At 47.1% G+C, this 57,671-nt stretch carries 48 protein-coding genes and 1 pseudogene (2 of these 49 only partly in view); 35 read left to right on the top strand and 14 right to left on the bottom strand.

What is annotated here, in order from left to right; genetic code table 11:
• A protein-coding gene (locus tag ACT53C_RS10410; RefSeq protein WP_194746957.1) for a helix-turn-helix domain-containing protein crosses the window boundary here: on the bottom strand, positions 1–544 show its 5' portion. The gene continues 110 nt to the left of window position 1, outside the view; 544 of the gene's 654 nt are visible here — the first part of the coding sequence; the start codon lies at positions 542–544; the stop codon falls past the left edge of the window.
• A 350-nt stretch (positions 545–894) separates the two neighbouring features.
• Here ACT53C_RS10410 and ACT53C_RS10405 point away from each other — a divergent pair, with 350 nt between their 5' ends.
• The 9 genes from ACT53C_RS10405 to ACT53C_RS10365 all read left to right on the top strand — a co-directional run bounded on the left by ACT53C_RS10405 (position 895) and on the right by ACT53C_RS10365 (position 11,477).
• Positions 895–2,136, top strand: a complete 1,242-nt coding sequence (locus ACT53C_RS10405; RefSeq protein ID WP_194746956.1) for an FAD-dependent oxidoreductase — start codon at positions 895–897, stop codon at positions 2,134–2,136.
• A gap of 18 nt (positions 2,137–2,154) precedes the next feature.
• On the top strand, positions 2,155–2,415 hold the full coding sequence (locus tag ACT53C_RS10400) for a sarcosine oxidase subunit delta (RefSeq protein ID WP_018987286.1): 261 nt from the start codon (positions 2,155–2,157) through the stop codon (positions 2,413–2,415).
• The gene (locus ACT53C_RS10395) at positions 2,412–5,306 is read left to right on the top strand and encodes a 2Fe-2S iron-sulfur cluster-binding protein (RefSeq protein ID WP_476145949.1); all 2,895 of its coding nucleotides are present in this window, start codon (positions 2,412–2,414) and stop codon (positions 5,304–5,306) included. The genes ACT53C_RS10400 and ACT53C_RS10395 overlap by 4 nt, the downstream gene beginning before the upstream one ends.
• A 2-nt stretch (positions 5,307–5,308) precedes the next feature.
• The gene (locus tag ACT53C_RS10390) at positions 5,309–5,983 is read left to right on the top strand and encodes a sarcosine oxidase subunit gamma (protein WP_338657439.1); all 675 of its coding nucleotides are present in this window, start codon (positions 5,309–5,311) and stop codon (positions 5,981–5,983) included.
• A gap of 42 nt (positions 5,984–6,025) precedes the next feature.
• Positions 6,026–7,360: a type III glutamate--ammonia ligase gene (glnT, locus tag ACT53C_RS10385; protein WP_275354894.1), complete on the top strand. Its 1,335-nt coding sequence runs from the start codon at positions 6,026–6,028 to the stop codon at positions 7,358–7,360.
• Between the two features lie 58 nt (positions 7,361–7,418).
• Positions 7,419–8,315, top strand: a complete 897-nt coding sequence (locus ACT53C_RS10380) for a class II glutamine amidotransferase (protein WP_338657440.1) — start codon at positions 7,419–7,421, stop codon at positions 8,313–8,315.
• Positions 8,303–8,995 carry a GltB/FmdC/FwdC-like GXGXG domain-containing protein gene (locus tag ACT53C_RS10375; RefSeq protein ID WP_018987291.1) on the top strand — a complete coding sequence of 231 codons (693 nt, stop codon included), beginning with the start codon at positions 8,303–8,305 and terminating at the stop codon, positions 8,993–8,995. The genes ACT53C_RS10380 and ACT53C_RS10375 overlap by 13 nt, the downstream gene beginning before the upstream one ends.
• 2 nt (positions 8,996–8,997) lie before the next feature.
• Complete coding sequence (locus ACT53C_RS10370) at positions 8,998–10,335, top strand: FMN-binding glutamate synthase family protein (RefSeq protein WP_018987292.1); 1,338 nt, start codon at positions 8,998–9,000, stop codon at positions 10,333–10,335.
• Positions 10,336–10,592: 257 nt separating this feature from the next.
• On the top strand, positions 10,593–11,477 hold the full coding sequence (locus tag ACT53C_RS10365; RefSeq protein ID WP_476145946.1) for a 2OG-Fe(II) oxygenase: 885 nt from the start codon (positions 10,593–10,595) through the stop codon (positions 11,475–11,477).
• A gap of 53 nt (positions 11,478–11,530) precedes the next feature.
• On the opposite strand, the gene ACT53C_RS10360 is transcribed toward ACT53C_RS10365, so the two are convergent.
• From ACT53C_RS10360 to ACT53C_RS10345, 4 genes are all read right to left on the bottom strand, one after another.
• Positions 11,531–12,148, bottom strand: a complete 618-nt coding sequence (locus ACT53C_RS10360; RefSeq protein WP_476145944.1) for a hypothetical protein — start codon at positions 12,146–12,148, stop codon at positions 11,531–11,533.
• 55 nt (positions 12,149–12,203) lie between these two features.
• Positions 12,204–13,424 (bottom strand): cytochrome-c peroxidase, encoded by a 1,221-nt coding sequence (locus tag ACT53C_RS10355; RefSeq protein WP_476145942.1) that lies wholly within the window; start codon positions 13,422–13,424, stop codon positions 12,204–12,206.
• Between the two features lie 91 nt (positions 13,425–13,515).
• Positions 13,516–15,765, bottom strand: coding sequence for an alkaline phosphatase family protein (locus ACT53C_RS10350; protein WP_476145940.1), 2,250 nt, complete (start codon positions 15,763–15,765; stop codon positions 13,516–13,518).
• Between the two features lie 33 nt (positions 15,766–15,798).
• Complete coding sequence (locus ACT53C_RS10345; RefSeq protein ID WP_476145938.1) at positions 15,799–16,428, bottom strand: PEP-CTERM sorting domain-containing protein; 630 nt, start codon at positions 16,426–16,428, stop codon at positions 15,799–15,801.
• A 379-nt stretch (positions 16,429–16,807) separates the two neighbouring features.
• Here ACT53C_RS10345 and ACT53C_RS10340 point away from each other — a divergent pair, with 379 nt between their 5' ends.
• The 10 genes from ACT53C_RS10340 (at position 16,808) to ACT53C_RS10295 (ending at position 32,693) form a co-directional block, all read left to right on the top strand.
• Positions 16,808–16,996 carry a hypothetical protein gene (locus ACT53C_RS10340; RefSeq protein WP_194746949.1) on the top strand — a complete coding sequence of 63 codons (189 nt, stop codon included), beginning with the start codon at positions 16,808–16,810 and terminating at the stop codon, positions 16,994–16,996.
• Between the two features lie 2 nt (positions 16,997–16,998).
• Complete coding sequence (locus ACT53C_RS10335; RefSeq protein WP_476145936.1) at positions 16,999–17,778, top strand: hypothetical protein; 780 nt, start codon at positions 16,999–17,001, stop codon at positions 17,776–17,778.
• 260 nt (positions 17,779–18,038) lie between these two features.
• Positions 18,039–18,893, top strand: coding sequence for a YihY/virulence factor BrkB family protein (locus ACT53C_RS10330; RefSeq protein ID WP_476145934.1), 855 nt, complete (start codon positions 18,039–18,041; stop codon positions 18,891–18,893).
• A 201-nt stretch (positions 18,894–19,094) separates the two neighbouring features.
• Positions 19,095–19,343 (top strand): helix-turn-helix domain-containing protein, encoded by a 249-nt coding sequence (locus tag ACT53C_RS10325; protein WP_476145932.1) that lies wholly within the window; start codon positions 19,095–19,097, stop codon positions 19,341–19,343.
• A 349-nt stretch (positions 19,344–19,692) separates the two neighbouring features.
• Positions 19,693–27,411, top strand: a complete 7,719-nt coding sequence (locus ACT53C_RS10320; protein ID WP_476145930.1) for a tetratricopeptide repeat protein — start codon at positions 19,693–19,695, stop codon at positions 27,409–27,411.
• 1 nt (position 27,412) lies between these two features.
• A complete protein-coding gene (locus ACT53C_RS10315; protein WP_476145928.1) occupies positions 27,413–28,534 on the top strand; it encodes a radical SAM/SPASM domain-containing protein in 1,122 nt (373 codons plus the stop codon).
• 1 nt (position 28,535) lies between these two features.
• A complete protein-coding gene (locus ACT53C_RS10310; RefSeq protein ID WP_476145926.1) occupies positions 28,536–29,339 on the top strand; it encodes a hypothetical protein in 804 nt (267 codons plus the stop codon).
• Positions 29,340–29,450: 111 nt separating this feature from the next.
• Positions 29,451–30,572, top strand: a complete 1,122-nt coding sequence (locus ACT53C_RS10305; protein WP_476145924.1) for a glycosyltransferase family 2 protein — start codon at positions 29,451–29,453, stop codon at positions 30,570–30,572.
• Entirely contained in the window at positions 30,569–31,882 is a 1,314-nt protein-coding gene (locus ACT53C_RS10300) for a radical SAM protein (protein WP_476145922.1), read from the top strand. The genes ACT53C_RS10305 and ACT53C_RS10300 overlap by 4 nt, the downstream gene beginning before the upstream one ends.
• A gap of 25 nt (positions 31,883–31,907) precedes the next feature.
• Entirely contained in the window at positions 31,908–32,693 is a 786-nt protein-coding gene (locus tag ACT53C_RS10295) for a phytanoyl-CoA dioxygenase family protein (protein ID WP_476145921.1), read from the top strand.
• A 209-nt stretch (positions 32,694–32,902) separates the two neighbouring features.
• Here ACT53C_RS10295 and ACT53C_RS10290 read toward each other — a convergent pair whose 3' ends face one another.
• Complete coding sequence (locus ACT53C_RS10290; RefSeq protein ID WP_476145919.1) at positions 32,903–33,466, bottom strand: hypothetical protein; 564 nt, start codon at positions 33,464–33,466, stop codon at positions 32,903–32,905.
• Positions 33,467–33,776: 310 nt separating this feature from the next.
• On the opposite strand from ACT53C_RS10290, the gene ACT53C_RS10285 reads away from it, so the two are divergent.
• The 4 genes from ACT53C_RS10285 to ACT53C_RS10270 are packed head-to-tail and all read left to right on the top strand — an operon-like array spanning position 33,777 to position 38,302.
• Entirely contained in the window at positions 33,777–34,862 is a 1,086-nt protein-coding gene (locus tag ACT53C_RS10285) for a methyltransferase domain-containing protein (protein WP_476145917.1), read from the top strand.
• Between the two features lie 36 nt (positions 34,863–34,898).
• Entirely contained in the window at positions 34,899–35,405 is a 507-nt protein-coding gene (locus ACT53C_RS10280) for an NUDIX domain-containing protein (protein ID WP_476145915.1), read from the top strand.
• Positions 35,405–36,436: an NAD-dependent epimerase/dehydratase family protein gene (locus ACT53C_RS10275; protein ID WP_476145913.1), complete on the top strand. Its 1,032-nt coding sequence runs from the start codon at positions 35,405–35,407 to the stop codon at positions 36,434–36,436. The genes ACT53C_RS10280 and ACT53C_RS10275 overlap by 1 nt, the downstream gene beginning before the upstream one ends.
• A gap of 18 nt (positions 36,437–36,454) precedes the next feature.
• Entirely contained in the window at positions 36,455–38,302 is a 1,848-nt protein-coding gene (locus tag ACT53C_RS10270; RefSeq protein WP_476145911.1) for a radical SAM protein, read from the top strand.
• On the opposite strand, the gene ACT53C_RS10265 is transcribed toward ACT53C_RS10270, so the two are convergent.
• The 7 genes from ACT53C_RS10265 to ACT53C_RS10235 form a co-directional block, all read right to left on the bottom strand.
• Positions 38,292–39,368, bottom strand: coding sequence for a glycosyltransferase family 2 protein (locus tag ACT53C_RS10265; protein ID WP_476145910.1), 1,077 nt, complete (start codon positions 39,366–39,368; stop codon positions 38,292–38,294). The two genes, ACT53C_RS10270 and ACT53C_RS10265, sit on opposite strands and share 11 nt — an antisense overlap.
• A gap of 233 nt (positions 39,369–39,601) precedes the next feature.
• A complete protein-coding gene (locus tag ACT53C_RS10260) occupies positions 39,602–41,422 on the bottom strand; it encodes a thiamine pyrophosphate-binding protein (protein WP_476145908.1) in 1,821 nt (606 codons plus the stop codon).
• 26 nt (positions 41,423–41,448) lie between these two features.
• Positions 41,449–42,969, bottom strand: a complete 1,521-nt coding sequence (locus ACT53C_RS10255; RefSeq protein WP_476145906.1) for an N-acetylneuraminate synthase family protein — start codon at positions 42,967–42,969, stop codon at positions 41,449–41,451.
• Between the two features lie 129 nt (positions 42,970–43,098).
• On the bottom strand, positions 43,099–44,418 hold the full coding sequence (rfbH, locus tag ACT53C_RS10250) for a lipopolysaccharide biosynthesis protein RfbH (RefSeq protein WP_476145904.1): 1,320 nt from the start codon (positions 44,416–44,418) through the stop codon (positions 43,099–43,101).
• Between the two features lie 9 nt (positions 44,419–44,427).
• Positions 44,428–45,519 (bottom strand): CDP-glucose 4,6-dehydratase, encoded by a 1,092-nt coding sequence (rfbG, locus tag ACT53C_RS10245; protein ID WP_476145902.1) that lies wholly within the window; start codon positions 45,517–45,519, stop codon positions 44,428–44,430.
• On the bottom strand, positions 45,516–46,298 hold the full coding sequence (rfbF, locus tag ACT53C_RS10240; RefSeq protein WP_476145900.1) for a glucose-1-phosphate cytidylyltransferase: 783 nt from the start codon (positions 46,296–46,298) through the stop codon (positions 45,516–45,518). The genes rfbG and rfbF overlap by 4 nt, the downstream gene beginning before the upstream one ends.
• Before the next feature lie 152 nt (positions 46,299–46,450).
• Positions 46,451–47,284 carry a 2OG-Fe(II) oxygenase gene (locus ACT53C_RS10235; RefSeq protein WP_476145898.1) on the bottom strand — a complete coding sequence of 278 codons (834 nt, stop codon included), beginning with the start codon at positions 47,282–47,284 and terminating at the stop codon, positions 46,451–46,453.
• Positions 47,285–47,698: 414 nt separating this feature from the next.
• On the opposite strand from ACT53C_RS10235, the gene ACT53C_RS10230 reads away from it, so the two are divergent.
• The 12 genes and pseudogenes from ACT53C_RS10230 (at position 47,699) to ACT53C_RS10175 (ending at position 56,651) form a co-directional block, all read left to right on the top strand.
• Complete coding sequence (locus ACT53C_RS10230; protein ID WP_476145896.1) at positions 47,699–48,499, top strand: flagellin N-terminal helical domain-containing protein; 801 nt, start codon at positions 47,699–47,701, stop codon at positions 48,497–48,499.
• A gap of 216 nt (positions 48,500–48,715) precedes the next feature.
• Positions 48,716–48,943 carry a DegT/DnrJ/EryC1/StrS family aminotransferase gene (locus ACT53C_RS10225; RefSeq protein WP_476145894.1) on the top strand — a complete coding sequence of 76 codons (228 nt, stop codon included), beginning with the start codon at positions 48,716–48,718 and terminating at the stop codon, positions 48,941–48,943.
• Positions 48,936–49,373, top strand: a pseudogene (locus tag ACT53C_RS10220) (DegT/DnrJ/EryC1/StrS family aminotransferase). Before ACT53C_RS10225 ends, ACT53C_RS10220 begins: the two are co-directional and overlap by 8 nt.
• Positions 49,374–49,440: 67 nt before the next feature.
• A complete protein-coding gene (locus ACT53C_RS10215) occupies positions 49,441–49,626 on the top strand; it encodes a DegT/DnrJ/EryC1/StrS family aminotransferase (RefSeq protein ID WP_476146057.1) in 186 nt (61 codons plus the stop codon).
• 238 nt (positions 49,627–49,864) lie between these two features.
• The gene (locus ACT53C_RS10210) at positions 49,865–50,665 is read left to right on the top strand and encodes a flagellin N-terminal helical domain-containing protein (RefSeq protein ID WP_476145892.1); all 801 of its coding nucleotides are present in this window, start codon (positions 49,865–49,867) and stop codon (positions 50,663–50,665) included.
• Positions 50,666–51,479: 814 nt separating this feature from the next.
• Complete coding sequence (locus ACT53C_RS10205; protein ID WP_476145892.1) at positions 51,480–52,280, top strand: flagellin N-terminal helical domain-containing protein; 801 nt, start codon at positions 51,480–51,482, stop codon at positions 52,278–52,280.
• Between the two features lie 73 nt (positions 52,281–52,353).
• Complete coding sequence (locus ACT53C_RS10200) at positions 52,354–52,701, top strand: flagellar protein FlaG (protein WP_476145890.1); 348 nt, start codon at positions 52,354–52,356, stop codon at positions 52,699–52,701.
• Positions 52,702–52,731: 30 nt separating this feature from the next.
• Entirely contained in the window at positions 52,732–54,420 is a 1,689-nt protein-coding gene (gene fliD / locus ACT53C_RS10195) for a flagellar filament capping protein FliD (RefSeq protein WP_476145888.1), read from the top strand.
• A gap of 24 nt (positions 54,421–54,444) precedes the next feature.
• Entirely contained in the window at positions 54,445–54,915 is a 471-nt protein-coding gene (gene fliS, locus ACT53C_RS10190; RefSeq protein WP_476145886.1) for a flagellar export chaperone FliS, read from the top strand.
• 1 nt (position 54,916) lies between these two features.
• Complete coding sequence (locus ACT53C_RS10185; protein ID WP_476145884.1) at positions 54,917–55,249, top strand: flagellar protein FliT; 333 nt, start codon at positions 54,917–54,919, stop codon at positions 55,247–55,249.
• Entirely contained in the window at positions 55,250–56,386 is a 1,137-nt protein-coding gene (gene fliK, locus ACT53C_RS10180; protein ID WP_476145883.1) for a flagellar hook-length control protein FliK, read from the top strand.
• Positions 56,373–56,651, top strand: coding sequence for an EscU/YscU/HrcU family type III secretion system export apparatus switch protein (locus ACT53C_RS10175; protein ID WP_194746933.1), 279 nt, complete (start codon positions 56,373–56,375; stop codon positions 56,649–56,651). The genes fliK and ACT53C_RS10175 overlap by 14 nt, the downstream gene beginning before the upstream one ends.
• A gap of 73 nt (positions 56,652–56,724) precedes the next feature.
• On the opposite strand, the gene ACT53C_RS10170 is transcribed toward ACT53C_RS10175, so the two are convergent.
• Positions 56,725–57,671 carry the 3' portion of a tetratricopeptide repeat protein gene (locus tag ACT53C_RS10170; RefSeq protein ID WP_476145881.1) on the bottom strand. It continues 649 nt past the right edge of the window, so only the last 947 of its 1,596 coding nucleotides appear in the window; its start codon lies off the right edge, out of view; it ends in the stop codon at positions 56,725–56,727.

The raw sequence follows: 57,671 nt of genomic DNA, 5'->3' as shown, positions 1-57,671 counted from the left end.
CTCCTCTAAAGGTCAGTGAGTCGCCTGGCTCAAGTAAGAAAGTCTCCAAGCCTACCTTGTACTCTAATACCCCCTCCAGCATATGAATGAATTCAGTCCCTCCATGTTCAAAAGGGGGGAATTCTTCCGCCTGATCTTCCAGCGTGATCAAGAATGGCTCAAAAGTCTTTTGAGGCCCTTGGTCATAGGCTAATAAATGATATGTGTGGCCGAGCTTTGTGCCGCGGCGTACCACTTCCATACCATGCCCTTTTTTAACGAATTGTGCATTTCCTGAGGGAGCGTTGTAGTCGCGGAACAGCCTTGAAAGCGTTACGCCAAGCGCGTTAGCTACTTGTTCCAATGTTTCAAGACTGGTCGATACATGGCCATTCTCAATTTTACTGAACATTCCAACACTAATATTCGCTCTCTCAGCGACATCGGCAATGGTCAGGCCATGTTGTTTTCTGACCTCTTTGATGACATTCCCCAAGTGTTTACCCAAAGGTTTGGATTCTGTTTCCGTAATAGGGACAACATTTTTTTTCAAATCAGAGGTCATTGGCGGCTAAAACTCCCATATCCATACTTCTCGTTTAATTATCACAGGCCCAATCAATCAAGTGACGGCAAATCAAGTTTCTGCTGGAGAATTAATTGACTAACTCTTTCTTAGTCATTAATCCACCCTCAGCCACTTTTTTAAGAATATTCACATGCTCTAAATGTGTTCATCAGACCAAATTATGCACCAAATCATTGCAAAATAGGTAAATTTATTCCTGACAGGAAAAAAATATTCATAAATCCGTTGACAGCGGTTTTTGCAATGCGTATAAATGGAATTGTTGTTTCCTGCTGGGAATAAAATTTTCATGTCGAGATTGATATTGGATCGTTGCGGAGCGTTGAATGCCTCTAAGATTGCTTAAATATGCGTTGAGTAAAGAGTACAAAGAGACTCGGTTTTTTAGGGAGAATGTGACCCCTAAGAAAAGTTACGACGCAGTCATTATTGGCGGAGGCGGACACGGTTTGGCTGCTGCCTACTATCTGGCTAAAGACCATGGCATGACTAATATTGCCGTGCTTGAAAAGGGTTACTTGGGTGGAGGCAACACCGGCCGCAATACCACCATTGTCAGGTCTAATTACCTGACCCCAGAGGGCGTGAACTTCTATGATGCCAGCGTCAAAATATATGAAGGTTTGTCCGAAGAGTTAGATATCAATCTATTCTATTCAACGCGCGGCCATTTCACATTGGCACATACAGAATCAGCGATGCGGACAATGCGTTGGCGCGCTGAGGTCAATAAACATGTGGGCGTGGATAGTTATGTCGTTGGTCCGGATGAGATCTCAAAAGCCTGTCCTCAGCTAGACATCAGCTGCAGTGGCCATGCGCCCATTTTAGGCGCTTTGTATCATGGGCCAGGTTCTGTGGCTCGGCATGACGCTGTTGCTTGGGGTTATGCCCGCGGCGCCGATAGGTTAGGTGTCGATATATTTCAGAGTACGGAGGTGACTGGCATTGATATCAAGGGCGGCAAGGTTCAAGGGGTACAAACGAGCCGAGGTTATATCTCTACCCCCAGAGTGCTTTCAGCGGTGGCAGGGTTCACTCCCCGCATCTGCAAAATGGCTGGCATTGATACGCCTATTGTCATTCATCCGTTGCAAGCTTGTGTGACTGAGCCAATGAAGCCCTGGCTGGATTCAATCCTGGTTTCCGGTAGCTTGCATGTCTACGTCAGTCAATCTTCCCGTGGCGAATTGGTCATGGGGTCTTCGTTGGATCCCTATGAGGTGCATTCGACCAGGTCTTCTTTAGACTTTGTGGAGGGACTGACGTCTCACATGTTAGACATGTTCCCCTTCCTCTCGAATGTGAAGATCGTCAGGCAGTGGGGCGGCATGGCAGACATGACCCCTGACTTCTCTCCCATTATGGGCAAGACACCGGTGGAAGGTTTTTATCTCGATGCCGGGTGGGGAACGTGGGGATTCAAGGCCACACCGATCAGCGGGAAAACGATGGCTGCCACGATTGCTAACGATATGGCGCCAGATCTCATCAAGCCTTTCAGGCTTTCAAGATTTGAAGAGTACGAATTGACTGGCGAAAAAGGTGCGGCTTCGGTCGGTCACTAAGCATCAGGAATATTAGAAATGAAATTACTTACTTGCCCGATTAATGGCGTGAGACCACTAAGCGAATTTGTCTTTGGTGGTGAGCTACGTGATATGCCCGAAGCTGAATGCAGCGACAAAGAGTGGGCTGACTATGTTTATAACCGCAATGGCGCGCCAGGGCTAAAAAAAGAATGGTGGTATCACTCTCCTAGCGGAACCTGGTTTGTTGCAGAAAGAGACACCTTAACAGACAACGTAGCACGTACCTACTTATACGAACAGGAAGCTGCTAAATGAGCATGAGGTTGCAAAATACTTCCGGTGAGTGGATCAATCGGAACAACAAAATTAAATTCTCATTTGAAGGTAAAGAATATGAGGGTTTTGAAGGGGATACGATTAGCAGCGCCTTGTGGGCGGCAGGCGAGAAAGTGCTAGGCCGTAGTTTTAAATACCACCGGCCAAGAGGCATTTTTACCCTGGCAAATCATGACGTCAACATCATGGTTACAGATGGTGTCGATACCAATATCCGAGCCGATGTTGTTCAGCTTAAAGCGGGGATGAAACTCCAAGTAGTGAATGTTGACGGCGGGGTGATGGCGGATAACAAGCGCTTTCTTGATTCGATATCGGCGCTCTTACCAGTCGGCTTTTATTACAAAGCATTTCATACCCCACGTGGTTTGTTTCCATTTTGGGAGCGCATCATTCGCAACGCAGCTGGTTTGGGCGTAGTGAACTTTAACTATCCGCGGCTCTTAAAAAAGAAACAGCATTCGCATTACGATCTCCTGGTGGTTGGCGCAGGCCCTTCAGGGTTGTCTGCAGCTTTGACTGCGGCCCGTGAAGGCTTAGAGGTTCTTTTGGTGGATGAAAATGCCAACCCCGGCGGAAGTTTTGCTTACGACAATGCAGGCAATTCAGAGCATCACGAACAGTTAGCAAACATGTTGAGTGACGCACAAAGCCTGCCTAATTTAACAGTGAAAACTAACGCTTATGCAGCCGGATATTATGCTGATCATCTGATCCCGATCGTAGACGAATCTGGAATCACAAAAGTACGTGCTAAAGCTGTGATTGTTGCCAGTGGCGCCTTTGAGCAACCTCCTGTGTTCAGAAACAACGATCTACCGGGTGTCATGCTTGGTTCCGCCGCGCAACGTCTCATCGCACGATACGCCGTTAAGCCATTCTTGAAGGGGGTAGTCGTCACCGCTAATAGCCATGGCTACCGGGTGGCGCTTGATCTGATTGCATCTGGCGTAGAGGTCGCGGCGATTGTTGATATGCGGGCGGGTGGAGAGACGGATGCCATTGCCAGTGTGGTCGCAAATAAAGGCATACCAATCCATAACGGTGCTTGCATCTATGAAGCTGTGCCGGTATCCGGCAAGTTAGGTGTCAAAGGCGCGATTGTCACGGATTACGATGAAGCCTCTGCGCAGGCCGATATTCGGAAATCCATACAGATTGACTGTGACGGTATCGTCATGTGTGCAGGCTGGGCGCCTGCTGCTGCATTGCTCTATCAGGCCGGCACCGGCATGCGTTATGACGATCAAATACACCAATTCGTACCGTCAAGACTGCCCAATGGCATTTTCGCTGCAGGTAAGGTGAACGGTGTTTTTGGCTTGAATCAACGCATCCAGGATGGCGCCCGTGCTGCCTCTGATGCCCTCAAGTATTTGGGCTATGTTGGAAACGACACCACCGTAGAAAGTTTTTCCGGGTCATCGCCTAGCCATCCTTATCCGATTGTGATGCATCCCAAAGGTAAAAACTTTGTGGATTTCGACGAGGATATCAGCGTAAAAGATTTCATTCATGCGGCTCAGGAAGGCTTCGATAACATCGAATTAATGAAGCGTTTCACGACAGTTGGAATGGGGCCTAGCCAAGGCAAGCATTCAAACATGAATGCGATTCGTATTCTGGCGCGTATCAGAAGTCTTCCAGTCAATAAAATTGGCACGACGACAGCACGGCCCTTCTTTCATCCAACACCAATAGGTCATTTGGCAGGCAGGGGGTTGCATCCTCATCGAGATACCCCGCTGCATCAGTGGCACGCAGAACACGGTGCAGTGTTCACGGATGTCGGCGCATGGAAACGTCCAGCCTACTACAAAGTGGATGGGCAAACCAAAGAGCAGTCTATACAGAACGAAGCAAAAGCCGTCAGAAGTGCAGCGGGCATCATTGATGTCAGTACCTTGGGCAAGATAGAGATTCATGGCGCCAATGCCGCTGAATTTTTGGAACGTTTCTATACTGGTAATTTTAAAGATCAAAGGGTTGGGCGCTCCCGATATGCCTTAATGCTGGACGAATCAGGGGTAATGGTAGATGACGGTGTCGCGTGCCGGATCGCAGAAAATTTCTTCTATGTGACCGCAAGTACCAGCAATGCCGCCGCGGTTTACCGTGAGATGCAGCGGTGGAATCAGATTTGGGGCCTGAATGTGACCTTCATCAATGTCACGGGCGCATATGGCGCGGTGAACATTGCCGGGCCCTTGGCCAGAAAGGTGCTTCAGAAGATTACCCTTTTGGATCTTTCTGAAGACCAGTTTTTATTAGGTGCAGTGGCTGATACGTCCATAGGAGAAATAAAGGCACGTGTGATTCGCGTTGGATTTGTCTCTAACCAGGCCTATGAGATTCATGTGCCAGCCTCAGCTGTGCTTAAGTTGTGGAATTTGCTGCTAGACAGTGGAAGCGTTGATGGGCGTGTTAAACCATTTGGTACAGAGGCACAAAGATTGCTTCGATTGGAAATGGGCCACCCATTAGTGGGGCATGATACCGATGGTCTTACAAACCCCTTTGAGCTTGGTGCTGACTGGGCCATCAACCTCAATAAACCTTTCTTTATCGGTAAACGCAGTTTGCAAATTATCCGCAAACGTCCTCTGCTAAAAAAACTGGTGGCTTTTTCGTTTAAGCCAGATTTCCAGGGCCCTGTGCCATGTGAATGTAATTTAGTGATCAGCAAGAGTGGCCAGATTGAGGGCAGGGTCACCAGTCTATCGTTGAGTCCTACGCTGCAAAGATTCATCGGGTTTGCATATGTATCCCCAGCGAATACAACGTTGGGTGACGTCTTGAGTATTAGAACCGACAGCGGCCAGATGGTGGAGGCCTATGTTGTCCAGTCACCATTTATTGAAGGGGATTAAATATGGAAATGGTATTTGACCGACTCTCCCCCGTCAGTTTTGCGCAGTCAGGGTTAACGATGAAGAAAGCAATCTTGAACGGGATGGAAATCGTTCTAAGTTATGAAAATACGGATATCGAGATGCAACGGATGAAGAAGCTCGGTATTTGTGATGTGAGCGCATTTTCCAGAGCAGGCATTAAAGGAGCAAAGGCCGTTGAGTGGCTTGAATCCCAAGGCTTTACCGTGCCAGAAGCACCCAATACATGGCGTAAAGATCACGCTGGAGGATTGGTGTTAAGACTTGGGCGGAGTGAATTTTTATTGGAAGGTTTCCACCAAGGGCAGATTGCAATCAATGCAAATGATGCACCAGAGCATCTTTACGAAGTGGCGCGTTATGACGCTTCGTTCATTCTAAGCGGCGTGCATTTTCACAGTGCATTCAGTGAAATATGTGCACTAGACCTGAGTGAAGGCGCGTTTGCTGCGGATGCTGTGTTGATGACCAGTGTGGCTGGCGTGTCTGTGACTTTAATCCGCCAATTGCTGAATGGGGAGCTGGTCTACCGCTTATGGTGCGATGGTAGCTATGGTAACTACATGTGGAGCACGCTCACCGAAATCGCCGGGGAGTTCGGCGGAGGCGCTGTTGGCCTGGATGTTCACTTCAAACAGATGATAACTAGTTCTTGATCGTTTCGAATTTTAATTAATAAATTTTAGGTGAGGCACTCAATGAAGTCTTTGCAGGAAGCACAAAAGTTTTTGCAGGAAAACAAGGTCAAGTACGTCCTTGCCCAATTCGTCGATATTCATGGGGTAGCTAAGGTCAAGTCAGTGCCGGCTGAGCATCTCAACGATATTCTGACGAAGGGCGCAGGTTTTGCTGGTGGTGCAATTTGGGGGACAGGCATTGCACCCAATGGCCCTGATTATATGGCGGTTGGTGAGCTGAGCACCATTGGCTTGGTGCCTTGGCAACCTGGTTATGCGCGACTGGTGTGCGATGGGCATGTTAACAATAAACCGCATGAATATGATGCACGCGTCGTTCTTAAGAAGCAGATTGCCCGGTTATCCGAACGTGGATGGACCTTCTACACAGGATTAGAGCCAGAGTTTTCATTACTGCGTCGTGACGAACAGGGTCAGATTCTGCCGTTTGATGAAACTGATACGTTGCAAAAACCATGTTACGACTATAAAGGGATCACAAGACACTCTGAGTATCTTGGTAAGTTAACTGAGTCGCTGATTGCGGCAGGGATGGATGTTTATCAAATCGATCATGAGGATGCGAATGGTCAGTTTGAAATTAACTACACCTATTCTGAATGTCTCAAAAGTGCAGACGATTACATTTTATTCAAGATGGCTGCGAGTGAAATAGCCAATGAGATGGGCATGATCTGCTCGTTCATGCCTAAGCCATTTAGCAATCGGCCAGGCAATGGTATGCACATGCATATGTCCATAGGGGATGGAGAGAAAAGCCTGTTCCAAGACGACAATGACCCCTCTGGACTGGGGCTGTCTAGCCTGGCTTACCATTTCCTGGGCGGGATTCTTGCGCATGCCCCGGCACTGACCGCCTTATGTAATCCGACCGTAAATTCGTACAAAAGGCTGGTCGTGGGGCGCTCATTAACCGGTTCAACGTGGGCGCCAGCGTATATCAGTTACGGTAACAATAACCGATCGACATTGGTGCGTATTCCTTATGGCCGCTTAGAACTGCGGCTTCCTGACGGCAGCTGTAATCCATATCTTGCAACCGCAGCTGTGATCGCAGCTGGCTTGGATGGCGTTGCCCGTCAGTTAAACCCAGGCAAGGGGCATGATGAGAATCTCTACGATTATAGCCCCGAGCAACTTCAAGCGTTGAAGATTGGCATCCTTCCCCAGAATCTGGGTGAGGCATTGGATGCGCTTGAGAGTGATGCGGTCATCATGGATGCGCTGGGGGCAAATCTTGCCCAAGAGTTTTTAAAGATCAAACGCATGGAGTGGATAGATTATCAACGGCATGTCTCCCAGTGGGAAATTGATAGGTATGTTGAGTTCTTTTAATTGTTTGATGTGAGTGACGCATTGGTCATCGAACATGAAGTATTGATAGGAGAAAATGATGTGTGGGATTGTAGGATTACTGGTTAAAAACCAGAGTATGCGCGCAAATATCGGTCAATTGATGATGCCGATGCTGATTGGGATGACAGAGCGAGGACCGGACTCTGCTGGCATGGCTGTGTTTACGTCGCCTGTGGATGCAAATGCGTTGAAATATAGTCTATATGCACCGACGGCAGATTTTAGCTGGAAGGCATTGGAGCGAGACTTTAATTCTGAGCACTCAGATCAGGTCACTCTCGCGGTGAAGGGGAATCATGCGATTCTCACCTCCGCAGTGGACACCGCGAAAGTAAAAAGCTGGATCAAGCAAGCCTATCCGCAGATTCATATCCTTTCTGTGGGTCAATCGATCGACGTGTACAAAGATACCGGCCTGCCTGCGGATGTGGCTGCGCGTTATGATTTGCCAGCATTGAGTGGCACGCATTTGGTCGGGCATACACGGATGGCGACTGAATCTGCCATTACGCCAGCGCATGCGCATCCTTTTACAGCAGGCACAGATTGGTGCCTGGTGCACAATGGATCTCTTTCTAACCCCAACAGCCTCCGTCGCAAGCTGCAACATGAAGGGATCAATTTTGAAACCGACAATGACACTGAAGCAGCCTGCCGCTTCCTTGAGTGGCGTATGCGTGAAGGTGACGATTTGAAAACCGCCCTGGAACATGGTTTCGACGAGCTGGATGGTTTCTATACATTGCTGATGGGTACCAAAGATCAATTGGCCTTGGTGAGGGATCCATTTGCATGTAAGCCTGCAGTGGTCGCGGAGCATGATGATTATGTCGCGATCGCTTCAGAGTTCCGCTCTTTAGCCCACCTTCCTGATGTGAAGAATGCTCACGTTTTTGAACCTTCACCAAAGGAGATGTACGTATGGAAAGTCTAAAATTTGACTTGGAAAATACCGAGTTGAGAACCGTTAATCAATATCTGCATCGTCCTGCAGCAGAGTTGAGTGGTAAAAACGTGGTCATTAGCAATCCCAATGGTGCTCACAACATCGCAGTCGGCCTGAATGCTGAGGTGAATGTCACAATCGATGGTCACGCCGGATATTACGCCGCAGGCATGAACCAACTGGCGACAGTCACTGTGACCGGCAGTGCATCTACTGGTGTGGCGGAGAATATGATGTCAGGCGTAGTGCATGTGAAAGGCTTCGCTTCTAATGCTGCTGGCGCAACGGCGCAAGGTGGCTTGTTAATCATTGACGGTGACGCCGGGCTTCGCTGCGGCATCTCGCTCAAAGGGGCTGATATTGTGGTCGGCGGTTCTGTGGGCAGCTTTTCCGCATTCATGGCACAAGCTGGCAATCTGGTGGTGCTTGGAGACGCAGGTGAGGCATTAGGCGACTCATTATACGAAGCGCGACTCTTTGTGCGCGGTAACGTCAAGAGCTTGGGTGCCGATTGTGAGGAGAAGGAGATGGATCAGGAGTCACGCAATATTTTAGTGGATCTTCTGGCCAAATCCGGGCACGCAGAGGTGGATCCGGATAGCTTCAAATTATTTGGCTCTGCACGCACTCTCTATAACTTCCATGTTGATAACGCAGGAGCATATTAATCATGAGCGATACCTCTAAAAAAACTCCGCAAACAGAACCGCGTTTTTCTGCGACGTTCGATCCGGGAACGATGTCAGAAATTCGCCGTGCAGCAGCCACCGGCATTTATGATATTCGTGGCGCGGGTGCTAAACGAAAATTGCCACATTTCGATGACCTATTATTCTTGGGGGCTTCTGTCAGTAGATATCCACTGGAAGGCTATCGTGAAAAATGTGGCACAGATGTGGTCCTCGGAACACGTTATGCCAAGAAACCTATTCATCTCAAGACCCCAGTGACGATTGCAGGTATGAGTTTCGGAGCACTGTCTGGGCCAGCAAAAGAGGCGCTGGGCCGTGGGGCAAGCGCAGTCGGTACCAGTACAACCACTGGGGATGGCGGTATGACACCTGAGGAGCGTGGTCAGTCTTCGATCCTGGTCTATCAATACTTACCTTCCCGGTATGGCATGAATCCAGATGATCTGCGGAAAGCGGATGCCATTGAAGTGGTGATTGGCCAAGGCGCGAAGCCTGGTGGCGGAGGGATGTTGCTAGGCCAGAAAATTAGTGACCGTGTCGCGAAAATGCGTTGCTTGCCTAAAGGCGTCGATCAACGTTCTGCCTGTCGCCATCCAGACTGGACTGGTCCAGATGACTTGGAAATTAAGATTGCTGAACTGCGTGAGATCACAGATTGGGAAAAACCAATTTATGTGAAGGTTGGTGCGACGCGTCCATATTTTGATGTCACACTCGCTGTTAAAGCGGGCGCCGATGTTGTGGTACTCGATGGTATGCAAGGTGGGACCGCTGCCACACAAGAGGTGTTTATTGAACATGTGGGTATACCGATTCTAGCGGCAATTCGACCAGCTGTTCAGGCGCTGCAAGATATGGGTATGCACCGTAAAGTTCAGCTGATTGTTTCAGGTGGTATCAGAAATGGGGCTGATGTCGCTAAAGCCTTGGCGTTGGGCGCAGATGCTGTCGCTATCGGCACCGCTGCATTAATTGCGTTGGGTGATAACGATCCACATCTGGAAGAGGAATACCAAAAACTTGGGACCACTGCCGGCGCTTATGATGATTGGCATGAAGGTAAGGACCCTGCAGGAATTACTACTCAAGATCCAGAGTTGATGAAGCGTTTAGATCCGGTGAAAGCTGGCCGTCGTCTTGCTAACTATCTCTCTGTGCTGACGATGGAAGCTCAGGTGATTGCTAGAGCATGCGGTAAATCTCACTTGCATAATTTGGAACCTGAGGATTTGGTGGCACTCACGATTGAATCTGCTGCGATGGCCAAGGTTCCGCTCGCAGGCACTACCTGGATTCCAGGAACGTCTTCGTTCTGACATAAAACGACTAATCAATGCTGCAAGAAGGGGCAAGGCTAAGAGGTCTTGTCCCTTGACGTTTGGTAGATGATCGTAGGGTTATCCTTTGGCCTTTACTCTATCCAATGTGCCAGTAGAGGAGAGCTGTTCGCTTTTGAACGTTACTATTATTCCATTCAAGGTTTAATATTTCAGACTGTCGCAAAAATAGCCTTAGCCACCTCATAGTTGACAGATTCAAACTCTTGTAATAATCCAAGTTTATGATGAATATCATGAGTGTTATTATCAATTTTTCTGACGAACTAAGAGCTTGGATTATTCATAATTTCCAGCGCGGTTGTGATGCAGAAGCCATGGTTGCCGCCATGATAGATCAGCGCTTTGACGCTAAGATTGCTCGTAGCTTAGTTGAATCTTTTAAATTTTCGCTTTCAAACAATCAAGAGCCTGCCAGACGATCTATTGAAGTTTGCGAGGATAACCTAGGACACATTTATGAAAGTCCCCGGATAGCTGAGGGTTCTGTTATTTATACCTCTGACAGAAACATCCCCGTTTTATTTCGTATGAAAGAACCTATCATCGCCTTGCTTGGTAACGTTTTAACACCTCAAGAGTGCGAAAGGCTTATCGAGTTAGCTAAACCCAGGCTGAAGCCTTCAACAATCGTTGATTATCACACAGGGGGCAATGTCATCAGTGATCGTAGAGACAGTGAGGGTACATTCTTTGCAATCAATGAGTCCCCATTTATCGCGACACTTGATCAACGCATTTCAGAAATTATGCGCTGCCCAATTGAAAATGGTGAAGGTTTGCAGATAGTCCGCTATGGAACAAAGGCAAAAAATGAACCGCACTATGACTTTTTAATTCCTAATCATTCTACAAATCAAGCGTCGATTCAAAGAAGTGGTCAACGCGTCAGTACGTTAATTCTGTATCTAAATGATGTAGAGGAGGGTGGAGAAACCGATTTTCCGGAGGTTGGGCTCTCGATTTTACCCAAAAAGGGTAATGCCTTATATTTCGAATACTTTAATTCTTTTAAGCAGCTTGATTTGAAATCCGTTCATGCTGGCGCATCAGTGAAAGCGGGGGAGAAGTGGATAGCGACAAAATGGATGCGAGAAAAACGATTTATCGTTTCCAATTAAAGTCTAAGCTGCACTAGCTCAGGGCTTGAGCTAGTGCAGCTTAGCAGGTCACCTTAAGGGCTGATCGCTTGCAATTCGCCTTTCAACCAACTGAACCGTTGCTGTAACTGTTGGTTATTTTTAGAGCCTTTCAGTACTTTGGACAACATGGGAAATGCTATTTGTATATCCTTTGTTAACACCCACTCTGGTACAAGAAATTCATAAGTATAAGAAATAAGTATTTCTTGATGTCCACTATTAGTATTTAGCACCTCAAGGTGTTCAACATTCCTTAGCTTTATTTTTCCGACACATAAGTCCTTCCGAGAGTCTGTTGTTATAGGCTGGGTATTTTCTAAAATCGCTTTTTTTATAAAATATTTAGCTCCCATTTCAGTTAATATATATGTCTTTGTGTGTTCAGATTGCTCTGCGTGCCTACTCGAGTCTGAAGACAATTCAACGATGCCAACCTTTTCCAAGGCTGGCATTTGAATTGCATTTGGAGCGTTTGGGTGTGCATCTGAAACCTCAATGGGCCAATCGTACTTTCCTAAACAATAATCACCGTATTGATCCAGATAGTGCTCTAACGTAGCGCGAGCTTTTGAATCGTCTGGTGTCGTTTCGACAGCAAAACAATTTAACTGTGGAAAAATAACAAGAATCAACAGTATCCACTTCATCATTCATCTCTTCTCTTTTTTGACTATCCCAAACATCATGAATGTTTAAGTCTGAACATTACGGCTTATATCCATCTGTTAAAATATTGAGGAATGCCTCAAGATCCTGCATCTCCTGCTCCGTCATAGGCGGCGTACTACCAGCAGCCCGGCCATCTAGTGGCATTTGAGTGTCAATGTTTTCTCGATACGCTGTTGGAAGATCATCGTACTTTTGCACAATCCCATTGACCTTGGGATACCAACGTTCAGGATTAGTGTCTCTAGTGTTGTAGAAACGGATAACATCCGATAATGACTTCATTTTGCCGTTATGAAAAAAGACTTTTCGAGTGGCAACGTTCCGCAATGTGGGTGTTTTAAACATACCGCAAAATGGAAGGCTATCCGGTCTGGGATGGTCTGGCCGACTACAAATCCCTAAGTCATAGTTTGTTGGTAATCCACGAAGGGTTTTATTACTCGGAATCTCATAATTTCTAGGGACTCCAATGGCGGCATAAGAGAAATCTGTGAATATTGCTACGCTGCCATTCACACCTGCTCCACCATAGTGACAAGCAAAGCAATTACCTTTATTGGCATCATTAAAAACAGCTAGTCCACGAGCTTCAGAGGCTGTTAATTCTCCACCTATTTTGTTCGCAGCATATAAGTCATATTTGCTGCTGTAAGGGTGAAAGCTGGCATCTTCTAATTGAAATGCTTGCAGTGCAGAGACTGCATTATCAAATGCCATCTGAGTATTGTTAAAAACGGATGAACCAAATGCTTGAGTAAATAAATTTACATACGATGAGTTTTTAATTTTGCTGACGACGTCGGCAATACTACTATTGGCCATTTCATTTGGGGCTAGCAAAGGGATTTTCGCCTGCTCTGCTAATGTTGGCGCGCGTCCATCTTGTGTAAATCCACCACCTGGTCCTGGAGCACTCACGCCGTCAGGATTGTCAAACAAGTCAGAATAGGGCGGGGTGTAATCTTTGTAGCGTAATGAAGGTACTGCCCGAGTGCCTGATAAACTCATATTTACGCCACCGAACTGTACAGCAAGATTGTTAGGCGGGCCATAAGCAAAATTGGGATCATGGCATGTGCTGCAAGACATCCGTCCTGAGCCCGAAAGATTTTTATCAAAAAATAATTTTTTACCTACTTGTGCAGTCAAACTTAGTGAGTCAGCATTTGCACTGCTTAACATAAAGAATAGATTTAAAAATAAAACACCGATATACACCCATTTAAAATGGCGGCATTTACAAATAATTTTCCACATATTCGCTCCATGTGATAGATCAAATAATCAATTTCCTGCTTACAACGGATGCTTTGTTGTAAGCAGGAGCAGTGCTTGGCCTTTTACTTAATTACTTAAGTGACCAAAGGTTGATTTGATTATCATCAGGTCCAATTTGTGGTGGTGTTGAGACATCACTTGATTGTTTTGCCTTGTAGTCAGAAGGAATAACATAAGCATGGTTCATCGGACGTACGGCATCAAAATGTGTATCCGCACTGCCAGCATATTCCGGTAAATTGAGGATATTGGCTGCAATAAACTTTTCCGTATACTTGGAGCGATTCATGTAACTACTGTCATCGTTGGGGTCTGAAAGTTGAAACATATCCTGTAGCGTTCTTACGAAAGAAAAGTGACTATATGCATCTGAATCAACTATTCCTTTAGGTGCTTGTGGCTGGTTATTTAAGACAACAAACACGCTCTCGCCATGGCCACGATTGCCTCTAGAGTAGTTATTGATAGAGTTATCAATTGAAAATGTACCGTCGGCATTTTTTACCAATGGTTTGGCTACAGTACTGTTGCCCGGGTTCCACCCGCAACAAGAGTTGAAACCAGAGGTCGCTGAACCTTCATCAAACATAATCACAATTGCGACACGTTTATTCAAGTTTTGCCATATGGGGGAGGACTGGATTTTTCTGACTAAATGATCGGTATAGTTATCGCCTCGAGTAATTATGTTACTGCCACTGCAATCACTCGCTTTTTGGCTGCTAGTTCCAATCAAACCACTTACTGAAATGCTATGCATGTCATCACATTGATCTGGAATGACAAAGTTTAGGTTACCAATATCTCCGCTCTGTAAATCTGTGCCAAACTGATCAATATCATAGCCTTCAGGGATAGTGTAGTTTGAGCTGTTCATTAAAGCAGCATCCCACTGTCCGCCACCCAAAGTACGATTGCTTGATCTAAATTCTGGAGCACTTCTGACATTTTGATAAGCCATCCCAGGATGATGTTTTGTTTTATACAGACCTGCGGGCATAGGTAGGTTTAATGCTGAATTACCAATGGTTGTTGTATTTCCTGCCAAACTGCCTGGTGGATAAATATTGTCTTTTGCAACGACAGCAGGATCGGCAATGCTGTCAGTGCGGATGTCTTGACCCGGGTTCATGGACTCGTTGTAGGTTCTCCATGTCATACCCTTGCTACTCAAGGCATTAAATAAATTTGCGCGCCCAGTGATGTTATGATTAATTTTTGAAGATTGCGTACAGGTTGTCGCAAACGGTGACTTTGCTAAGCCTGGCTGATTTTTATCCGGTAATGGCAAATCTTGTACGGCATTACTTCCTGTAGCATCACAATTCCATTGACTATCATCTGAAATGCCAAAATCATCTGCTCCGCCCAAAGCGGTATAATTCGGTTCACTTGGGTTCCCGGTGGCAAAGTAACTAATAAATTGATTCCCGGAGTTCATATAGCCATTAATTTTTGGCGCATAAGGTGAGCCTTTAATTATATTGGTCCCTTTATTCTCCAGCATGATAATGAAGATATGGTCGTAGCGAGGAATACCTTCAACATTCATAGAAGCTTGTTCTGCCTCTTTCATCGTAATCGCTGGCGAGGTTGCATTTGCATTCAGCGCCAGAGCCGTCGGAGAAACATCCTTACGATCAAACATTTTTGTAGCCAGCCCAAAACGATTAGTAAGAATGACCGTTTCATTTAATACGGCAGTTTTGACAGTTGGATCTGAAATTTTATTTGGATCAGTTAATACTTGATCCATCGGCACGCCTAAACGGTCAGCGAGATTTTGCTTTTCAGCGAAAAAATTACCATGGGCATCCTCCATCATGCGTGCAACTTCAGTTGACATTGGCGTAATGGCAACATTTACTGGCTTTAATGGACTGGTTATGCCAGACGATATTTGATCTGCCGCCGCTCTTAAAACGAGATGCTGAGTAACAGGTTGGCCGTTGTTGGTTGAGTTAGTAGAGATTTCAGCCACGAGAGGAGCTAACGAGCGTGAACTAATTAAAAAAGAACCATCCTCTTTAGTTAATGTGCTAACTTCGCCAGCATCGCAAATCGCATTATCATTTGAATCAAAACAAACTTTTGCTGATTTATAAACAGAGGATGAAGTGGTGGATGCCGTTGCTAACGCGGGATTATCACTAATGACAGGCGGTTTAAAAAAACTGCCAGCAACAACCCCTTTGACGGTGACAGGACCTGTTGCGGCTTGGCTAATAGAACTCAATGAGAGTAGAGCCATCGCAACAGCTGTAGACACTCTTGATATGCGGTATGCGCCTGAATTTGTGACAGGGAAAAAGCTTTGCATGATCGAATTTCCTTAATTGATTTTTATAGAGAGCTAGTGCGTTGAAGGCTGCTTGCGACGCATTTTCATGCCGACTAAAGCGAGTCCTGCAAGCAACAGCGCATAGGACTCTGGCTCTGGTACGGCCGCAGCTACTGTCAATCTCCATGATTGATTGATTGGTGCATCATCTCCACTCAGTGCATTACCATTGGCATCACTCACGTTATAGTTGATAGCAAAGGCTTCATGAGGCGTGCCAGAAGGATCACTGGCATCATTGGTCATATAAAAATAATTGGAGGCATTAAAATCTGTTGGCACATTGGTGTCAGCAAAGATAAAGTTGTTTTTTGATGAGTCAAAAGAGATGACTGGTGCAGCCGTGTTGTCCCAGTTATGAGTGGTTGTATTCCATGCGGCAGTAAATAGAGTGCCGGAAAACTCGGTACCATTTAAAAAAACATGCAGATTGCCTATGTTATTTACAAAAAGCCCCGACTCATCACCTGTAAATGAACCTGTTACTGTTAAAGGGCTCCCATTGCCTGTATTGCCGAAAGAATAAGAAAAGTTAAAACTTTCAGCATTGGCTGCAAATGACGTAAGCGCAAAAATAGCCAGTGTCGCTAGCTTAAATTTCTGAGGCAGAAAAGTTCCTTTAGACTTTAATTGATGCTTCATAATGACTCCTAATTAGATTAGATAAATAAATTAATATTTATTGTTTTTAGGTAATACTTCACCGCTAACAATAGTGGTATTACCTCTCACAGATGAGTCTGTATGGAAAATCTTATTAAGATGCAATCAATTAACTTCGGCATTTCCTTAAGTTACAGGGGCATTGGCTTTCTGATAGCAGCATTTGACTCTGGCCGAGACATTACCGAATATATATTGCATTAGTTCGGTAGGCCTTTTTTGTTTTTTCTAGTCCGTCTTACTTACTTAATTGGCACGCATAACGAATGTCTGGCGACTCAAATCGCACTTGATCATATGGCCTTATAGGTTGACAAGGCCGCGAGATTGCGACATTCTTAGTCCAACGGAGGTTGAAATGCTATTCCTAAAGATGAGCGCCAATAGTAAGTTGCTTGCAGAGCAGGTCAAAAATGCCAAGAAAAAATATCCGACATTAAAAGTGGTCGGTCGTGGCACGGTGACGATTAACCCGGCCAGCATTGTCAATTCAGCCAGTTTTCAGGCAGATGCTTCAAAGATTGCGAATCTTCCCCTGCAAAAATAGCCATGGGGGTGTTATTTGTTCTGCTGATATTGGTTTCAGGGTTTCTTGTTTGTCATTACCATCCCCAGTACTTCTTTAAGCTGCATCGATACGAAGGCCAGTATCTTTACCTGCAAGCGGCCTATCTCGGTATTCTCTGCCTGATTTCGGCGGCCATTTTTCATGTTTTGTTGATCAATCTGTCAGCGATCCCGATGGTTGAGGGCGTGCGTACTCTTGGCATCGATTATGTCGATTTGCTGGCCCGTTATCTGCCAGATAGCCTTGGGCTGACCACGGTGGATAAAAAGCGCTATGTGCTGTTAGGTGTGATTGCCCTGACGACATTGTTGATGCCGTTATTGATTTCAAAGTGGGTATATTGGCGGCTTAAACATTATTTGCAGCTCGATAGTGATGAAGAAGTGGATATTGTCATTATGTCAGAGTTGTTTTCTGACAGTCCTTTGGACCAGTTGCTGTTTTCGGCGATGATTAACGACCGCAACCTGATGCTGGTGCTGGATGACCGCAAGGTGTATGTGGGGCGGGTGGCCACCATGGGCGAGCCCAACGAGAATGAGGGTGCGGATCAGGAAATCAGTTTTCTGCCTTTTGTGAGCGGTTATCGCGACAAAGACTCGTTGCAGGTGATGTTTACTACCGATTACAAAAAAGTCGGCGACAATTTGCCGCTGGTGATCCGGCAAGAGTCGATTGTCAGTGCGCGTGAGTTTGATTTTTCTGTGTATGATACCTTTCAGGAGACTGGAAGACCTTCAGCAGGTCTAGCCACTACCTAATCTGCAAGCGGATCCCAAACGGTTGGGTGATGCCTTACAAATCCTTGAATACCAATCCCGCATGCTTCGCCGTAACCCTGTTGCGGTCAGGCGCCGCGCAGTCCGTCGGCCATTTCTGACAGCGAGATACCCCTTTGACCGATAGGGCGTAGCCGTGCCCTTGGGTATGCTGGTGTCAGGTTTTGCTGCGTTTACCGTTGGCAAAGCTCCCCCTTGCTGCTAAACGGCAAGTCTTTATAGTCTATGCATGGATAATCTGGATGAAACAAGTCTGGCTACTGGTGAAAACGGCCTTTATCGGTTGGCGGGATGATTACGCACAAAGCATGGGTGCCGCCCTGGCTTACTACACGTTGTTCTCGATTGCACCGCTTTTATTGATAGTGATTTCAATTGCGGGGCTGGTATTTGGGCAGGAGGCTGCGCGCGGTGAAATTATTGGCCAGTTGAATAGCTTGATGGGACAACGTGGCGCGGTGGCAATACAAACCCTGCTAGAAAGCGTGAGCCGACCGTCCGAAGGCATTGCTGCCACTGCCATTGGGGTGGTGCTATTGCTGGTAGGCGCGACTTCTGTGTTTGGCGAGTTGCAGGATTCGCTGGACCGTATCTGGAAAGCGCCGGTGCGGGAAGGCAGCGGCTTGTGGCACTTGCTGCGGGTGCGCTTGTTATCGTTTGGCATGATTCTGGGCATCGGCTTTTTGCTCATGGTCTCACTGGTGTTTAGCGCCGGGCTGGCGGCGATCAGCAAATGGTGGTCGCCGGTGTTTTCTGGCTGGATACTGATTGCGGGGATACTGAATACCGTGTTCAGTTTTGCATTGACGACTGGCAAGTTCGCCATGATTTACAAGACCATGCCACGTGCACAAATTCAATGGGATGAAGTGTGGATAGGCGCCATCATTACGGCAGTTTTATTCACCATCGGCAAGTGGCTGATTGGCATTTATATCGGTAACAGTGCATTTTCCAGTGCCTATGGGGCAGCCGGATCCATTTTGGTGTTGTTGATCTGGGTTTATTACTCCGCGCAGATATTCCTGATGGGCGCCGAATTGACGCGTGCCTATTCGCATGTGATGGGCACGGCAAAGCGTATTGACGTTGATTGAACCAAGTCAGCCTAGCATGCGTCTTTTCACGTATCGCAAACACTTTATAAAATTGTATAATGTTTTGTGTCCTCAGGCAGTCGTGTAGTTGAGGAGGATTGATATTGATCAAGCCCAGGCATTCATGTGCAGACTACACTTTATCCAAGTGTGGCATCGCGCTTGAAACACGCGAACAATCAAAAGTTGTCAGGAAGTTGTGTGATTTACGTAGAGTTAAAGACCGTTATTTTAAAACAACAATTAGAGTGGGGCAGAACCATCACCATCACCGAAATTGCAGATGCAAGCGGGATTAGCCGCATGACCTTGCACAGAATGCTCAAAGACCGGACCTATAATGCCAGTACCGAGCACTTGAACAAGCTGTGTGCTTACCTGCAGTGTGATTTATTTACCCTGATCCGTTGGGAGCCTGATCTGCTGGTGGCCCGCGTACACGTCGCCTAAAGCTTTCACTTTAAAGATCACATTTTGATAAGCTCGCTTTTTCATTGAGTGAAGCCCACTTTTTCACTGGATTTTTCAGTTCATCACGTGCTCTATTTAGAGGTGCCTCATGCGAATGGCACGTTTACGGCAGCTGGTGAGATTTCTTTAATCGCTTTTTCTTCCCACTTGGCGTGTTCAAACGACGCCACTTTCTACTCAATCTAGCTCTGATGCGGGCTAGCGGACGTTTAGCCTTACTACCGATTACTCTGAACACATAAGCTGACTGGTGTTTTCCGCTTTTTTTAAGCGATGCTTTTGCGCAGGAGTTTTCAATAATAAGAGAAACTATTTGGAATTTTCTCTTATGAACAAGCTTGCTGTCACCCCGTTTGCCCAGAATAGCCAAACTTCTGGCAATACACACAACCGTCAGCAATTGCTACAGCAGTTGGCACAGCTTTGGCAGCAAGGGGCGACACAGGCCTGTTTTGACATTGCTCTGCTGTTGACCCGTGAGTTTCCAAGGGAAGGCATTGCATGGAAAATCCTCGGCGGTTTACTGCAGCAACGTGGTGATTTGCCGGGCGCTAGCGAAGTCTTGGCGCAAGCTGTCAAGCTGTTAAAAAAGGATGCAGAGGTGTTTTTGAATGCCGCCAATGTTGCTGCCCAGCTGGGTGATAACGCATTGGCCATCAAACATTACCGTCAGGCAATCGGCTTAAATCCATCCATGACCCGTGCTTATGCCAACCTGGCTAGCTTGCTCAAAGAAGATGGCCAGCAGAAAGAGGCTGAGAAGCTCTTACGCACCGCTTTTCAGATCAACAAGCGGGATGCACTGGTGTTGTTTGACCTAGCAGCAATGTTGCATGAGTCCGGCAAATCGCTAGAGGCTGTGCAATATTATCGCCAGGCGAGAGAGATTGAACCCGATAATGTCGTGTTGTCATACAACATGGCACAAGTATTGTCCGAGTTGGGCAACTTGGATGAGGCGCTCGGCCATTTCCAACATGCTATCGATCTTAGTCCGACTTATTTCGATGCGTTATATCAATACGGACATTGTCTGTGCAAAAAAAACCAGTTTAAAGAAGCTGAACAGGTCTGGTTGCAAGCGAGAGCGCTGAAACCAAACCATTGGCAATTGCTAAATGATCTGGCGCAACTATATAAACAGTTACAACAGCCCATTGAATATGCGGCCTGTATCAAAGCGGCAATGCAGGTGGAGGCGCCGGATATTGATGTGCTCAATAACTTTACCTCCGGCCTGATCAATCAGCAGTTATTCACTGAAGCGGAACGTTATTGTGAGCAGGCCTTAAGTCTGGGAATTGAGAATCCATTTACTTATGGCAACATGGCGCTGTTGCTTTACTACAAGCAGGACTATCCGCAGTCGCTAGAATATTATGAAAAAGCGCTGCAACTCAGACCTGATTGCGCTGCATTCTGGAGTAATTACAGTGTGTCATTACGCTTGCTCGGCGAGGTGGAGCGTGCCCGGCAAGCACTGGAAAAAGCCATTGCGCTCGCTCCAGATTACCTCGATTCATATATCAACCTGGGCAGTACTTATCTGGAGCAGGGAGAAGTCAAATCAGCGGTAGAGACTTACGTCAAGCTTATTGCACGCGCTCCGCATCTGGACAAAGCTTACCGTAACTTGTTATACACCAACAGTTTTGCCAATGAACTTAGCCAAGAAGTGCATTTGCAGTATGCCCGCGCTTGCGGTGAGTTGTTTATGTCTCAGGTAGAGCCTTTCAAAGACTGGTTGCTCAATGCACAAGACCAGCGTTTGCGTATCGGCCTGGTATCAGCAGATTTGCGTAGTCATCCAGTGGGTTATTTTCTGGAGCATTGGTTAAAACATGTCGATGCCGGTAAAACTGAAATCTATGCTTACTGTAGCGATGGGCGTGAGGATCATTACAGCCAAGAGTTAAAAAAACACTGTACTCAATGGCGGTCACTGGCTGGCATGAACGATGCACGTGCTGCCAGTGTGATACGTGAAGATGGCATCCATGTTTTGTTGGATCTCTCTGGCTATACCGCAGATAGCCGAGTGTCTTTATTTGCCTGGCGCCCGGCGCCCGTTCAAGCCTCTTGGCTGGGTTATTGGGATACCACCGGTATCCCTGCCATGGATGTGGTGATTGCTGACCCGGTCAGCGTACCTGCCGGTAGCGAGGGTCAGTTTACTGAAAAGGTACTCAAGCTACCACATACACGTTTGTGTTTCTCAGTGCCTCAATCCCACGAGCAAGTGAATGCGTTACCTGCCTTGCAAAATGGCTATGTGACGTTTGGTTGCTTTCAAAAGTACAGTAAAGTCAGCGACGAGGTGTTGTCTGTTTGGGCGCAAGTATTCAATGCCTTGCCGGAGGCCAAGCTCTATTGGCAATGTAAGGCCTTTCACGATAAACAAGTGCAGGACGAAGCTTTGGCAAGACTGCAAAAAGTAGGGATTGAGCCTGAGCAATGTGTCTTGATGCGTCCTACCGCGCGTGATGCCTATTTTAAAAGTTATCATGCGGTTGACCTGATCCTGGACAGCTTCCCATTTAACGGAGGAACTACGACCTGCGAAGCCTTGTGGATGGGCGTACCTACGCTGACTATGCCTGGCGAGACCATGATCTCCCGCCAAGGCGCCAGCATGATGACCAGCGCTGGCCTTCCAGATTGGGTTGCCGCAGATAAGGAAGCTTTTGTACAAAAGGCAATCCAATTCGCTGCTGATTTACCTGCCCTTGCCAATCTGCGCGCCGGGTTACGTGCGCAAGTGATGCACTCTCCATTAATGGATGGGGAGCGTTTTGCTCGCGATATGGAACAGTTGCTGTGGAGTGTTTGGAGTGAACGGGTAACTGGTATTGCTGACGCGCTCTTGTCTGAAACGCCTATTCAGGATGCGTATGTTGGTGAATGTCCAGTCTGGATTATTAGTGCCACCCGTGCCAGCGAAGGAGTCTTTTGGGCATCCTCTGCTTTGGGCCTGTCGCTCAAGCGTCATATGCAACAAGATTCACGAATCGTTCCATATGTGTATTACGAGAATACCCGTGGCTTGTCTGAAGTCTTTAATGAAGCAGTTGTCATCGCACCGGACAATGCCCTGATCATTTTTGCCCATGACGATATCTGGCTAGATCAGACGAGCTTTGTGCAAACGGTGATGAATGGTTTGGTTACATATGATGTGATCGGCGTCGCCGGTACGGCACGCATGCAGCCTAAGCAACCATCATGGTTATTTCCCGACCTTACATTTACCTGGGAGCAGTCTACATTCTTGCGCGGCAAGGTCGCGCATAGTGAGCATCCATTTGGACGTAACACGTATTTTGGTGCCGAAAAAGGCGCCTGCGTATTGATGGATGGCGTATTGATGGCTGCCTACAAACGCACGCTAATAAAAGCGAATGTGCGTTATGACACACAATTTGATTTTGAATTTTATGACTTGGACTTTTGCCGTACGGCGACTCAAGCTGGTCTCAAGCTTGGGGTCTGGCCAATCAATCTGACGCATCAGAGTAAAGGCAATTATGGCAAGCAGCGCTGGCGTGACAAATACCAGATTTACCTGCGCAAATGGGATGAGGGGGAGGCGGCCACTGTCACACCAATGACCGTAGAACTCAGCGCTGCGCTGGAAGAGGTGTTGGGCTTGGCTTTGCAGCATCAGCAAGCGGGTGACCTACAAACCGCGATGCAGTTATACCAAGAGATGCTGGCAGTCGCTCCACAATCAGCCCCTGCTTTATTTAACCTGGGATTGATCGCCTGGACGCAGATGCGTCAGCAAGAGGCGGTTGCATTGTTTAAACAGGCTCATACCGCGCATCCTGCCGAATGGGAATATCTGCAACATTATTTAGTCGCTTTACATGCTAACGCCAGCTCGCCGGCATTATCTGCCGCATTTGAGCAGGCCATGGCCTTGCCTCAGCATCGTGAGGCCGTGCAACAACTGGCTGCCGCTTTGAAGATAACATTGACCGATGAAACCATAGAAAACGAACGAGCGACTTCATCAGTCTCTGCCATGCAACCGGATGCTAGTCAGCAACAGGCGCTGCTTGCAGCGTTTGAACAGCAACAATATGTGCAAATGGAGCAGGCTTTGTATGCCTATCTGAGTCAATACCCTCAGTGGCTGGCTGGCTGGAAAATGTTGGCAGATGTCTTGATGCTGCAAAAAAAGGATGCTAGTGAGGCGGCCAAACAGGCTTTGGCATTAAATGCGCAAGATCCGCAAGAGTATTGCTATTACGGCATCGTCCTCAAAACCAAGGGCGATTTGTCTGGTGCTGCTACTGCTTTCCGTCAAGCGATTGCCCTCAAAGCGGATTATGCCGCAGCTTACAACAACCTTGGGACTGTACTCAAAGACCTCGGGCAGGTGAAAGACGCGATTGAGTATTTTAAATGCGCATTGGTTTTGCAGCCCGGTTATGCGGATTGCTTTAGCAACTTGCTGTTTTGTATGACGCATGCCGAACACATTGATCACACTGCACTCATGCAGGCGCATCAAGCGTATGCCGATTTGTACGAGGCACCTCTCAAACCAGCCTGGTTACCGCATCAGAATACACGTGATGTGCATAGACCGCTCAATATCGGCTGGATCTCAGCAGATTTCAGAGCGCATTCTGTTGCACACTTTGTGTTGCCCTTACTCGCCGAGTTAGCAAAAGAAACGTCACTGCGGTTGGTGGCTTATGCCAATCAGCCTCTGGTAGATCTCGTCACTACACAGATACAAGGCTATTTTTCAAGTTGGCACGAAGTCTCATCCTGGTCAGACCAAGCATTGGCAGAGAAAATCCGTGCAGATGGCATTGATATTCTGATTGATTTATCGGGACATACTTCAGGCAACCGCTTGTTGACCTTTGCCCGCAAGCCTGCCCCTATCCAGGTCAGCTGGATGGGCTACCTCAACACCACCGGCTTGAGCAGCGTGGACTATTATCTTGCTGATTCCTATCTGTTGCCGGCAGGCCAGTTTGATGACCAGTTTACTGAAAAACTGGTACAGTTGCCGGTCAACGCCACCTTTACCCCAGATGCACAAGCACCGGAAGTCAATGCCTTGCCAGCGCTCAGCAATGGATACATCACGTTTGGTTGCTTTAACCGGATTCTGAAAATTACACAGTCTGCCGTGCAACAGTGGGCCGCTTTGATGCAAGCTTTGCCTGACAGCCGTCTGGTGATTGGTGGGGTGGGTGAGGGCGAAAGTACACAGCATTTGCAAACCTGGTTCGCCGAAGCTGGTATTGCCGCTGAACGTATCCGCTCTTATCCCCGCGCTGATATGGCCACTTATTTAAGCTATTACCACGAAGTGGACATTTGCCTGGACACCTTCCCCTCTAATGGCGTCACTACCACTGCACATGCGCTGTGGATGGGGGTGCCAACCTTGTGTGTGGAGGGCGACCGTATGGCCAGCCGCGGGGCGATGGCGCTCATGCAGCACCTGGGTCTGCAAAACTGGGTCATCCATGACCAAGAAAACTTTGTCCCACAAGGCTTGGCATTGTGTAGCGATGTGCATATTCTGGCGGACTTACGCAGCGACCTAAGATCGCGTTTTTTGGGATCAGCGCTGGCTAAGCCGCAGGCATTTTCCCATGCTTTTACACAGGTTTTGCGTCATCTCTGGACCTGTTGGTGTCACGATACTGTGCCAGCTCATCTGGATTGGGAAAGCTTGGCTCAGACGCTTGCAACAGTCAAAGGAAAACAACCTATGTATACAGGCGCTGTCGAGCTGGAGCCGATTGCTCTGGAGTCTTCACAAAAAGCCACAGGGTTATCGGAAAACACCGGAGAAGTAGCTGAAACATCACCAGCCAGTAAAGCCAACATTTACCAAGTCTATTATTCTGCCGAGAGCATGCAAGGCTTGGACGAGGGTTTTATTCCTCTCGATAATAGGGAAAACTTGCGGCCTGATTGGTATGAATACTGGCCGATCAGAAACTTCATTTTGAGTCAGCCATTGGATGAGAATGCTTTTTATGGCTTTTTCTCGCCCAAGTTTAAAAGCAAAACCGGCTTGACTGCCGACGAGGTACATCGCTTTATTCAAAAGCATGCCAATCAGGCGGATGTTATTTTATTTTCTCCCTTTTATGACCAAACGGTGTTGTTTGCCAACCAGTTTCAGCAAGGCATCCATGATCATCCCGGAATAGAAACCTGTTTCAGGCTTGGGGTGCAGAAGATTGCGCCTGATGTCAATATAGACACCTTGGTGATGCATAGCGGAAATTCCGTGTATTCAAACTACTTTGTGGCAAAGCCGGCCTTTTGGAGACTATGGCTGGAAAAATGCGAAATATTGTTTGCAGAGGCTGAACAAGGGACTTCAGAATTAGCAAAACAACTAAATGCCACTGCCGTATATGGCCAATCCCAGGCAAGTAATAAAGTATTTTTATTAGAGCGTATCGTCTCCTTGCTTATCGCAACGCAACCAAGCTGGCGCGTCAAAGCCTATGATGCCAGTCTACTACCACACGCCAATTCACCGTTTGGTAAGTTAGCGACATTAGATGAGTTAAAGCAGCTGGATCAGTTGAAAAAAGCCGCTTGTGTACAACAATTGGATGCTGAAGCGCTGGGTTTCTCCGCCTTGAAAGCACAAATACAACATAGAATTGAGCAAACTTTGACCTTGGAATTACAGCAACAAACCGTAGAAAAACACACCTTGGAACAACAGCCAGCCGCAGAGACTTTGGCTGATATATTTAATCAGGCTGAACAATATCAGCACAGTGGTGATATTGACAGAGCTATCCCCTTGTACAAAGCTATCCTTGCAAAACAACCAACCCATGCGGGCGCCAATCATAACCTTGGATGGATAGAAACACATACGCTGAGTGTGAAAGAGGCCATGCCCAGATTTGAGATGGCGCTTAAAGCCTCGCCAGACAATGAACAATACTGGGTGAGTTATATCGATGCCATGATCATGGTTGACGAAACCATCCTGGCAAGACAAGCCATTGAAGAGGGGATGAAATTTGCCCTGAGTGACAGCACTGCTACCATGTTATGGCAGGAGCTTGATACACGCCAGGCGACGCATAATGCCAACCTGATAGACTCTGGTTATACCTTGCAGCCAGAGCGGTTTGTGATTTATGCACCAGTGTACAGCGATAAAAGTGCTGGCGTCAAAATGTTGCATGTGCTTTGCGATGCGCTCAACAGACGCGGCTACCAGACTGTAGTGTGCTTTATGATTAACGGCCAGGTGGTCATCAGTAATAATCCATTGAATTATGGGCCAGACTTAAAATGGTATGCAGTGACAGACCATATGGAACTGCGTCAATTTATCAAGGAAGGGATTGTCGTTTATCCGGAAATCGTGTCGGGTAACCCTTTGAATGCTAAGCAGGTGGTGCGTTATATGCTCAACGGTGAAGGTATTGTGGCTAAAAACAAAACACAAGCCTCAGTTGACGATTTTATTCTGGCGTTTTCTGCCAGTTACCATCCTAACCCACATGCTATCTTAAATAAGGTTTCCCATTATGAAGGTTTTAATACTGAAGGTGCTTTGCCGACAATGGAACGCAATATGGACCTCACTTATATCGGTAAAGGGGATGGCTATGGTGATTGCCCTATTGTGCCGGGCTCAGTCGAGTTAACGCGAACCTGGCCAAAAAATAAAGCCGAGTTAGCCATATTGTTAAAAAATACCCGCTATTTCTACACTTGGGATTGGTGCACACAGACGGTGACCGATGCCATGCTATGTGGTGCAATCCCTGTCTATCTTTCGTTAGCCCCATACAACTCGTTTGACGAATTGCATCCAGGCGAAGCCGCGTATGAAATACGCGCGTCTGCCAAGATTGAGCAGAGCACAGTCCTATTGGATATTCCTGAAGATTATGATGCTCGCATACAGCGTTTTCTGGCGCGTTATCGTGACGCCTTGAATGCTTTTGAGAACAATGTAGATCAGGTACTATTGCAAATGGTGCAGCATTTTCGCCTACAGAAGCAAGGCTTTAAAGAAATAAAGGAATGATATGCATTATGCAGAAACAATTGCGGAAAGTCATTTGACCCCGTCTGAAAAGGCTAAACGTGAAGGCCTGATGGCTCGTAAGCCTTATGTAGCAAAGAAGTTGGCGAACATCGCTGCCATGGAGGAGCGTGGGGAAATCAGCCCGATTATCCGCTTGGAAAAAAGTTATTTATGTAACTTCCAGTGCACGCACTGTTCTGCCGAATATTACATGGACAGGCACAAAAAGAAAGTCTTCAAAATTGAAGATACGCGTTCCAAAATTGACCTTGATTTTGTCCGCAAGCTTTCACAAGAAGCGGATGATCTAGGACTGGCCCGTTTTGTGATTACAGGTGGTGAACCCTTGGTCATGAAAGACTTTGACGAAGTTGTTGCCGCGATTGACCCAGAAAAGCATTACATTATTACAGATACTAATGGCTGGTTTTTAGATGACGCACGGGCCAAGCATTTAAAGTCGATTGGCGTTGAGAAAGTACAACTATCGCTGGATAGCATGATTGCAGAAGATCATGACAATTTCCGTAATAAACCAGGTTCCTATAAACGTGTCATACGTGCGGTGGATGCTTCGCTGGATGCTGGTTTAAACCTCTTGTTATCCACCGTCCTAGTCAAAGGCCGAGTGAAAACCCAGGAGTTTATTGATATGTGCGAATATGCCACGCAAAAAGGCGTCGGCTTGTATGTGTCTTATGCTAAACCCACTGGCTCCTGCTCTGATCACCCAGAATTTGTCATCGACAAAGAGGATGCCGATATTCTGCGTGATCTGGAAAAAGAATATAATGTTTTTACCCACATGACGCCGACCTATGGCTCATTTAAAGGATGCATCACAGTGAAAGGTATTATCACTGTGACTTCCACTGGCGAAGTGACACCTTGCCCATATATTGATATGTCATTAGGTAACCTACGTGAAACTCCCCTTAAAGAAGTACTGGCACGAGGTATGCGCAATCCTTGGTTAGGGCCATACCGTCCTGACTGCCTGATCGGCGAAGACCAACAGTTCATCCAGTTTCACTCCAAAAAAACCAAAGGCTTTACCCATTTGCCTGTGCCCTGGGGCCAAGGTTTTTCGGATGACAACTCACTGACTGAAGGGATGGCATAACATGCAGGCCACCATCGAAGCCGTCGATACACAAGCCACCATGTTTGACATATATGGGCGTTGCATTCCCCCTGCCAGTATGCAAAAGCCAGCATTTGCCAAAAGCCGCCGCTACTTCAGGTTGCAGCAGCCTGTATTGGATTACCATGCGATATACGAGCGATTGGTCACTTATCTTGGCATTGGAAGCAGTGTTTCTGAGCAGGCATTCCAATCTCGTGTGAACGCTATTTTGGATGGATTGCGTGCAGACCCTGCTACGGCCAATATTGCTCAAGGAGTCTACGTCCCGGTTATGCTCCCCAAGCAGGAGCTGGCAGATATTGGCTCTCAAATGGAGTTGGTTTACTTGCCCGCAGTGAAGTCTGCTTTTGAACAAGCGTTTCCAGACAAGAGTTTCACCAATCATCACAAAGATGGATTGTCCGGGAAGCTGTCTATTGCCGTTGATTCCAGACACGAGCATTTATTGTATGCTCAGCAACAAGAAGTGCAGGTTGGGGTCTATTTTCCAAGCTTGATGGAGTATAGCTTGCCTGCTGCGATTGAACGCGTAGCAAGCTTACCATCCAAGTTTATGCTCGCTGGCGGGTATGATACCGCAGCAGCATTGGTAGCAGCGCCAGAGTTATTGTTGCGTTCAGATGGTTATCCGCCAGTTTTATGGCTGGCAGCGCTAGATGCAGAGAAAAGCGGCATCAATTATCTGTTTGAAGCTTATGGTTATCATTTAACGTTTAATCGTAAACCCCACTTTGATCAGGCAGCCGAAAGTTGGACAAGTGGTCTGATGGTGCTGGGCTGAGAGTGATTATGCAAAATGCACATCTGCAATCAAGATGTATCTGGCAATCAGCATACACCGCTTTTTGGTGTAGACTTTGCCCTGAAATACAGTTTAAATAAAGCTTCGCATGTGACTCATACATCGCCATACACCACACAGCACAATAGCGCGATTGCACCTCACACACTGACACCGAGTGCATTATGCGTCAGTGTCATCGTTCCTGCTTATAACAGTGCCGCCTTTTTACCCAAGTGTTTGCACAGTATTCGTACGCAAAGCTGGCAGAATCTTCAGGTGATTATTGTCAATGATGGCTCTGAGGATGCCACTGATGTGCTATTACAGCAATATCAGCAACAAGAGCCGCGTTTAGAGGTGTACCAGCACGCACAGGCCCAAGGTGTTGCATGTGCCAGAAACGCGGGCTTGGAAAAAGCGCGCGGAGAATATGTGGTCTTTGTCGATGCCGATGATTATTTGCATCCTCAGGCCATTGAAAAACTGGTCACAGCTGCGGTGCAACATGACTCAGACTATGTCGTTGCGGGGTACTACCGCTGTAAAAAAATGCAGCAACAGGCGTATGCAGACTTTACTGAAATCACTCACTTTAACCATGCTTCGCTTTATGTATATATTGAGCAATATATCAAGCGGCCTTATGCAAATGTGATGCTGGTACATTGCTGGGGACGCTTGTACAAGCGCCTAGTCATTACGCAATATGGCATTCGGTTTCCCGAGCAATTGAATCAGTTTGAAGATGTGCATTTCAATTTTCAGTATCTTCAACATATTGATGGGCTGATGTATATACCTGAGCCTTTGTACTACCATCAAATGCATGCGAAGCAGTCTCTCAGCCAAAAAATGGGCATAGAACCAAGTTTTCTGGAACGTTCTCGCATGGCGTTTGCGCAAATTCCAATATATCTGCAACGTAAACAAGGCATAGCTGCTGCAAAGGCACAAACCTTGGTGGAACATGCGCTCACCAATATGTGGCTGGTATCCGTGTTGCGCTTATGCCGACGTTTTAAAGTGCAACCGGGGATGTCTACGTACAAACACATTGCGCATCTGGTTACTGCGCCAGTTTTTCAAAATAACCTTGCACAGTTTCGCCCGCAAGCCGGGGAGAGTGTGATGCTGTATTGGGCATGCCGCAGTCGTATTACACCTTTAGTGTTGTTGGCGGGCTTATGCAGACTTGGTTTTATTCGTTTAATGGCCAAGGGGAAAGTATGAAAGACCTGATTTGCCGTCCACCTTCCAGTCAGCAAGCTTTGCTTGAATATATTCAACAGCAGCAATGTCAGGTGTTGATTTTTGGCGCTGACATTGCCGGAAAAGTGGTAGCAGAAATTTTGAAATCTGCCGGTGTAACGCCGCATGCTTTTATCGATAACAATAAAAACAAATGCGAAATGACTCTCAATGGCACTCCTGTGTGGCATGCTTCTGCACTGCAAAATACTGACCGTTCCGCATTGATTTTGATTGCCTCTACCTATATTTCAGACATCGTCGCTCAGATTGAGGAAATCGGCTTTTATCACTGGGTGCCGATTGCCACATTGCTGGAAGAAAACTGGGATAAAAATCTGGGTAATGTGTTACAGGGAGATTTGCGCAAGAACCATTCTGGCGGCGAGTTTACTCAGGACTTTGACGAATTTGTGTTATCCAACATGATCAACTCGCAAAAAAAATATCTGGACCCCAACCAGTTATATATTCGTAGTATTGATTTGATTATTACGGAAAAATGCTCGCTTAAGTGTAAAGACTGCTCCAATCTGATGCAGTATTACGAAGCGCCTATTAATATTGAAGATGACGATTTGTTGCGGGATTTGGCCGATATTTGTGCCGTGGCCGATGAAATCAACGAGATTCGCATTATCGGTGGCGATCCGTTCATGAAAAAAGACTTTCCCACGGTTGTGGCTAAGGCGGCGTCTTACCCCAATGTGAACAGAGTGGTGGTGTATACCAATGGCACCATTTGCCCGCCTGACGAAAAATTGCTGGCAATTGCCAACCCCAAAACCTTTGTGTTTATTACCACCTATGGTGAGCTCTCCAGAAACTCTGAAAAACTGGCGGCGCGTTTAAAAGCGCTCAATATCAACTACAATAAACAACCCGCCTATGGCTGGACAGATTGCGCGTCGGTAGAAGAAAAACAGCGCAATAAGGCTGAGTTGCTGCATACATTCAAATATTGCTGTGCCAAACACTTCACGACATTGACGGATGGCCGCGTGTTCCGCTGCCCGTTCTCTGCCAATGTGGAGCGCTTACATGCGATTCCCGAGTCGCCAGAAGACGCCATCGATATCCGCGGTATCGCACATGCGGCCTCGGCACAACGGTTGCAACTCAAGGATAAGCTCAAAACCTTTTTACGCGAGATCAGTTACATCAACGCTTGCAATTTCTGTAATGGACGTACCTATGGCGACCCTGAAATTGTGCCCGGCATACAAACCAAAACAGTGTTGGCCTATGTGAGGTTTTCACGTAAACACAAACAAGAAGCGGTATCGACCTAAAGGGACACGCAAACGGGGTAGGCGTATGTTTTCTGAAGCACATCAACAACAATATCAAAAAGACGGCTTTTTTGTCCTGGAAAACGTATTGGATGCCGAACGTCTGACAATCGTCAAGCGAGCAGTCGCGTATTTGGCAGAGGCAGAACGGGCATTGGGGTTGAGCCACATGTACTCGGCCTCAGGTAAGCTGCAACGGGTGTGGAACCTACTCAACAAAAGCAGTGTGTTTAGAGAGATTATTCAGCACCCGCATATTTTGGACGCCATGGAGTGGATCTTTGCACGTGATACCCAACATCAAAAATATTACCTCAGCAGCTTTCAGGCCAACATACTCAGCCCGTGTGCCGAGGCGCAAAAATGGCATCTGGATACGCCGGTGCCTGAGCCGCACCCCACTTGGGACATCAAAGCCAATACCATCTGGTTGCTGGATGATTTTACCGAGGTCAATGGTGCGACCGAGGTGATTCCAGGTAGCCATGCCTTTAACATGCGTCCGCAAGACACGGATACTATTTTGCAAAGCGCTCGCCAGAAAGTGATCGCCAAAGCGGGCTCTGTCATTATTACCAGCGGCATGCTCTGGCATCGTAGTGGAGATAATCGCAGCGATCAGACACGTACAGTGTTATTGGGTAGTTTTGCAGCGAGCTATGCCCGTGAAATCGCCAATGAAGAAAACTATGCGGTTGTGCTAGATCGCGCAGTGGCCGATTCGGCCTCAGAGACATTAAAACGTATTCTTGGTTTGGATCACGGTATACGTCCCGGTGCGCTTTCTCAAGTCAAGTTTGAAATCGAATAAGTCTTTGTGCTCAGCTGTCGTGCATGTGGTCTGACACATGCTGTCCTCGTATTGTTGGACTACGAGAATATGCCTGCCATAGAACAATGGTTTCCGGTAGCAGAACCCTATCACAAGAACATGGCGAAAATCTTGAAGTGGTACAGTGCGCAGGTTTTGGTTTAATACTTTACGCCGCAGTCAGTGGGTGCGGCTTATGTGAACCGTTGTCAGTTAGCCTTGCGGCTGCTTCGTCTTATGCCAATTAAAGTAAGTCCCGCAATGAGCATTACGCCAGATTGCAGCTCCGGAACGGCAGCAAGGTGCCAATTCTGAGGAATAAACTGACCGTTGTAATAATTAATATAAGTACCATGTAATAACGCTTGAGTGGCGACAGGATTGCCTGCCCCGTTAGGCCACGGCATTATGTAGAAATAGTTTGTGACACCTACTCCTGTCGCAAGGTTGGCGTTCGAAAACACGAAGTTATTTTTCAAGGGATCAAAGGATGCAACTGCACCAGAAGCCGAATAACATGTAACGCAGTGGCTACCGGGAGCCGTATAGCTGTAAGCGGTTAAACCTAAAAGGGACAATCCGTCAATGCTCACCGAAATGTTGGAAAGATTGCTGACTAAATCCCCAGATAAGTTGCCCGAGAATGAGCCAGTAACGACCTGTCCTGTATTAAATACATAGGAGAATTTAAAGGTTGATGCGTGAATTGGCTGCGCGACTATTGTCGACGCTAATAGACACAGGCTAGTCAAAATATGTTTGTGCTTACTCATTTTTAATCCTCATCGAAAGTTTACAATTATGGTAAGTGGACTTACGCAGTCAGCTTGCTCGGCGTGTAGATGTTCCTCATACTGATTACCCTCATTTCATCATAATGCATGAGGGTTTTATGGCAAGATGCTCAATTCATCGCAGGCGAATAAAAGCCTGATCTGGTTTCTGTTGTACATATGTGGCACAGTGTGTTGTGCGAATATAAGTACCTCGGTAGAAAGCGTTGGATGATTGATGGACCATCAGCAGATAAAATCAAAATTAAAGTGTCGCGCATGTGACGGCGTTTTCTTTAATGCGCCATTATTGAAATACAGCAATATGCCCGCCTCTGCGCAAGGGTTTCTCAGTGAACCTGAATTGCAACATGACCAAGGCGTTGACGTTGAGGTCTGCCAATGTGCTTCATGTGGGTTGGTTCAGCTCAGTACACCGCCGGTGTCTTACTACCGTGATGTGATTCGGGCAGCGGCATTTTCACCTGATATGGGAGCGTTTCGCTTTAGCCAATTTAAACAATGGGCAACACAGTATGCCTTGGTGGGCAAAAAAGTACTCGAAATTGGCTGTGGCAAAGGTGAGTATCTGACATTATTACAGGACAGCGGATTAGATGCTTATGGCATCGAGCATGCTCAAGCGTCAGTCGCAGCCTGCAAAAAAAATGGATTAAAGGTCACACAAGCTTATTTGGGTGACGCGGCCAAGGGCAGCCTAGACGCAGGCCCGTTTGATGGTTTTGTCTGCCTCAATTTTATGGAACATTGGCCAGCACCACGCACAAGCCTGCAAGCGCTTTTGCCACAGCTTAACGCTGGCGCCATCGGCCTGATTGAAGTACCAAATTTTGACATGATTGTGCAAAAAGGCTTGTTCTCGGAATTTATTGCCGATCATTTACTGTATTTTACCCAAGCCACCTTGACACATTTTTTACAAAATAACGGCTTTGAAGTACTGGAGTGCAACCCTGTGTGGCAAGACTATATTTTGTCCGCCGTCGTGCGCAAGCGTGAGATAATTGATTTATCTTTTTTTTCCGATTTTCGTCAGAAAATTTCGCTGGCTTTGCATGGTTTTCTCGATCAGTTTTCAGTAGGAGAGGTCGCGGTATGGGGTGCCGGGCATCAAGCATTAGCGGTGATTGCGTTGGCTGGCATTGGTGGGCGTATCGCCTATGTGGTGGACTCTGCACCGTTTAAACAAGACAAGTTTACTCCCGCCAGTCATGTGCCAATTGTCGCGCCAGCGCAACTGTCGGTTCAGCCGGTCAAAGCTATGATTGTCATGGCCGCCAGCTACTCCGATGAAGTGGCACGCATTATTTGCAACCAATATCCCCATGTGCAGCAAGTGGTCATTTTGCGTGATGATGGATTGCAAGCTGTTTAGCGTAAACAAAGCAGAGCAAACAAAGCAGGAGAGGGCATGTTGCCGGATTTAACCCCACATTTTTCAGCGATTTTATCTGCGATTGGTAATGCACGCGAAGGCTTGACCAAGCCCGTTTTTCTATTTGTGAGCCAGCTAACACCGATGGTTAATGTCGATCTGCTGATACAAAATGCACAAGGCCAAACCCTGCTCACCTGGCGAGAAGACGAGTTTTATGGCCCAGGCTGGCATGTGCCGGGAGGAGTGATTCGTTTTAAAGAGCTAGCTGCAACGCGTATTCAAAAAGTGGCGCGAGCTGAACTTGCTGTCAGTGTGCAAGCAGAATTAGAGCCGTTATGTGTGAAAGAGGTGATGGCAAAAAACCGTGATGTTCGCGGGCATTTTATTTCAATGTTATATCGCTGTTCGCTGCTAGACACCTTGCAAGCCACACAAGCATATCAGTTTGCGCAATCCAACCAAAATGGTCATTGGCAATGGCATGATGGCTGTCCGCATAACATTATTCCACAACATGAAATGTATCGGGTTTACATGTGATGCGATTAACACCTTATTTAACGCATCATGAAGAGAGTGATGCGTATTGGAAAAAATTAAACAAGGCACATTTATTTATTACTGGAGGGTCTGGTCTATTTGGGCGTTGGTTTATTACAGCACTTGTAGATGCAAATCAACGCTTGAATACCGATATCCAAGCTACTGTACTTACTAGAAATCCTCAACTATTCTTAGCAGAAATGTTGGGGGAAGTGGGTTCAGAACGCATTTACGCATTACAAGGTGACGTTACAAATTTCATCTTCCCAGCCAGCCAGTTTACCCATGTGCTTCATATGGCGACGACTTCTGCACATGAGACTTTTGCAGGGGAAGATTCGCTTGCAAAATTTCGCATGCTCACTAAAGGTACGGAGCGTGTGTTGCAACTCGCAGCGCAATCGGGTGTAAAAAAAATATTATTTACCAGTTCTGGTGTCGCTTATGGTAATTATCCTGAAGGTTGGGTGTCCGAAAGCTATGAGGGGGCACCAAATACACTTGATGCCGTCAATGGCTTAGCACAAGGTAAACTTGCGGCTGAGTTTTTATGTAGCTATTACGCAGATAAATTTGGATTTGAAGCGACCATTGCCCGCTGTTTTTCGTTTGCGGGGCCAGATTTACCGCTTAATATTCATTATGCGATTGGTAACTTTATTTACGATGCGCTACGCGCAGAAAAAATTACCGTTAAAGGTGATGGTAGCCCGATGCGTTCATTTTTATATTTAGGCGATTTAGTGCATTGGCTGTTGGCGTTGTTGGTGGATGGGCAAAATAATAAAATTTACAACGTAGGCTCTGACCAAGCTATTTCCATTTTGGCGCTTGCGGAAACAGTACAAAAACTACTCGCACCTCATAAAAAAATTGAAGTGCTAGGTGATAGCAGGCATGGTGTTGGGAATATTAATCGCAATTGGTATGTCCCGAATATTGCATTGGCGCGTTGTACGTTAAAGCTCGATGCCTGGACACCCACTGATACGATAATATTGAATACTGCGCATGCTTTTGGCGGTTAAGTAAAGAGGGAGAATACTTTGCAAGCTATTCACATTTACTCAAAAGGTTCCAAAATACCTAAAAAACAGAGGCAACAGCTTCAGTCACAAGAGGCAGGAACGCAAACACTTCTTTTTTTAATCCCACCTAATATTACTTTTGAGGATTTTGTAAATCCGCCAAGTAACATCAGTACCATTCAGAAAAATCATGGTCAAAAACTGTTTGGCTCGTTAATTACGGATATTCCACTGGGAGTCGTTTCGTTATCAGCTTACATCAAGCAATTTTTAACAGTAGATGTTCAAGCGATTGACTTTAATGTCACTTTAAATCAAGAGGCTGCTTTTGATTATGCCAACTTTATTGAATATTTTAAAAACAAAATTTCTGCGTTAAATATCAAGCCTGATTATGTGGGAATTTCAGCTTTATTTACGCCTGCATACAACAGTATTCTTGATTTATCACAAGTGGCACGAGAAATTTTCCCGGACACGATGATTTTGGTAGGAGGTAACTTTCCAACGGCGATGTATCGCGATATTTTGAACGATAGCATATATGTGGATGCTGTGTGTTACGGCGAAGGTGAAAAGGGCTTGCTTGGACTTATGCAGGCAAAAGATAAACAAGCTTTTTTACGCCAAAGTGTTTCTTGGGCAACCAGAGAAAAACTGGGAGATGCATCAATAAACCTCACACATGATTTTATTGAGGATCTCGATGAAATCCCGATGCTAGATTACGATATTTTGGATTTAGAGGGCTACAAGCTCAACCCAACCTCTTCCAGATACTCAGTGAGTGAAAAATACAAAGCAAAAATGAGTAATGGTGATTTTGCTGATGGTGTAATGATTGAAACGCCAAATGGTACAGTTGAAAAACAATCTTATCGCTACAGCATGCCTATCATGACTTCTCGCGGTTGTCCGTTTAAATGCACTTTTTGTGCTTCGCACGCTGCACATGGTCGTGATATGCGCTATCACAGCATAGAGCGAGTACTCGAAGATTCAAAAAAAATGATTGAGCGGTATGGTATTGATGGTGTGGTCATTCAAGATGACCACTTTATGGCCGGCAAAGATCGACCTTATAAGATTGTGGATGGATTAGGCAAGCTAGGATTAGGCATGTTTTTTCAAAATGCCTTGGCAATTTATGCCCTAGATATTGAGTTTTTAAAACTATTAAAACATTCTGGAGTAGATGCCTTAGTGTTGCCAATTGAGTCTGGCAGCGAGCGTGTGTTAAAAGAGTTGATGAAAAAACCACTACGTTTAGATTTGATTCCAAAAGCGGTAAAGAACTGTCGAGAGGCAGGTATTTTTACGGATTGTAATGTCATTCTTGGGATGCCAGGCGAAACCAAACAAGATATCGACGATAGTAGGGAGTTCTTAAAGACTATCAATGCAGATTGGTTTAGGGTGTTTGTCGCGACTCCGATTCCAGGGAGTGAAATGTATGCAACTTGTGAAGCGAATGACTATTTTAAAGTCAGTCCGCTGAAAGCAAACTATAAACGCGCAGTCGTTGAAACCGAGCACTGCACACCAGAATATGTGCAATACATGTGTTATCTCATGAATATTGAGCTCAATTTTGTACACAACGCAAATCTAAAGTTGGGGCACTATGAGGTAGCACTTGAGAGTTTCTTGAACGTCATTAATGTGAAGCCTGATCATGCAATTGCCCATTATTATGCGGGTGTCTGTTATACCAAACTTAATCAAGAAAAAAACGCAAAAAATCATTTTGTGCTTGCCTATGAATACGCAAAAGTCACAGATTTTTGGAGTGAGTATATCGAAATTTTTCATATTCCGATTGAAACCGAATACCAAAAATACCAGCCGGAACTAATCATTGGCTAATGATTGGCACACATTCAATTGCAAGTGTCAGGCTACCTTCGGGAGGAGCGTAGGAAGCAGTGCGTTTCGTATGATGTGTATGGGCTAAGATTATTTTTTCAATGCGTGCCGCCTGATCTGTGCTGGCATTAAAAAGTGCCGATAATTCTTGATAAAGCGGAGTTTGTTTTACTGTGGGGTGCAATGCAAAAGCCAAATGAAAGTATCGTTCAGCGAGAGTCAGATTTCGCATTTTTAATGCGTTTACCGAATACCTTAGCGAGAGATTGGCGTTTTTTTCAATAGATGCGTCGAGTCTGTCAGAAATCTCAGGTAAATTAAGGGCATCCGCTTTTTCCTGAAAATCAAAATTCATTACATATGCACCTAGCACATCCATTAAATGATGGGTGGCTTGCGATGCATCATTACCACCATGCACCCGATGAAAAAGCAGGGCTTTATTGATATAAATAACCGCCTGTTGGCATGCAATATCAAAGTCTAGAATTCTAGCCCCATGAAATCTACTACCACTTCCGCCAAGATGAATCACGCTTAACGCCGATTGAGTCCGATAAAAGGCCTGCGTAATACTAGGATTGACTGTTGCCATCATGTAAACCGCTGCTTGTTTAGGGGCAGGAATTTTACAGGTTTGATTATAAAATGGGGCATCCTCATGTACTTGGTTTTCCTCATCTAAAATGGCTCGGTGTACCAGTGCCAAGCCAACATCAGGATGAGCCTCCATTAAGGTTGTAGCTTTTAAAATATACTCGGGTTTGAGAATGTCGTCCGAGCCTAGGACTAAAAAATACTTGCCGCGGATATTTGTAAAACAGTTTTTAAAATTTGCTGTTTGTCCGAAATTTTGGCGATTTTTAGCGATAAAGAATTTGTTCGGATATAAACGGCTATATTCACAGGCAATCGCCCATGAGTCATCTTTAGAGTCATTATCAGAAAACAATATTTCAATATTTTGGTAAGTTTGATTTAAAACACTATCAAAGCATGCTCGTAAATATCTGCCATAGTTATAGTTATAAATAATAATACTGACCAGAGGGGATGTTTGTTTCATGCAAACTTAACTTTCATAATGGCTTATCTCAATAATGCTTTAATGGCTGACAGGTTCAGAAAGTCTTGATTAAAACCACTCCGATGGGTTGGGCTAATAGTGTCTTCTATTGCATCTTTGGCTTCAGATTTGCAATTTAGCTTTCATTTAAGGCTAAAGAGCTTTTGCTTGGGCGTGCATTTAAATTCTTGATCACATAAAAATCAGTTCCACTATAAGCCGCGAATTATGCTTTAGTTTCGTGTTGTTTTGATAGAGCTGTCGCTTAATGGAATATACATTTCCTTTTTAAGCGTTTCTAGTGGCAACAATGGTGACATATCTTCCAGCGGCATGGAAATAATGCTGCCATCTGGTTGTGGCATGGCGCTGGCTTTAGGCGCCAGCGTTTCGTTTTCGATCAGGCGGATATCCACAAGGCAAGGGGTAGCCAAAGCGAGCGCTTTTTGTAATTGCACTTGTAACGTGGACGGGTCTTCAATTCTCATAAACGGTAATTCATAGGTTTCGGCAATTTTTGCCAGGTCTGGTAGCCACAAGCCAGCTTCTGGTCCTGTGCCTATGTAGCGCTCGTTAAAGTAATTGCGCTGTGTGTTGCGAATAGAGCAGTAACCGCCGTTATTCATAATTAGGATGCACATGGGCAGATTGAACGCACGCACGGTCGCTAACTCTTGAAGATTAAGTTGTAAGCTACCGTCGCTTTCGATGGCTAGCATGGTTTTTAAGCCATTGGCGAAACAGGCGCCGATGGCCGCAGGCAGGCCATAGCCCATGGAGCCTAGGCCAGAGGTTAAGAATATCCGTTGACCTGGCTTGTTACGGAACACGGTGTAAAACGCTTCAACGGCTAGTCCAGAGCTCCCCGTGCTAATCAGGGTGTCGGGCTTGGCGACGTCTGAGAGCGTATCAACAAAATGGTAGTGGCTAATTTGTGTCGGTGTGCCAAAACCAGCACCATCGTTGACTGGGTAGCGTTGTTTCCATGATAAGCAGTGCTGGCGCCAGTCATGGCAATCCAGTGTATGTAATCCACTTGTGGCCAGTTGCTGCAAAAAGGTGTGAGCATCGGCGACGATGGGCAACGCTACATCCATGTCCAGCTTTTCAATTTCGTTGGCATCGACATCTACCACTACTTTGCTTGCGGCTCGTGCAAAGCCTCGTGGGTTATAGGCGGTAATAATATTATCCAGTCGACTGCCTATGCTGATGAGTAGGTCGCAGTTTTGTACGGCAAAGTTGGGGGCACGTAGCGCGACCACACCAGGACGCCCGATAAATAAATCGTGCTCATACGGCAACAAATCCATGGCGTTCCAGGTGGCCACCACAGGGATGCCCAGTTGTTCGACCACTTGCTGGAACAGTTTTGCAGCACCAGCCAGCCGGATGCCGTGACCTGCCATTAATACTGGGCGTTGCGCTTGTTGCAATAGTGCCTTCAATTGGGAAATCTGCGTGCTGAGGTCCAGATTTGCTTGGAGGGCTGGTGGCGTAAATGCTGCCAAAGTTTCAGGCTGAATCGGGCTCGCTTGTACATCCAGCGGCACATCAATCCATACCGGGCCAGCGCGGCCTTCGCGGGCACGGTAATAGGCTTCTTGCATGATTTGCTTGATTTCAGCTGGGTTTTCAACTGTGACCGCATATTTGGTCACGCTTTTGACCATGCTAATAATGTCGACTTCTTGCACACCTTTTTGCCGTAACGGTGCACCGCGCAGCATGTCGGCGCGTTTTACCTGGCCGGAAATCACCATCATAGGCACCGATTCTATCCATGCCCCAGTGACTGCCGTGATGGCATTGGTTGCTCCTGGGCCAGTGGTGACCATCGCGACGCCGATATTTTCATTAATGCGGGCGTATGCTTCGGCGGCAATTGCTGCGGCCTGTTCATGCAAGCAGGCCACTGCAGTTAAACGCGAGCATTGCGCCAGGCCGTCATTGAGATGCATGGCCCCTCCGCCGGGTAACATGAATACATGGTTTACACCGCAGTCGGCGATAAAGTGAGCGATAAAATCGGCAACGCGAATCTGGCTAGGCATGACTATTCTTTCTTAGGAGGGTGGCGTTACTTATCCAGCCAGTAGGTGAGCGCCGTTTTTCGAGTTTTGTTCGCCATGATTTGGGGGTCGGTATAGTAGGAGTCATTGACGATATGTGTGGTCGATATTTCTTCTATGACAGCGCCGGTGTCACTGGTCCAAGCATGGCGTGTTCCAGGTTCAATCGTGACAACGTCACCTGGGGTGAGTAAATGGCATATATTATTGAGGGTAAGTTTGACCTCACCATACAAGACATGAAAGGTTTCTTCTTTGTGCTGGTGGTATTGTTCAGGGTGGCTCTGTCCAGGCAACGTGACCAGTAACTTTTTGCAGTAGTCGCGGTTGATGACATTAATCAGTGTCAGGCCGGTTTTACTAAATTGCTCTAAGCCATAGTGGTGTGAAATTTCCAGATCTGCACTCCCTGGCACGACGACCTTGCTTTGCTTCAGGAATTCATTCACGTTTTTGATGATGTCGAGTATGGTTTGGCGCGTATCGCTTGCCTCTGTGTTTTTGGGTGTGATGGCTGCATCTTTGGCGATAGCGGAGCTGGTGCTAAAGCGCGCATATTTTGACCAATCATTGGCAGTCAACTGGCCCTCTTCTGGTGGAAAAGCAAAGTAGATATCGGCGTTGCTGAGCACTTGTCCTGCAGGGATGTCGCGTTTGGCAAATACACCGCGTTGCAGGCTACGCAAGCTGGCGGCTTCTTGTGCATTGATGGGACGCTTTTGCTGGCTTTCCCCACATACGGTGATGGCATATTGCATGGCCTGCAACCAGGCCTCCAGTTGTTCTGGGGCGGCAGAGTAGGCGTTTAGGCTATATTTGTCAGTGGCGAGGCCTACATGTTTTTCAAAAATACCCACGCCTTTGGCCACCGCCATTTTGACAATATCGAGATTCTCTGGAGATTCATGGGTAGAAAAACCGATGTTGATTTCGGGATAGCGCGTTCTGAGCCGCTCTTTGAGCACGTCCACTTGCGACAAATGCATATGAGAGTCTGGGGTGGGATACTCTCCCACACAATGCATGATTGCGAATTGCTTTTTGCGATGCGTTAAAAAGCTGACCACGCGGTCTATCTGATCCAAGCTCGCACCTGCCGTGGAGGCGATGATGGGTTGGTTTGTCTGTGCAATGCGCTCTATTAGTGGCCAGTCAGTAAAGGAACAGCTAGCGATTTTTATGATATCCAGTTGTTGTGCTTCGATCAGGTCAACTGAAGTTTCATCAAAGGGGGTAGACATCGCCAGAAAGCCATTGGCACGGATTTCTTCGATCAGGCGGTCGAAATCTTGTCGAGTCAAACGCGTTTCTGAGAAGCGCTTAATATATTTGATGTCATCGCGACCTTGCATTTGTGGGTGGATAAAGGTATCCAGATCACGATATTGCAGTTTGAAAGCAAATTTGAATGGAAAGGGCTTACAAACCCGGGCAAACGCTTGGATCAATGCAATGCCATGGTTTACATCGCCCATATGGTTATTGGCCATTTCCAGAATCACTAACCGGGTGGGAATATGGGAAATCATGCTGTTAATCCTTGGTTGCTCGCGTGCGGGATAAAGTGTTGCGTCCGAATATATCGAAAAATCGCCTAAATGTCTAAGCGCTGCTTCATCCGGTCATTTTGCATCTGGCCATTTATCTGACTCTGACAGTTAATCAAAATGCAATCCCAAATAGGTTTCGATTTGCGTACAGGCATAATCCAGCATCTGTCCGGTCAGCCCAGGGTAGACGCCTATCCAGAAGCTCTGGTTCATGACCAGGTCAGTGATGTGCAAATCGCCGCTGATGCGGTACTGGCGACCTGCCATGTATGGTTGCCGCGTCAGGTTACCGGCAAAAAGCAGGCGCGTCCCTATTTTATGCTGGTCCAGATAGTTCAGCATGTCTACACGACGGATACCAGCTTCAGGCTTGAGTGTAAGCAGAAAGCCGAACCAGGAAGGGTCACTGTCGGCAGTGGCCTCTGGTAAGGTGAGAAATTCGGCACAAGAGGACAGGCGCTCAGATAAGTACGCAAAATTCGCTTTTCTGGCTTGTATAAACCCATCTAGTTTATCCAGTTGGGCTAAGCCACACGCCGCCTGTATATCGGTAATTTTCAGGTTGTAACCTAAGTGGGAATAAGTGTACTTGTGGTCATATCCTTCAGGGAGTTGGCCCAGTTTCCAGCAAAAGCGCTTTTGGCAAGTATTGTCTTTACCTGGAGCACAATAACAGTCGCGCCCCCAGTCACGAAAACTTTCGATGATTTTCTTGAGCTCAGGATGATTAGTAAATACTGCACCACCTTCTCCCATGGTGATATGATGCGCCGGATAAAAACTGAGCGTGCCTATATCCCCAAACGTGCCTGTTAATTGCCCTTGGTAGCGCGAACCTAGCGCATCGCAGTTATCCTCAATCAGCCACAGCTGATATTTTTTGCAGATTTCCAGTACGACTTTCAAGTTAAATGGGTTGCCCAGTGAGTGTGCCAACATGATGGCCTTTGTTTTAGGGCTGATCGCTGCTTCCAGCTGAGTGACATCTATGTTGTGGGTCGCTAAATCAATATCGACAAACACAGGGACTGCGCCATATTGCAGAATGGGGTTCACTGTAGTTGGAAACCCTGCCGCCACGCCGATTACCTCATCGCCGGGTTGAATCGCACGCTCGCCCAGCCGGGATGACGTGAGTGCCGAAAAAGCCAGTAGATTGGCAGAGGAACCAGAGTTGGTCGTCAATGCAAATTTGACGCCCAGATATTCGGCAAGGCGTTGTTCAAATGCAGCATTAAAACGTCCAGTGGTCAGCCAGCCATCGAGCGAAGCTTCTACCATGAATTTTAATTCGTCTGCATCCAACACTTTTCCAGAGGGCGGAATGACGGATTCGCCGCCAACAAAAGGCTGCTTGGTATATTGAATTTGAGCATACGCCTCTACCAGCGTTGCAATCTGTTGTCGTATTTCTTGTTGCGTACTCAAACCTTGTTCCTAATGAGGGGCTCGAAAATGGAGCTGCTGGTTTGCTACCAGCGTTTGTTGATATTGTAGAATCTGTTGGCGAGTGAATGCCAGCATATCCTGGCCCGCAATATACGCTTTGTACCAATCACTGACTTGCTGAATGGCCGTAGTTGCCGTCCATTGAGGCTGCCAGTTCAAACGCGACCGCGCTTTTGTGCAATCCAGCTTAAGTAAGCCAGCTTCATGCAGATGTGAGTTTTCAATCATAAAGTCCAGGGGCGCTCCCCATGCTTTAAACAATGCATGGGTGATCCATTCTACTGTTAAAGCATCTTCTTCGCCCGGGCCAAAATTCCAGCCTTCTGCATATTGTTTGCCGGCGCTGAATAAACGTTCCGCCAGTAGCAAATAGCCCGAAAGCGGTTCCAATACATGCTGCCAAGGGCGAATGGCATTCGGAAAGCGTAATGTCACGCGGCTTTGTTTCATTAGAGATTGAATAATATCAGGAATCAGTCGATCCTGTGCCCAGTCGCCGCCGCCAATGACATTGCCAGCTCTGGCAGAAGCAATTGCCGTGGCATGCTCATGATCCATAAAAGACGTGCGGTAGGCATGTGTGACCAGTTCTGCGCAGCCCTTGCTATTGCTGTAAGGATCATTGCCTCCCATACTGTCTTGCTCACGATAGCCCCAGATTTGCTCTTTATTTTCATAGCATTTATCACTGGTGACCATCACCGCCACTTGAATGGTCGGCGTTTGGCGTATGGCTTCGAGGATATGCACGGTACCCATGACATTGGTTGCATAAGTGTCGACCGGCGCTTGGTAAGAAGGCCGAACCAGGCTTTGGGCGGCCAGGTGAAAAACGATGTCAGGCTGGCTGTTCTGAATAGCCAAGGTGAGCGCAGAGAGGTCGCGAATATCTCCTTCAATATGGGTGATATCTTGCTGTAGCTTAGTTAACGCAAACAAGCTGGGTTGCGTAGGCGGAGGCAGGGCGTATCCGGTGACCTGTGCGCCTAAGGTATGCAGCCAGGTCGTTAGCCATGCGCCCTTGAATCCGGTGTGGCCGGTGATAAAAACGCGCTTGCCTTGCCAAAACTCAGGGGTCATGCTGATTGTTCCCAGGCTTTCCAGGGGGCGCGGTTATCTAAGCACAATTGTTCAAGGTATGCTTTATCGCGCATGGTATCCATCGGCTGCCAAAAACCATGGTGCAGCCATGCTTGCAATTGCTCCTGGCTCGAGAGTTTCTCCAGAGGCTCTCTTTCCCAAGCGGTTTCGTCGCTTTCAACATAATCAAGCACCGCAGGCGATAACACAAAAAAGCCGCCATTAATCCAGCCACCATCTCCTTCAGGCTTTTCTTGAAATCGTCTGACAATCTGTTGGTCATCAATGGCAACCGCTCCGAATCTGCCCGGAGGTTGGACGGCGGTCATGGTCGCCAATTTGCCGCTTTGTTGATGAAAGGCCACCAATTGCTGTATGTTGATATCACTCAGGCCATCGCCATAAGTGAAGCAGAAGTCTTCATCGCCAATAAATTGCTTGACCCGCTTCAGACGTCCACCCGTATTGGTATGCATGCCAGTGTCGATCAGGGTGACACGCCATGGTTCAGATTTGTTGTCATGCACCTGAATTTCGTTCTTTTGAATATCAAACGTGACATCCGACATATGCAAAAAATAGTTGGCAAAATACTCTTTGATGAAATAGCCGCGGTAACCCAGGCAAATAATGAATTCATTAATCCCATAAAAAGAATAATGTTTCATGATGTGCCATAAAATCGGTTTACCGCCGACCTCTATCATCGGTTTGGGTTTCAGGTGTGATTCTTCGCTGATCCTGGTACCGAAACCCCCTGCCAAAATTACCGCTTTCATGTGTGCTCACAACCAGAAGTTAAAAGTGACAAATCTTTTCTTATCGCAGGCTGGCTGTCAAGCCAAACTTAATCATAGGGCAATGTGTGTGTTGTGTCATGCCCCGCAGTTTTTGTTTAATGCGCATTTGATTGTTCGCGATGATGGGTCACTCAAAGCGATTCAATCCGCACCGTATCCATCACGGCAGGAACTGGCTGTGTATTCTTTTTGTATACATACCTAGACGTATTGACTCCCGCACGCATCTTGATTAATTCGGCAATCTCCGCGTTATCCCTTTGTTCTTCGCGTGGCGCAAATAAAGCGCGTCCCCTTGGGTCTGCGTCTATAGGTGGCTCGCATAAATAGTACACCGCCAGGCTCTTACGATAGATCCCATAAGGCTGGGTTAGTGGGCGGCTCATGCCGTGCCAAGAGTTCTGAGTCGTATCAAAAATCACGGCGCGGTTAAATTTTGGGCAAATTTCTTTCATCAGTTCGCCAGGCTGGTCTTGCTCTGCGTCGTGACTCCATAACCCCAAATGCCCACCATGATATGGCTTGAGTTGTTCTGAGACATAAATAATGATATTGATTTTGCGCTGCAAACCCAATTTTGGATGAATGGAATAATCCAAGTGTGGGTTCAAATTACCGCCAGTGCCGTGAATATGCCAGCCACCACCGTGCAAACCGTTGTCTGCATATAACTGGGTGCCAACGATTTCTGACAGTTTGTTTATCATGGGTGCGGAGTTAAGTGCCTGGAATAGGGCATAGGTTAGGGGTGGAAAGGCATTCCAGTCATTCAATGCTTTTTTGTCTTCAATCTCGTTTTGGTAGTGAAACCAGCGAGCATAATCATACTCGGGAAATTCACATGCAATCCTTGTCACCAATTCAGGATTCAGGAAGTGATCGATGACGGCATGGCGGAAAGGTTTTGCATCTTGAAAGTGATGCATTCCTTTGGTCAGTTGATTCAAATCCAGAAACGATTGCATGAAAATCCTCCTTCGCATTCATTGAGCGTATTCTCTGTATTTATATCGGACTCAAACGCGCTTTATTAAGGCGAATATACGTGTATTTATGGGTTAATTTGCATGCATGTAAGCAAACTGTGCCTTCTTAAGGCGGTGTAGCGGGCCGGGAACCTTTTTGTCTCTTAATCAGTAGACAGACGTATTTGTAGAAATGGCGGCAAAACCGCTTTCTATTTGCTGAAATCAATTGGTAGGGGCTGCGATAAAGTGATTCTAAACTTGACGCAACGTTCTTACTATTACGGTCAGCGTTTGCTGAACTTTAGTAAGAACATGCGAAATCAGATTAATTTAATACAGATTGAAGAGCTTGAGTGTGACATTAAGACTTAGCATGAAGCTCTATATTTTTGTACATTAAGGAGACTTAACATGGCTGCAGTCATTAATACCAATATTTCATCATTAAATGCCCAGCGCAATTTAAATGCATCTCAAGCCGGTCTGAATCAATCTATTGAACGCTTGTCTTCAGGCTTGCGCGTAAATAGTGCTAAAGACGACGCTGCAGGCTTGGCGATTGCAACGCGTATGGATTCCCAGATCCGTGGTAACGATGTAGCGATCCGCAACTCGAACGATGCGATTTCCTACCTGCAAGTAACGGAAGGTGGATTGTCTAAAGCCACTGATGCCCTACAACGGATGCGGGAACTGGCGGTTCAGGCAGCCAACGGTAGCTACGGCTCTGGCGACCGGGCCAACTTGGATACAGAATTCCAGCAGTTGACGCAGGAATTAGCCCGCTTGAGTACTTCTACTCAGTTTAACGGTTTGAACGTATTTGGTGGTTCTGGCTATACTTTCCAGATTGGTTCTGGTTCTGCAGATACCTTGCAAGTAAGTGCAGTCACAGCAGCGACCTTGAGCGGTAACGTTTCAACTGCAGCGGGTGCGACGGCAGCGATTACCGCGATTGATGCGCAACTGGATGCAGTGAACACATCCCGTGCGAGCTTGGGTGCGTACCAAAACCGTTTTCAAGCCGTCATCAGCAGCTTGCAAGTCAATACCGAAAATGTGTCAGCAGCGAAATCCAGGATTATGGATGCGGACTTCGCGGCAGAAACAGCGAAGATGACCCGTAACCAGATTCTGCAACAAGCAGGCACGGCGATGCTGGCCCAGGCCAACCAGTTGCCGAACAGCGTCATGTCGCTGATTAAAGGGTAGTCTTTCAGCAGTTTTCTTGTTGTACTTGTTACAGGTCGTGGGCTTTTGTCTAGGCAAAGGCTCGCGACTTCCTCATTCTTGGTTAACCCATGTACGCATCAGACCTCCATCACTTAAGATAGGCCGGTAAAACTGGTTTTGTTTTTTCAACTTTTAAAGTTTCCAGATGCGATTGCCAGATGCGATATAGTTAAGCAGCATGCTGCAATCTTTGCGGTGACGTGTGCGACCCCTGTTAAAGGCTACCCGTTCTGGCCTGTATATTGGGGCTCAGACGTGGAGGCCTTGGAAGCCCAGTTTGCCGCGTATACCGGGCCACCGCATTGTGTCGGCGTCGGCAATGTCCTCGATGCACTGACCTTGGCCTTGTGCGTCTTGGAGATGAGGGAAGGGGATGAAGTGATCGTCCCCTCTCATACTTATATTTTGTTGAGACCTGACTAGGAGTGCGGTCGGCGCAACTGTGGTCCCTATTCAGCCTGCCGACGGGCAGTTCAATATTGATGTTGCCGCCATTCAGGCAAAAATCACAGCTAAAACCAAAATCAATTTATATGGTAACCCGGCGGAGATGGACGCCGTTTGTGAATTGGCTAAACAGCATGGCTAGCTGGTGTTATTGGATGCTACACAAGCGCCGTCAGGGGGCGACGGATTGGCGCGCATAGGGCTTTACTCAGGCAAGCATTTGGGGGCTTGGGGCGATGGTGGTGCAGTCACCATCCGGCATGAGCGTCCCGCCCCGCGTATACGCATACTTGGCAATGATGGCTCGGTCGTCAAACATTATAATCTGGAACCGGGCGTGAATAGCCGTCTGGATCCATTGCAAGCCGCCTTGCTTTCAGTCAAACTGGCCGCGCTGGATGAGTGAAATACACGCCTGGCCCAGTGCTTCTTAATGCTTTGCAAACATGGTTGCAAAGCATGGGGTGTAAACCCTGATTCATTATCCCGTCCCGCTATATTTCCAACAGTCCTATCAGGTGCTCGGTTGGCGAGCAGGTCATTCTCCTTGTGCCGAGCGCTATGCCAATCAAGTACTGAGTTTACCTATGGGCCCTCACCTCTCAGTCACGGCTGTCGACCAAGGGATTGAGTTGGTACACCAATTTTTCAGAGTGTAATGAGGCAAGTACACGTATCGCCTCGTTTAAAGTTTTTCTGAGTAGGGTCGTAAATAGTGTCAAGTGCATGATCTACCAAGCCGAAATTTAAAGTTCAGCATTAAAGAAATTTCTGGTGAAGTCGATAAAAGTAATAACAACGCTGAATAGCAAACACGTAGTTAAACAGTGAATCAACGTTGATATGACATGCCGCTTTGACACTAACTACATAATAGGACTCTGAAGGAGACTAAACATGGCTTCTGTAATTAATACCAACATTGCATCTCTGAATGCACAGCGTAATTTGAATGCCTCACAGGCCGGCTTGAATCAGTCGATTCAACGCTTGTCTTCTGGCTTGCGCATCAATAGCGCTAAAGATGACGCAGCGGGCATGGCGATTGCCACTCGTATGGACTCACAAATTCGCGGCAGTAACGTCGCGATCCGTAACTCTAACGATGCGATTTCTTACCTGCAAGTGACAGAAGGTGGTTTGTCTAAAGCCACCGATGCTTTGCAACGTATGCGTGAACTGGCAGTACAAGCATCAAACGGTACTTATGGTTCTGGTGACCGTGCTAACCTGGATACAGAATTCCAGCAACTATCATCAGAATTAACCCGCCTGAGTACTTCTACACAGTTTAACGGTTTGAATGTGTTTGGTGGTTCTGGCTATACTTTCCAGATTGGTTCTGGCTCTGCAGATACTCTGCAAGTGAGTGCAGTGTCTGCGGCTTCGTTGACTGGTAACGTTCAAAGTGCCTCAGCTGCGACTAACGCGATTACAGCGATTGATGCGCAACTGGATTCAGTGAACACTTCACGTGCGAGCTTGGGTGCGTACCAGAATCGTTTTGAAGCGGTGGTAAGCAGCCTGCAAGTGAATGTGGAAAATATTTCTGCAGCGAAATCCCGGATTACGGATGCAGACTTTGCGGCAGAAACCGCGAATATGACACGTAACCAGATTCTGCAACAGGCAGGGACTGCGATGTTGGCTCAGGCTAACCAGTTGCCTAACAGTGTCATGAGCTTGCTCAGAGGTTAAGTATTCTCCGGTCGATCGAACCAGGGCGAGCATTTGTCAAAACAGGTGCTCGCTTTTCTTTTTAGTCGCAAACATTCTAATCCCGCGTCTCGCTCCCCAGCCTGGGTAGCCGTATAAACTAAAAGCATGAAACACATACGCTGGCGTGTCCCAAATGCGCATGACATGCTTATCTGTTGATGTATCCTTGTGACGTCTGACAGGCGTTGCCGTCCTTTCTCTTTCCTTTGTTTTATGATCTACAAGGCAGAATTCAATGTTTCAAGCTTGGGGAAATGAAAAGCATACCGTCACAGGTTATTTCTTTCAAAAGTACTTCATTCATCAGCAAGAGTCTACGTGTCTTTGAAGATAAGCAGGTAAAAACGCCGTTGTTTTACCAAATTATGCTGGCTGGACTCCGGTAAAGTAGGCACGTTGGTGTATCGCTAAGTCACTTGAGTGTAGTGAGCACAAAATGATTTCATGGAGTCTGCAGGACTGAAGAAAATTACTCGAAGTTTTTCTCACAACAATAGGCCAAGTCGTGCTGACGCGATAACCATGCTGATACTGGCATGGTAGCAATGTTGCACGGCTTGAATTTGCATAATGGTTTGATATTAAAGTTTTTCCGAGAGGAGTCGTAAATAGTTTCAAGTGCATGGTCTGCCAAACAGAAATTTCAAATCCAGCATTAAAGAAATTTGAGATGAGGCCGATAACAGTAATAACAACGCTGAATAGCAAACACGTAGTCAATACAGTGAATCAACGTTGATATGACATGCCGATTTGACACTCATTGGATATACGACTCTAAAGGAGATTTAACATGGCTTCTGTAATTAATACCAACATTGCATCCCTGAATGCACAGCGTAATTTGAATGCCTCACAGGCCGGCCTGAATCAATCGATTCAACGCTTGTCTTCTGGCTTGCGCATCAATAGCGCTAAAGATGACGCAGCGGGCATGGCGATTGCCACTCGTATGGACTCACAAATTCGCGGCAGTAACGTCGCGATCCGTAACTCTAACGATGCGATTTCTTACCTGCAAGTGACAGAAGGTGGTTTGTCTAAAGCCACCGATGCTTTGCAACGTATGCGTGAACTGGCAGTACAAGCATCAAACGGTACTTATGGTTCTGGTGACCGTGCTAACCTGGATACAGAATTCCAGCAACTATCATCAGAATTAACCCGCCTGAGTACTTCTACACAGTTTAACGGTTTGAATGTGTTTGGTGGTTCTGGCTATACTTTCCAGATTGGTTCTGGCTCTGCAGATACTCTGCAAGTGAGTGCAGTGTCTGCGGCTTCGTTGACTGGTAACGTTCAAAGTGCCTCAGCTGCGACTAACGCGATTACAGCGATTGATGCGCAACTGGATTCAGTGAACACTTCACGTGCGAGCTTGGGTGCGTACCAGAATCGTTTTGAAGCGGTGGTAAGCAGCCTGCAAGTGAATGTGGAAAATATTTCTGCAGCGAAATCCCGGATTACGGATGCAGACTTTGCGGCAGAAACCGCGAATATGACACGTAACCAGATTCTGCAACAGGCAGGGACTGCGATGTTGGCTCAGGCTAACCAGTTGCCTAACAGTGTCATGAGCTTGCTCAGAGGTTAATTCTCAAGACATTTGAATGATATCCACAGGGGAATCCCTCTGTGGATTTTAGGCTAAGCAGAGGAGCAGCATCATGACTCAATCTATGGATGGTGTTGGCGGTAACCGCACAGTAACAGGGGTGCCCGCAGTGAATAGCTTGAAGCTGGTGAAATATGCAGAAGCCAGTGGTGAGCAAAAGCCTGCCGAAGTGCTGGATAAGGCGACTTTGACAGGAGCAGTACAAAAACTGAATGACTATGTGGCGCCTGCGCTGCAAACCATACAGTTTTCGATTGATGATGACACAGACCGTATTGTCGTGAAAGTGGTCGACACCGAAACGCAGAAGGTGCTCAGGCAAATCCCTAACGAGGAGGTACTTGCCATTAGCAAGACGCTGGATAAATTAAGAGGGCTAGTCATTCGTCAGACAGTGTGATCAATTGTGAGTGTATTTGGAGACTAGATTATGGCATCGTTAGTAAGCTCAGTAGGGCAATCAGGATTACCCATTGACTCTATTGTCAGTAGCTTGATGAGTGTGGCTCAGCAGCCGATTACCCAGATTCAGACTCAAGTCTCTTCTTACAACTCCAAACTTTCTGCTTACGGTACTTTGAAAAGCGGGTTGAGTACCTTCCAAACGGCTTTGGATAGCCTGTCCAGTCCTGGCAAGTTTAATGCGCAATCCGTTACGTTGACCGATTCAAACAGTATTAGCGCGACTTCAGATGGTACCGCGACCAATGGCAACCATAGTATTTCGGTGAGCCAGCTGGCGACTTCACAACGTATCACCACGTCTGCCTACAGTGATGCTAGTACTACTTTTGGGACTGGAAGTCTAAAAATTTCCTTTGGCACTTATACACCTGCCAACGGTAATACCGCGGCTTCTTTTACCACAAACAGTAGTAAAAATGCGATCACGGTGAATATTGACAGTAGTAACAATACCTTGTCCGGGATCCGTGATGCGATTAACGCACAAAACGCTTCTGTTACGGCCTCTATTGTTAACGACGGTACAGGTAACCGACTTGTGATTACTTCCACAGATACCGGTGCAGCCAACAGCCTCAAAATTGATGTCAATGATAATGACGGTAATAATACAGATGGCAGTGGCTTGTCAACGTTTGCGTATGACCCGACCGCTTCGAGTGGCAGTGGCAAAAACCTGAGCGAGCTTCAATCTGCACAAAATGCGCAGCTGACAGTGGACGGTTTGAACATCAGCAAGGCGAGTAACACCATTACTGATGTGATTCAGGGCGTGACTTTAAACCTGAAGGCGGTTACCAGCACCACTAACTCAATGACGATCGCCACAGACAATAGTACGATCAAGAGCTCGGTACAGAGTTTTGTAGATGCTTACAACAAGCTCAATAGCAGTCTGCGTGACCTGACTAAGTTTGTAGATGGCGGCTCTTCCTCTAACGGCCCCCTGCTTGGCGACTCGGTAGCCCGTGACGTGACAGTAAAACTTGGGTTAATGATGTCCCGCGTTTCACCCACGGCTGGGACCTACCGTACCTTGAGTGACATTGGGGTCACTGTAGGCGATGGCGGGGTCATGACTCTGGATGATACCAAGTTCCAGAAAGCGGTAGCCAATAGTCCTTCAGATATTGCCAAAATCTTTTCACCCTCAGCCAGCACAACGGATCCGTTGGTGAGTTTTGTTAGTAGTGGTGATACCACGGTTTCTGGTACCTATGCTGTCAATGTCTCTCAAGCGGCTAGCAGTTCGCAAGATGTTGCAGGGCAGATTGATGGCGCCAATGCCATTGGTAGTGGCAATACCTTGACCGGCGCATTTGGTCAGAACAGTGCAGGACTTAAATTGACTATTTTAGGTTCTGCCACAGGGGACCGTGGTACGGTCACCTTTAGTCGTGGCTTGGCCGGCGAGTTGAGTAGCCTGGTTGATGGCTGGCTAAGTTCAGATGCCGCCTTGGCGACCAGAACAGACGGCTTACAATCCTCAATCAAGTCATTAAATAAACAGGCAGATGACTTAAGCGCTAAGCTGCCAAGTCTAGAGGCAAGTTATCGCTCTCAATATGCACAACTGGATGCTTTACTGAGCAGTATGCAAAACCAGAGCAACTCACTCACACAACAACTGGCTGCTATAAGTAAAAATAGCTAATTGCGGAATATTATCAGGAGAATCATGATGTTTGGATCGAAACAATCTGCCATTAATGCCTACGCCAAAGTAGGTTTGGAAACAGGTGTCGTAGATGCCAGTCCGCTCAAGCTGACGATTATGCTCTATGAAGGTGCAGTGACGGCGTGCATCCGGGCACAGCAAGCGATCCAGAAAAAGGATATTACGCAAAAAGGCGAGTACATTTCCAAGGCCATTGCCATCATTGATTCAGGTTTGCGTGCCAGTTTAAACAAACGCGCAGGCGGAGAGGTTGCACTTAATCTCGACCAGTTATATGAGTACATGATACGGACCCTCATGCAAGCGAGTTTGCGGCAAGACAGTGCTAAAGTGAGCGAGGTCCAGCAACTGCTGATGGAGTTGAAAGGGGCCTGGGAAGTCTTGGAAAAATCCGGGATGAGCCGCCTTGCACAGCAACAGGTTGCAGAAACGGCCATGGCTTATCAACATCTCACCATGGCCGGGGCATGATATGTCCAAGGCACTCATTAATACTTATGAGTCTGCTGCCAAAATCATGGAGCAGATGCTGCTCGCTGCCCAGCAAAATGCTTGGGAAAAGGTCACTGAGCTTGAGCAGTCGTATATGCTGAAGATTGAAGTAATCAAAGCGCTGGAACAAACCCTGCGTTTACAATCTGAGCAATTGACACAGGCACAGCATTTGCGCAAACAGGAGTTGGTGCAGAAAATTTTGGCCGATGATGGCGAGATCCGTAATTTGCTGTATCCCGTCATGCATCGTATTACCGATATGATTTTTGATGCGCAGCTACATGCACGCACCCCACCGGATGTGATTTAGATGATTCCTATCCCGCAAGTCCTCTCACAACGTTTCATTACCAGTGAAACTGAGAACTTGCGTGCGGTCACTTCCATCATGCCGGTGGAAGGTACCCAGGCCGAAGCTCCTTTATGGGAACGCATGCGTCCAGGCATGCAGTTTACCGGACTGATTTTGCAAAAAGACACCGCTCAAAAAGGCGCAGGCAATGCCGACCTGGCTGCTTTTAAAGTGCAAATCCAGCTACCCAACCAGCCACCCATGGTGGTGCAGATGCAATTACCCGCTTACTTGTCGCAACAGCAAACACTGAACATGCAGTTTATGGGGCTGGCACAAGGCCAGAGCAAAGACGCCGAGGGCTATCCGCAAGTGCGCTGGGGTGTGCAGTCTTCCGCGGCGGGCACGACTCGGCTGTCGACAGCTGGGTTGCTGGCAGAGACGCCACATGCAGACAACCCCGCTACTATGCAAAGTCTGGTACAGAATGCGGCCGGGCAATCGAGTCTGGTCGAGTTAAGTTCTCCCGCCAGAAACCTACAGCGCTGGCTGGATGCCAGCCCGTTTCAGTCGCAATCTGCCGTCTTGCAGGCACAAACCGTGGTCAGCAACAGCCCGCAAAAGCCGCAAGTGCTAGCTCAAGATCTCAAGCATGCGCTGGATAGTTCGGGCTTGTTCTATGAGTCTCACCTGAAAGAGGCGACGCTGGGCACCCGGCCCTGGCATCAGCTACTGCAAGAGCCGCAAAACAAACCTCACTTTGTACCGCCGGAGATGGTGTCGCAACAGTTACAGGTGCTGGAACAACAGCGTGTGATTTGGCATGGTGAAGTCTGGCCCGGCCAGATGATGGAGTGGCAGGTCAGTGAGCGCAAAAATTCCCAGCAGTCTAGCGAAGACCCGACTTTAAACAGTTTGTTTAGTAATTTGAAATTGCAGCTGCCAAGGCTGGGCGAGGTGGCTGTAAGAATCACGCTGGCTAACGGGCGCTTTAGTGTCCGTGTGCAGCCCACGGATGCAGCTAGCCTCAAGGAAATGCAATCTGGCCGCAGTATGCTGGCCATGAATCTGCAAGCTTCTGGAGTGAAGCTGGATTCCTTGCAAATCGTGCGTGAAGAAATCGCGCAGCACAGGCCGCAATATGCAGCAGGATAAGCCTTATACCCAATCTGCCGTGGCCCTGGCTTACGAAGCCGGGGATTTGGCGCCACGCGTGGTGGCCAAAGGCAATGGTCTGCTCGCACAACGCATCATTGCCCTGGCGCAAGAACACGAAGTCTATGTGCATGAGTCACAAGCCATGCTCAACCTGCTCATGCAGGTCGAACTCGATGCCCATATTCCCCCACAGCTGTACCAGGCGATTGCTGAAATTCTGGCCTGGTTATACAAGCTGGAACAAGGGCAGGCCGACCATTAAACTGGCCAGTCTCAGATAGAGACTTTGTAGCAGTAACATTGCCGCATCTTGTTTTGCCAGAGAGTTCCCGCGTCTACGCTTTTTCTGCAATCACTTCTGCCAGCGCCTGTTTGACGTCTGTAATGACACTTGTCCAATCATGGTCATGCGCTCTGAACAGTCTGGCCGAGGGGTACCACGGACTGTCTTCGCGTGCGAGCAGCCAGCGGAAATCTGGTGGGTCAGGTAACAATATCCATACCGGTTTGTGCATGGCGCCAGCCAGATGTGCGACTGAAGTATCCACTGAAATAATCAGATCCATGTGTGCGATGAGCGCAGCTGTATCGCTAAAATCCTCTAGTTCGGCCTGGTGCTGCGTGAGTTGTGGCAGCCCGCTTAACGCAACCAGGTCAGTGTCGCGGACTTCTTTTTGCAGGCTATGAAAACTCGCATCCAGTACCAGCAACGGCGCTAACTGCGCTAGCGGAATACTGCGGTAACGATCTTTCTGATGCGTGGTGGATCCTGACCAGACCAGGCCTATCCGTAATCTGTTCTGATCTGTCATCTGCAGACGGCTTACCTTGTCAGGTGCGGCAAACAGGTAAGGGGTGCGCTGAGGCAGATTGCCGAGTTCTGTCTTGAAGATATATGGCAAGCTCATAAGCGAACAATGGTAATCATAGTCCTGATAAGCGCTGCCCGCAGCAATCAGTAAATAGTCTGGCCCCAGCGAGCGCAACAAGGGAATCAGGCTCGCTTGCACTTCAATAATCACCTGTGCGCCCAAGGTGGCGACCAGTTTGGCGTAGCGTATAAACTGGATGGTATCGCCCAGCCCCTGTTCGGCGTAAAGCAAGATACGCTTGCCTTGCAGGGGTTGTTCGCCGGTCCACATCGGTTGCACACAGACCGCACGGCGTCCCCTGGGCAGATGTGGTGCATGTTTGCCACTCTCGTACAAGGCCCAGCCTTGCGCATAATCACCTGTGAGCAACAGGAATAACGCCAGATTCCAGTGCAAGGTTGGGTTGTGTG

The sequence above is a fragment of the Methylophilus sp. DMC14 genome, assembly GCF_056314085.1.
This window is presented reverse-complemented; position numbering and strand designations above follow the sequence as displayed.

Coding starts and splice junctions, on each gene's coding strand:
- ACT53C_RS10405 (WP_194746956.1), top strand. CDS start 895: ATGCCTCTAAGATTGCTTAAATATGCGTTGAGTAAAGAGTACAAAGAG.
- ACT53C_RS10400 (WP_018987286.1), top strand. CDS start 2,155: ATGAAATTACTTACTTGCCCGATTAATGGCGTGAGACCACTAAGCGAA.
- ACT53C_RS10395 (WP_476145949.1), top strand. CDS start 2,412: ATGAGCATGAGGTTGCAAAATACTTCCGGTGAGTGGATCAATCGGAAC.
- ACT53C_RS10390 (WP_338657439.1), top strand. CDS start 5,309: ATGGAAATGGTATTTGACCGACTCTCCCCCGTCAGTTTTGCGCAGTCA.
- glnT (WP_275354894.1), top strand. CDS start 6,026: ATGAAGTCTTTGCAGGAAGCACAAAAGTTTTTGCAGGAAAACAAGGTC.
- ACT53C_RS10380 (WP_338657440.1), top strand. CDS start 7,419: ATGTGTGGGATTGTAGGATTACTGGTTAAAAACCAGAGTATGCGCGCA.
- ACT53C_RS10375 (WP_018987291.1), top strand. CDS start 8,303: ATGGAAAGTCTAAAATTTGACTTGGAAAATACCGAGTTGAGAACCGTT.
- ACT53C_RS10370 (WP_018987292.1), top strand. CDS start 8,998: ATGAGCGATACCTCTAAAAAAACTCCGCAAACAGAACCGCGTTTTTCT.
- ACT53C_RS10365 (WP_476145946.1), top strand. CDS start 10,593: ATGAGTGTTATTATCAATTTTTCTGACGAACTAAGAGCTTGGATTATT.
- ACT53C_RS10360 (WP_476145944.1), bottom strand. CDS start 12,148: ATGATGAAGTGGATACTGTTGATTCTTGTTATTTTTCCACAGTTAAAT.
- ACT53C_RS10355 (WP_476145942.1), bottom strand. CDS start 13,424: ATGTGGAAAATTATTTGTAAATGCCGCCATTTTAAATGGGTGTATATC.
- ACT53C_RS10350 (WP_476145940.1), bottom strand. CDS start 15,765: ATGCAAAGCTTTTTCCCTGTCACAAATTCAGGCGCATACCGCATATCA.
- ACT53C_RS10345 (WP_476145938.1), bottom strand. CDS start 16,428: ATGAAGCATCAATTAAAGTCTAAAGGAACTTTTCTGCCTCAGAAATTT.
- ACT53C_RS10340 (WP_194746949.1), top strand. CDS start 16,808: ATGCTATTCCTAAAGATGAGCGCCAATAGTAAGTTGCTTGCAGAGCAG.
- ACT53C_RS10335 (WP_476145936.1), top strand. CDS start 16,999: ATGGGGGTGTTATTTGTTCTGCTGATATTGGTTTCAGGGTTTCTTGTT.
- ACT53C_RS10330 (WP_476145934.1), top strand. CDS start 18,039: ATGAAACAAGTCTGGCTACTGGTGAAAACGGCCTTTATCGGTTGGCGG.
- ACT53C_RS10320 (WP_476145930.1), top strand. CDS start 19,693: ATGAACAAGCTTGCTGTCACCCCGTTTGCCCAGAATAGCCAAACTTCT.
- ACT53C_RS10315 (WP_476145928.1), top strand. CDS start 27,413: ATGCATTATGCAGAAACAATTGCGGAAAGTCATTTGACCCCGTCTGAA.
- ACT53C_RS10310 (WP_476145926.1), top strand. CDS start 28,536: ATGCAGGCCACCATCGAAGCCGTCGATACACAAGCCACCATGTTTGAC.
- ACT53C_RS10300 (WP_476145922.1), top strand. CDS start 30,569: ATGAAAGACCTGATTTGCCGTCCACCTTCCAGTCAGCAAGCTTTGCTT.
- ACT53C_RS10295 (WP_476145921.1), top strand. CDS start 31,908: ATGTTTTCTGAAGCACATCAACAACAATATCAAAAAGACGGCTTTTTT.
- ACT53C_RS10290 (WP_476145919.1), bottom strand. CDS start 33,466: ATGAGTAAGCACAAACATATTTTGACTAGCCTGTGTCTATTAGCGTCG.
- ACT53C_RS10280 (WP_476145915.1), top strand. CDS start 34,899: ATGTTGCCGGATTTAACCCCACATTTTTCAGCGATTTTATCTGCGATT.
- ACT53C_RS10275 (WP_476145913.1), top strand. CDS start 35,405: ATGCGATTAACACCTTATTTAACGCATCATGAAGAGAGTGATGCGTAT.
- ACT53C_RS10265 (WP_476145910.1), bottom strand. CDS start 39,368: ATGAAACAAACATCCCCTCTGGTCAGTATTATTATTTATAACTATAAC.
- ACT53C_RS10260 (WP_476145908.1), bottom strand. CDS start 41,422: ATGCCTAGCCAGATTCGCGTTGCCGATTTTATCGCTCACTTTATCGCC.
- ACT53C_RS10255 (WP_476145906.1), bottom strand. CDS start 42,969: ATGATTTCCCATATTCCCACCCGGTTAGTGATTCTGGAAATGGCCAAT.
- rfbG (WP_476145902.1), bottom strand. CDS start 45,519: ATGACCCCTGAGTTTTGGCAAGGCAAGCGCGTTTTTATCACCGGCCAC.
- rfbF (WP_476145900.1), bottom strand. CDS start 46,298: ATGAAAGCGGTAATTTTGGCAGGGGGTTTCGGTACCAGGATCAGCGAA.
- ACT53C_RS10235 (WP_476145898.1), bottom strand. CDS start 47,284: ATGCAATCGTTTCTGGATTTGAATCAACTGACCAAAGGAATGCATCAC.
- ACT53C_RS10230 (WP_476145896.1), top strand. CDS start 47,699: ATGGCTGCAGTCATTAATACCAATATTTCATCATTAAATGCCCAGCGC.
- ACT53C_RS10210 (WP_476145892.1), top strand. CDS start 49,865: ATGGCTTCTGTAATTAATACCAACATTGCATCTCTGAATGCACAGCGT.
- ACT53C_RS10205 (WP_476145892.1), top strand. CDS start 51,480: ATGGCTTCTGTAATTAATACCAACATTGCATCCCTGAATGCACAGCGT.
- ACT53C_RS10200 (WP_476145890.1), top strand. CDS start 52,354: ATGACTCAATCTATGGATGGTGTTGGCGGTAACCGCACAGTAACAGGG.
- fliD (WP_476145888.1), top strand. CDS start 52,732: ATGGCATCGTTAGTAAGCTCAGTAGGGCAATCAGGATTACCCATTGAC.
- fliS (WP_476145886.1), top strand. CDS start 54,445: ATGATGTTTGGATCGAAACAATCTGCCATTAATGCCTACGCCAAAGTA.
- ACT53C_RS10185 (WP_476145884.1), top strand. CDS start 54,917: ATGTCCAAGGCACTCATTAATACTTATGAGTCTGCTGCCAAAATCATG.
- fliK (WP_476145883.1), top strand. CDS start 55,250: ATGATTCCTATCCCGCAAGTCCTCTCACAACGTTTCATTACCAGTGAA.
- ACT53C_RS10175 (WP_194746933.1), top strand. CDS start 56,373: ATGCAGCAGGATAAGCCTTATACCCAATCTGCCGTGGCCCTGGCTTAC.